General features: G+C 64.6%; 51 protein-coding genes and 4 pseudogenes (1 of these 55 cut by a window edge). 24 read left to right on the top strand and 31 right to left on the bottom strand.

What is annotated here, in order from left to right:
- Positions 1–421: 421 nt before the first annotated feature.
- The 3 genes from QTI04_RS01950 to QTI04_RS01940 form a co-directional block, all read right to left on the bottom strand.
- A complete protein-coding gene (locus QTI04_RS01950; RefSeq protein ID WP_286613978.1) occupies positions 422–874 on the bottom strand; it encodes a hypothetical protein in 453 nt (150 codons plus the stop codon).
- A 13-nt stretch (positions 875–887) separates the two neighbouring features.
- Entirely contained in the window at positions 888–1,241 is a 354-nt protein-coding gene (locus QTI04_RS01945; protein WP_286613977.1) for a hypothetical protein, read from the bottom strand.
- A gap of 192 nt (positions 1,242–1,433) precedes the next feature.
- Entirely contained in the window at positions 1,434–2,051 is a 618-nt protein-coding gene (locus QTI04_RS01940; RefSeq protein ID WP_286613976.1) for a LexA family transcriptional regulator, read from the bottom strand.
- 216 nt (positions 2,052–2,267) lie between these two features.
- Between QTI04_RS01940 and QTI04_RS01935 the strand changes: the two genes are divergently transcribed.
- Both QTI04_RS01935 and QTI04_RS01930 read left to right on the top strand, forming a co-directional pair.
- Positions 2,268–2,891 (top strand): LexA family transcriptional regulator, encoded by a 624-nt coding sequence (locus QTI04_RS01935; RefSeq protein WP_286613975.1) that lies wholly within the window; start codon positions 2,268–2,270, stop codon positions 2,889–2,891.
- Positions 2,892–3,340: 449 nt separating this feature from the next.
- A complete protein-coding gene (locus tag QTI04_RS01930; protein ID WP_286613974.1) occupies positions 3,341–4,027 on the top strand; it encodes a nitroreductase in 687 nt (228 codons plus the stop codon).
- A gap of 94 nt (positions 4,028–4,121) precedes the next feature.
- Here QTI04_RS01930 and QTI04_RS01925 read toward each other — a convergent pair whose 3' ends face one another.
- A complete protein-coding gene (locus QTI04_RS01925) occupies positions 4,122–7,490 on the bottom strand; it encodes a BTAD domain-containing putative transcriptional regulator (RefSeq protein WP_286613973.1) in 3,369 nt (1,122 codons plus the stop codon).
- Between the two features lie 125 nt (positions 7,491–7,615).
- Here QTI04_RS01925 and QTI04_RS01920 point away from each other — a divergent pair, with 125 nt between their 5' ends.
- Together QTI04_RS01920 and QTI04_RS01915 are read left to right on the top strand one after the other, a co-directional pair.
- A complete protein-coding gene (locus QTI04_RS01920) occupies positions 7,616–9,214 on the top strand; it encodes an AMP-binding protein (RefSeq protein WP_286613972.1) in 1,599 nt (532 codons plus the stop codon).
- Positions 9,215–9,222: 8 nt separating this feature from the next.
- Positions 9,223–10,596 (top strand): aminotransferase class V-fold PLP-dependent enzyme, encoded by a 1,374-nt coding sequence (locus tag QTI04_RS01915; protein ID WP_286613971.1) that lies wholly within the window; start codon positions 9,223–9,225, stop codon positions 10,594–10,596.
- A 53-nt stretch (positions 10,597–10,649) separates the two neighbouring features.
- On the opposite strand, the gene QTI04_RS01910 is transcribed toward QTI04_RS01915, so the two are convergent.
- The 7 genes from QTI04_RS01910 to QTI04_RS01880 form a co-directional block, all read right to left on the bottom strand.
- Positions 10,650–11,603: an AEC family transporter gene (locus tag QTI04_RS01910; protein WP_286613970.1), complete on the bottom strand. Its 954-nt coding sequence runs from the start codon at positions 11,601–11,603 to the stop codon at positions 10,650–10,652.
- Positions 11,604–11,696: 93 nt separating this feature from the next.
- Complete coding sequence (locus tag QTI04_RS01905) at positions 11,697–12,587, bottom strand: NAD(P)-dependent oxidoreductase (protein ID WP_286613969.1); 891 nt, start codon at positions 12,585–12,587, stop codon at positions 11,697–11,699.
- Positions 12,588–12,630: 43 nt separating this feature from the next.
- Positions 12,631–13,629 (bottom strand): transketolase family protein, encoded by a 999-nt coding sequence (locus QTI04_RS01900; RefSeq protein ID WP_286604649.1) that lies wholly within the window; start codon positions 13,627–13,629, stop codon positions 12,631–12,633.
- The gene (locus QTI04_RS01895) at positions 13,629–14,468 is read right to left on the bottom strand and encodes a transketolase (protein WP_286613968.1); all 840 of its coding nucleotides are present in this window, start codon (positions 14,466–14,468) and stop codon (positions 13,629–13,631) included. The genes QTI04_RS01900 and QTI04_RS01895 overlap by 1 nt, the downstream gene beginning before the upstream one ends.
- Before the next feature lie 133 nt (positions 14,469–14,601).
- The gene (locus QTI04_RS01890; protein WP_286613967.1) at positions 14,602–16,491 is read right to left on the bottom strand and encodes a TRAP transporter large permease subunit; all 1,890 of its coding nucleotides are present in this window, start codon (positions 16,489–16,491) and stop codon (positions 14,602–14,604) included.
- Between the two features lie 119 nt (positions 16,492–16,610).
- Positions 16,611–17,639 (bottom strand): TRAP transporter substrate-binding protein, encoded by a 1,029-nt coding sequence (locus QTI04_RS01885; RefSeq protein WP_286604653.1) that lies wholly within the window; start codon positions 17,637–17,639, stop codon positions 16,611–16,613.
- A gap of 40 nt (positions 17,640–17,679) precedes the next feature.
- Positions 17,680–18,429 carry an SDR family NAD(P)-dependent oxidoreductase gene (locus QTI04_RS01880; RefSeq protein ID WP_286613966.1) on the bottom strand — a complete coding sequence of 250 codons (750 nt, stop codon included), beginning with the start codon at positions 18,427–18,429 and terminating at the stop codon, positions 17,680–17,682.
- Positions 18,430–18,614: 185 nt separating this feature from the next.
- Between QTI04_RS01880 and QTI04_RS01875 the strand changes: the two genes are divergently transcribed.
- Positions 18,615–19,499: a LysR substrate-binding domain-containing protein gene (locus QTI04_RS01875; protein WP_286613965.1), complete on the top strand. Its 885-nt coding sequence runs from the start codon at positions 18,615–18,617 to the stop codon at positions 19,497–19,499.
- Between the two features lie 265 nt (positions 19,500–19,764).
- Here QTI04_RS01875 and QTI04_RS01870 read toward each other — a convergent pair whose 3' ends face one another.
- The 5 genes from QTI04_RS01870 to QTI04_RS01850 all read right to left on the bottom strand — a co-directional run bounded on the left by QTI04_RS01870 (position 19,765) and on the right by QTI04_RS01850 (position 22,321).
- Positions 19,765–20,115, bottom strand: a complete 351-nt coding sequence (locus QTI04_RS01870; RefSeq protein WP_286613964.1) for a hypothetical protein — start codon at positions 20,113–20,115, stop codon at positions 19,765–19,767.
- A gap of 115 nt (positions 20,116–20,230) precedes the next feature.
- Positions 20,231–20,701, bottom strand: a complete 471-nt coding sequence (locus QTI04_RS01865) for an integrase core domain-containing protein (RefSeq protein ID WP_286613963.1) — start codon at positions 20,699–20,701, stop codon at positions 20,231–20,233.
- A gap of 94 nt (positions 20,702–20,795) precedes the next feature.
- Complete coding sequence (locus QTI04_RS01860) at positions 20,796–20,975, bottom strand: hypothetical protein (RefSeq protein ID WP_286613962.1); 180 nt, start codon at positions 20,973–20,975, stop codon at positions 20,796–20,798.
- Between the two features lie 361 nt (positions 20,976–21,336).
- Positions 21,337–22,173 (bottom strand): ABC transporter substrate-binding protein, encoded by an 837-nt coding sequence (locus QTI04_RS01855; RefSeq protein ID WP_286613961.1) that lies wholly within the window; start codon positions 22,171–22,173, stop codon positions 21,337–21,339.
- Positions 22,174–22,183: 10 nt separating this feature from the next.
- Positions 22,184–22,321: a hypothetical protein gene (locus tag QTI04_RS01850; RefSeq protein WP_286613960.1), complete on the bottom strand. Its 138-nt coding sequence runs from the start codon at positions 22,319–22,321 to the stop codon at positions 22,184–22,186.
- Positions 22,322–22,729: 408 nt separating this feature from the next.
- Between QTI04_RS01850 and QTI04_RS01845 the strand changes: the two genes are divergently transcribed.
- Complete coding sequence (locus QTI04_RS01845) at positions 22,730–23,374, top strand: DUF938 domain-containing protein (protein ID WP_286613959.1); 645 nt, start codon at positions 22,730–22,732, stop codon at positions 23,372–23,374.
- A gap of 498 nt (positions 23,375–23,872) precedes the next feature.
- Here the strand turns inward: QTI04_RS01845 and QTI04_RS01840 are convergent, their stop codons facing one another.
- Positions 23,873–25,249, bottom strand: a complete 1,377-nt coding sequence (locus QTI04_RS01840; RefSeq protein WP_286613958.1) for an adenylate/guanylate cyclase domain-containing protein — start codon at positions 25,247–25,249, stop codon at positions 23,873–23,875.
- Between the two features lie 685 nt (positions 25,250–25,934).
- Positions 25,935–26,630: a winged helix-turn-helix transcriptional regulator gene (locus QTI04_RS01835; protein WP_286613957.1), complete on the bottom strand. Its 696-nt coding sequence runs from the start codon at positions 26,628–26,630 to the stop codon at positions 25,935–25,937.
- A 115-nt stretch (positions 26,631–26,745) separates the two neighbouring features.
- Here QTI04_RS01835 and QTI04_RS01830 point away from each other — a divergent pair, with 115 nt between their 5' ends.
- A complete protein-coding gene (locus QTI04_RS01830; protein WP_286613955.1) occupies positions 26,746–27,624 on the top strand; it encodes a class I SAM-dependent methyltransferase in 879 nt (292 codons plus the stop codon).
- Positions 27,625–27,642: 18 nt separating this feature from the next.
- Here QTI04_RS01830 and QTI04_RS01825 read toward each other — a convergent pair whose 3' ends face one another.
- Complete coding sequence (locus tag QTI04_RS01825; protein ID WP_286613954.1) at positions 27,643–28,893, bottom strand: NAD(P)-binding domain-containing protein; 1,251 nt, start codon at positions 28,891–28,893, stop codon at positions 27,643–27,645.
- Positions 28,894–29,554: 661 nt separating this feature from the next.
- Here QTI04_RS01825 and QTI04_RS01820 point away from each other — a divergent pair.
- Positions 29,555–29,731: a hypothetical protein gene (locus QTI04_RS01820; RefSeq protein WP_286613953.1), complete on the top strand. Its 177-nt coding sequence runs from the start codon at positions 29,555–29,557 to the stop codon at positions 29,729–29,731.
- A 141-nt stretch (positions 29,732–29,872) separates the two neighbouring features.
- On the opposite strand, the gene QTI04_RS01815 is transcribed toward QTI04_RS01820, so the two are convergent.
- Entirely contained in the window at positions 29,873–30,343 is a 471-nt protein-coding gene (locus tag QTI04_RS01815) for a hypothetical protein (protein ID WP_286613952.1), read from the bottom strand.
- A gap of 74 nt (positions 30,344–30,417) precedes the next feature.
- Positions 30,418–30,849, bottom strand: a complete 432-nt coding sequence (locus tag QTI04_RS01810) for a hypothetical protein (protein ID WP_286604044.1) — start codon at positions 30,847–30,849, stop codon at positions 30,418–30,420.
- Between the two features lie 256 nt (positions 30,850–31,105).
- Here QTI04_RS01810 and QTI04_RS01805 point away from each other — a divergent pair, with 256 nt between their 5' ends.
- Positions 31,106–31,471: a DUF1090 family protein gene (locus QTI04_RS01805; protein WP_336621866.1), complete on the top strand. Its 366-nt coding sequence runs from the start codon at positions 31,106–31,108 to the stop codon at positions 31,469–31,471.
- 43 nt (positions 31,472–31,514) lie between these two features.
- Here the strand turns inward: QTI04_RS01805 and QTI04_RS01800 are convergent, their stop codons facing one another.
- A complete protein-coding gene (locus QTI04_RS01800; protein ID WP_286613951.1) occupies positions 31,515–31,679 on the bottom strand; it encodes a hypothetical protein in 165 nt (54 codons plus the stop codon).
- Between the two features lie 77 nt (positions 31,680–31,756).
- Here QTI04_RS01800 and QTI04_RS01795 point away from each other — a divergent pair, with 77 nt between their 5' ends.
- From QTI04_RS01795 to QTI04_RS01765, 7 genes and pseudogenes are all read left to right on the top strand, one after another.
- Positions 31,757–32,128 carry a hypothetical protein gene (locus QTI04_RS01795; protein ID WP_286604047.1) on the top strand — a complete coding sequence of 124 codons (372 nt, stop codon included), beginning with the start codon at positions 31,757–31,759 and terminating at the stop codon, positions 32,126–32,128.
- Between the two features lie 27 nt (positions 32,129–32,155).
- The gene (locus QTI04_RS01790; RefSeq protein WP_286613950.1) at positions 32,156–32,857 is read left to right on the top strand and encodes an SDR family oxidoreductase; all 702 of its coding nucleotides are present in this window, start codon (positions 32,156–32,158) and stop codon (positions 32,855–32,857) included.
- Positions 32,858–33,160: 303 nt separating this feature from the next.
- Positions 33,161–33,256 (top strand): annotated as a pseudogene (locus tag QTI04_RS01785) (3-oxoacyl-ACP reductase); the annotation flags it as partial.
- Positions 33,257–33,598: 342 nt separating this feature from the next.
- Positions 33,599–34,837, top strand: coding sequence for a phosphatidylserine/phosphatidylglycerophosphate/cardiolipin synthase family protein (locus QTI04_RS01780; protein ID WP_286613949.1), 1,239 nt, complete (start codon positions 33,599–33,601; stop codon positions 34,835–34,837).
- 47 nt (positions 34,838–34,884) lie between these two features.
- The gene (locus QTI04_RS01775; protein ID WP_286604050.1) at positions 34,885–35,016 is read left to right on the top strand and encodes a hypothetical protein; all 132 of its coding nucleotides are present in this window, start codon (positions 34,885–34,887) and stop codon (positions 35,014–35,016) included.
- A 117-nt stretch (positions 35,017–35,133) separates the two neighbouring features.
- Positions 35,134–35,607, top strand: a complete 474-nt coding sequence (locus tag QTI04_RS01770) for a hypothetical protein (protein WP_286613948.1) — start codon at positions 35,134–35,136, stop codon at positions 35,605–35,607.
- Between the two features lie 55 nt (positions 35,608–35,662).
- Positions 35,663–35,752: pseudogene (locus QTI04_RS01765) on the top strand (electron transfer flavoprotein subunit alpha); the annotation flags it as partial.
- 126 nt (positions 35,753–35,878) lie between these two features.
- Here the strand turns inward: QTI04_RS01765 and QTI04_RS34255 are convergent.
- From QTI04_RS34255 to QTI04_RS01755, 3 genes and pseudogenes are all read right to left on the bottom strand, one after another.
- Positions 35,879–36,058, bottom strand: a pseudogene (locus QTI04_RS34255) (helix-turn-helix domain-containing protein); the annotation flags it as partial.
- 185 nt (positions 36,059–36,243) lie between these two features.
- A complete protein-coding gene (locus QTI04_RS01760; protein ID WP_286613947.1) occupies positions 36,244–36,414 on the bottom strand; it encodes a hypothetical protein in 171 nt (56 codons plus the stop codon).
- A 191-nt stretch (positions 36,415–36,605) separates the two neighbouring features.
- Positions 36,606–38,081 carry a DUF1254 domain-containing protein gene (locus QTI04_RS01755; protein ID WP_286613946.1) on the bottom strand — a complete coding sequence of 492 codons (1,476 nt, stop codon included), beginning with the start codon at positions 38,079–38,081 and terminating at the stop codon, positions 36,606–36,608.
- Positions 38,082–38,395: 314 nt separating this feature from the next.
- Between QTI04_RS01755 and QTI04_RS01750 the strand changes: the two genes are divergently transcribed.
- The 3 genes from QTI04_RS01750 to QTI04_RS01740 all read left to right on the top strand — a co-directional run bounded on the left by QTI04_RS01750 (position 38,396) and on the right by QTI04_RS01740 (position 41,968).
- Positions 38,396–39,688 (top strand): c-type cytochrome, encoded by a 1,293-nt coding sequence (locus QTI04_RS01750; RefSeq protein ID WP_286613945.1) that lies wholly within the window; start codon positions 38,396–38,398, stop codon positions 39,686–39,688.
- Between the two features lie 109 nt (positions 39,689–39,797).
- The gene (locus QTI04_RS01745; RefSeq protein ID WP_286604055.1) at positions 39,798–40,889 is read left to right on the top strand and encodes an alpha/beta fold hydrolase; all 1,092 of its coding nucleotides are present in this window, start codon (positions 39,798–39,800) and stop codon (positions 40,887–40,889) included.
- Between the two features lie 128 nt (positions 40,890–41,017).
- On the top strand, positions 41,018–41,968 hold the full coding sequence (locus tag QTI04_RS01740; RefSeq protein ID WP_286613944.1) for an alpha/beta fold hydrolase: 951 nt from the start codon (positions 41,018–41,020) through the stop codon (positions 41,966–41,968).
- Positions 41,969–42,026: 58 nt separating this feature from the next.
- Here QTI04_RS01740 and QTI04_RS01735 read toward each other — a convergent pair whose 3' ends face one another.
- Genes QTI04_RS01735 through QTI04_RS01725 form a run of 3 tightly spaced genes read right to left on the bottom strand, consistent with a single transcriptional unit; the run spans position 42,027 to position 45,401 of the window.
- Complete coding sequence (locus tag QTI04_RS01735) at positions 42,027–43,703, bottom strand: alkaline phosphatase PhoX (RefSeq protein WP_286613943.1); 1,677 nt, start codon at positions 43,701–43,703, stop codon at positions 42,027–42,029.
- Between the two features lie 40 nt (positions 43,704–43,743).
- Positions 43,744–44,961 carry an SGNH/GDSL hydrolase family protein gene (locus QTI04_RS01730; RefSeq protein WP_286613942.1) on the bottom strand — a complete coding sequence of 406 codons (1,218 nt, stop codon included), beginning with the start codon at positions 44,959–44,961 and terminating at the stop codon, positions 43,744–43,746.
- Positions 44,958–45,401: a hypothetical protein gene (locus QTI04_RS01725; protein ID WP_286613941.1), complete on the bottom strand. Its 444-nt coding sequence runs from the start codon at positions 45,399–45,401 to the stop codon at positions 44,958–44,960. The genes QTI04_RS01730 and QTI04_RS01725 overlap by 4 nt, the downstream gene beginning before the upstream one ends.
- On the opposite strand from QTI04_RS01725, the pseudogene QTI04_RS34250 reads away from it, so the two are divergent.
- From QTI04_RS34250 to QTI04_RS01715, 3 genes and pseudogenes are all read left to right on the top strand, one after another.
- Positions 45,288–45,857: pseudogene (locus QTI04_RS34250) on the top strand (AAA family ATPase); the annotation flags it as partial. The gene QTI04_RS01725 and the pseudogene QTI04_RS34250 sit on opposite strands and share 114 nt — an antisense overlap.
- Before the next feature lie 6 nt (positions 45,858–45,863).
- Positions 45,864–47,672, top strand: a complete 1,809-nt coding sequence (locus QTI04_RS01720) for a hypothetical protein (protein WP_286613940.1) — start codon at positions 45,864–45,866, stop codon at positions 47,670–47,672.
- Positions 47,647–49,065, top strand: coding sequence for a cyanophycinase (locus QTI04_RS01715; protein WP_286613939.1), 1,419 nt, complete (start codon positions 47,647–47,649; stop codon positions 49,063–49,065). Before QTI04_RS01720 ends, QTI04_RS01715 begins: the two co-directional genes overlap by 26 nt.
- A gap of 522 nt (positions 49,066–49,587) precedes the next feature.
- Here QTI04_RS01715 and QTI04_RS01710 read toward each other — a convergent pair.
- Together QTI04_RS01710 and QTI04_RS01705 are read right to left on the bottom strand one after the other, a co-directional pair.
- Entirely contained in the window at positions 49,588–49,962 is a 375-nt protein-coding gene (locus tag QTI04_RS01710) for a helicase SNF2 (protein ID WP_286613938.1), read from the bottom strand.
- A 206-nt stretch (positions 49,963–50,168) separates the two neighbouring features.
- Entirely contained in the window at positions 50,169–53,897 is a 3,729-nt protein-coding gene (locus QTI04_RS01705; protein WP_286613937.1) for an AsmA family protein, read from the bottom strand.
- Between the two features lie 11 nt (positions 53,898–53,908).
- On the opposite strand from QTI04_RS01705, the gene QTI04_RS01700 reads away from it, so the two are divergent.
- Positions 53,909–54,835: a tripartite tricarboxylate transporter substrate-binding protein gene (locus tag QTI04_RS01700; protein WP_336621865.1), complete on the top strand. Its 927-nt coding sequence runs from the start codon at positions 53,909–53,911 to the stop codon at positions 54,833–54,835.
- 45 nt (positions 54,836–54,880) lie between these two features.
- Here the strand turns inward: QTI04_RS01700 and QTI04_RS01695 are convergent, their stop codons facing one another.
- Entirely contained in the window at positions 54,881–55,684 is an 804-nt protein-coding gene (locus QTI04_RS01695; RefSeq protein WP_286613935.1) for an IclR family transcriptional regulator, read from the bottom strand.
- A gap of 179 nt (positions 55,685–55,863) precedes the next feature.
- Here QTI04_RS01695 and QTI04_RS01690 point away from each other — a divergent pair, with 179 nt between their 5' ends.
- A protein-coding gene (locus QTI04_RS01690) for a tripartite tricarboxylate transporter substrate binding protein (protein WP_286613934.1) crosses the window boundary here: on the top strand, positions 55,864–56,339 show its beginning. It continues 502 nt past the right edge of the window; only the first 476 of its 978 coding nucleotides appear in the window; it begins with the start codon at positions 55,864–55,866; its stop codon lies off the right edge, out of view.

Below are 56,339 nucleotides of genomic sequence, written 5' to 3'. Positions count from 1 at the left end.
CTTGTCAGAACAGGCTCGCGGCGTGTGCTCAAGGAGATTCAGATCCTTGCCCCGCGGTGACGTCCAGCCTCGTCGTACGGAAGCGCTGGAGGGAATCTTCGCCACCTGGTCGACCAGGAGTGCGAAGCATGCCCCAGCAGGCGACACCGAACACCGAAGGAAACCGGTTGCCCCGTCTCCTCGCAAGTGCAAGAGCTGTTCTACAGCCGATGATCTGCACCTTCGTGCAACAGCCACAGCCACGCAGCCGTTTCCGACACCTCCAAGCGTTCGGCTCGACCCGCAAGCGGACAACGTCCCCGAGGAAGCGTAGCAGTCAGCGAATCCAGCGACAAATCTCATGAACGTTCGCCGGTTGCCGGCGGATCGCAAGCTCTCGAGGTTCAATGCAGAGGTCACGGACAGTTTTCCGTGCGGCAATCTAATCCACGTAGTCCACCAACAGCAGCGAAACCGCGCGCAGGAACGCAAGCTCGCACGGCTTTACTTCGCAGCGATCCATGTCGAAGTGACACAGCATTCCACACGCGGGTCCGCCCCCCACCGGTATCATCACCAGCCCGCAAAAGGAGATGATCGGGCTGCCGGATGTGTCGATGCGACTATCCTGGCTGCAGTCCGATGAGACGAAATCGCCGCTTGCCAGCGTGAGCCTGGCCAAGTCGTTCAAAAGCAGGGCACTTTGCAGATCGGCGCGGTTTTCGCCGAAGCGATCAAAAACACAAACAGGTTGCAAAGCTCCGAGGTGGACCCTGTGCAGAGCCGTGTAGCGGAAGTTCGTTCGATCGTTCAGAAGTTGCAGCGCTGAAGTGAGGCCGTGGTCAAGTCGAGCCTTGAAGGTCAGCAGCTGATCCTCGAAGGGAATTTCGATCATCAGGTCGCCGCGGCTAGTCGACGAAAACTTCCCTGATCGAGTCGCCCGCATCGCGCTCGCTCCCATCCCTGAATCCCCTGACGACCTCGGCGCACTCGTCAGCGACGAGCAAGCCGAAGTCCCGCAACTTCATGGGCAGCGAATCACCGGGCTTGATCAGCATTGCCGCCGTTGCGCAGCGCCGGAATATCTCGTCTGGCGCTTCGATGTTGATTGCCATGGCTTGCCTCCGATCCGTTGCTTCACCCTTCGACCAACGCCGCAAGAATGCCGCGCTACGAAGAGGGGGCCGAAAGGTCGCCGGCAAAGCTTTCAGGATCGTCGACAGCGCTGCCAGGTCTCCTTCGGCCGCGCCGATCACGATCACATCGCGGCGCGGGATCATGGGCTGTCGACACCTCGGCGAGGTGCGTCGTCTTGCCGATCTGACCGAGGCAGCGCGGCACCAAAGTCGTAGGTCCACGTTTTGAAATCCCGGCTTCGGTCGCCGCTCCGGTGGGATAGAAAATATAGCACTGCATAGCTAGTCTATCCACCGCCACGGTCGCGTCACGGGTACTTATCGGAACCGCTTGCTGAACTCGCGCACGACGCCCACGACCTTCGCTCCATCCAGCGGCTTGATCGGGTAGCGCGAGTTGAGCGGCCTCAGATACAGGTCGCCGCCGTCCCTGATGAGTTGCTTGAAGGTGGTGGCTCCGTCGTCGCTGAGCGCAATGACGTAATCGCCCGGCACGGCGGCTAATTCGGGTTCCACGACGATGATCGAGCCCGGCGGAAACGAATCGCCCGCTTCACTCACCATGCTGTCGCCCTGGACAGCGAGCGCGTAGGTATGGCGCTTGACCGGTACCGACACGGGCACCGTGTCGAACTTGCCCTTCGGCTTGAAGTTGTCGATGACGGTGTAGTCGCCTGCCTCGACTTCGGACACCAGGGGCACTTCAGCGCGCATGGCGACTCCCTGGCCGGCGTTCGAGCCGCCCGACACCAACTCGGCCACGGAGATTCCCAGCAAGGTCGCAACGCGCTGCTGGTTGCTTCGCTTGGGCGCCGTGCCGCCTGGTCTTTCCCATTGTTGGACCGCTCCTCGACTGACTCCGACAGCGTCAGCGAATTGCTGTTCGCTCATTCCAAGGTTCCGGCGCCCTTCCCGGATCAGTCGATGGCTGCTCATGGCCGAAGACTACTGGTGGCGTTGGATAGAAGTTTAATCCTAGATAGGCTTTCTTGCGGGAACCGGAGCCGTGACAAGCGATCACTGCTGCGAGGTAGGACGATCTCGCCAATGGCAGACGGGCGAGTGGACACCCATCACAATCCGGCTATGGCCTCCCTCTCGGACCATGGGCAAGTCTGCCCCCTCTGCTGTCCGGCCCTCCGCGCGCGAACCTTGAAGCTGAAAGACGTTCGTGAGTTGATCACCGAAGGTCGCCGGAAGCTTGCCATGAGTGTTGACACCTTTGCCCGGGCGGCCGGCGTCACGCGCGCCGCCGTGCAGCAATGGGAACGGCTCGGCGGAACGTCACCCAACCGCAGCCACCGCCCGGCGGTCGCGCGGCTCCTCGGCATGTCGGTCGAGGAGTTTCTCTCGGGAGGGCCTCGCCCCTTGGACAAATGGCGTCGTCGTGGCGTTCGGGTGCTGTCGGCGGTGGAAGCCGGCGGCTTTGCCAACATCGACAACTTCGGTCCTCTCAGCGAATTGGAGACCGTGTTCGTCACTGTTGACGTCCAGCGGCATACGTTTGCACTGCGGGTTCACGGCGAAAGCATGCGAAGCAAAGGCGTGAATTCGTTTCCACCAGGCACCATCGTCGTGATCGAGCCAGACATGAAAGCCCGGCCTGGCGATTTCGTGATCGTCCAGAACCGTGCGAAGCAGGCGACGTTCAAGCAACTGGTATTGATCGACGAAGTGTCCTGCTTGAAGCCGCTGAACAAGCGATTCAAGACTCGGCCGCTTGGCGACGGCGTCATCATTGGCGTCGTGCGAGAAGCCATCTGGCACCTTCGGTAGATGGCCACTCGGCGCTATCAACAACACGACGGAAGGTGAGTCTCGAGGTTGGAACTGTCACGCGCTGCGGCTCCCTTGCGCGCGATGATCGAGTGCGTCACCTCCGCGAACAGGAGTGCCACCAGGTTCCGAGCGCAGAGGCCACACTCGGCAGGATGCCGGCAACGACGAAGCTGTCGATTCCCATCGCGAACATGCCGAAGGCCAGAACCATTGGTCGAGTATCGATACTTGAAGGGTTGTGCGATCCATGTGGACGCCATGACGAAATCGCGGCGCCGCAACGGAACTGACGTTGTTTCAGCGCCGAGATGAACCGTGTTCAACTGGGTACGGGCAGGCGCTACGCGAGCGACTCCTCAACGGCTGCTCGGGCCGTTTTCACAATCGTCCCGCGCAGCCAGGTGTGACCCACGTCGTGCTCGTCGCACCCATGCCAGAGCGCCCGCATGATCGAAGTTCCGGCTTGCCGCATCGCGGAGCCCTCCGAGCACGCTCGACTTCAGCATCACCGCCGTGTACATGCCGTGTACATGGACAGCACGGGGAATCGCCAGGGTCATGCTGACCATCGATTCCACGGCCCATACCACCGCGGCACCGCCAGGGATGATCTTGCCAACTCGCTGGTCGCGGCTTTCCGTGCCGAGCACGCACCAGCGCCCGGCCACTTCCCGGACCCGTTGCCGAACGTCTTTCGCACGAGACTGATGGACTTCGCTCGCGCTACTACTCGGTATCGATCGCAACGACACCCGGCTCGGGCGCGCCAGACCGAGCGGAACTTCTCGTTCTTCGGGGCGCCCGTGGGCCTGATCTTCAGCATCGACCGCAGGTTGAAGTCGCACAGCGGGATCGACCTCGGCCTGTTCGCTCAGAACGTGATGATCGCCGCGAAGGCGCGTGGCGTCGACTCATGCCCGCAGGTCGCCTTCGCGCCCTTTCATGACCTGATCGCGTCGCACCTGCAGATGCCACCGGAAGAAGTGACCGCCTTCGGCATGGCCATGGGATACGGCGACCCGGATGCCCAAGTGAACCAAACAAGGATGCCGCGGGAGCGCGTGCATGACTTCGCGCGAGCCTTTCGCATGGCGATCGGTTTGCGCAACACCCCTCAGGCGCTCGCCGCTTGACCTGGTCAATCACTTCTACGAATCCATCAGCAAGCGCTGGCAGCGCGAGACCTGCCCCGGCATCGCTGGCTGCGAGGCAAAGCGGGGGCGAAGTCTATCTACGGGACGAATCGGGCTTTCGCTCCGACATCGTGCACTGCAAGCCTTGGGCGCCCAGGGCCTGGCAAGCGCGTCTCAGTTCAACATGCATGCGTTGCCGTTCGGCATACGCCATCGCACGTTTCAATAGCGCCTGGCCCTCGTCGATGCGGCCCTGTGCCTGGGCTCGGGCGCCTTGAAGCCGCCACTGCAGGATCGCTGCCGGCGGAAAGCGCCGCACATGCATCGCCAGCGCAGGCTCGAACGCCCGCCACGCTTCTTCCAGCGGCCCTTGCACGGCGCTGCTGGACGGTTCATGCGCGCACAGCGCCAGCAAGGTGTCGCCCAGTCCCGCGTACCCCTCATGCGCCCACCACGCGCTTTGCATGCGACGGGCAGCTGCCACGCCGGCGTGCACCGCCGCCCGTGCTGCCGGGACGTCGCCGCTGCGCCAAGCGAGTCGCGCGGCCAGGCCGAGGCGACGCAACGTGTAGGCGGCGTCGATGTTTTCCATTTCCGTCATGGCAAGCACGGCGCGCTCGTAGTGGAGGCGCAGCATGTCGTCATCGATCGGGTCCAGGCAGAGCCCCACTTCGACCAGCCCGATCGGGCCCCACGCGCGCCACGATTCGCCGGGGCGGCGCAGGGCCAGTTCATCGAGTTCGTGGAAGCGCCGCAGAGACTCGTCGAGCCGCCCCTGGAAGAACGCCAGCTTCGCGGAGAGCGCGCGCATGTTCATTTCCTGCCGGCCACATCGCAGACGGGCAAATTGCTCAGCCGACGCCTCCAGTTCCTGCGCCAGGCTGTCCCAGTCGCCCAGGCCGGCGAGCACGACACAGCGGCTTTCGCTGAACAGGGCGCTCACGCGCGGGTCACTGGCGGGCAGGCTCGCCTGCAGCTTCTGGGCCCGCGCGACCAGCCGTCGCGCGATGGCGGGATGCCCCGCGGTCGAGAAAGCAAGCGCGCTCGATCCCACGCGAAGACCGCCATGCAGGCGCAAGCGTCGAAACAGCACGTCGGCCTCCAGCGAGATGCGCATCAACGGGCGCTGGTCAGGCGAGAACACCAACAAGCCCATGGTGCAGTAGAGGCTGCGCAAGACCAGGGCCGAGAAGGCGGAACGGGATGGATCGTGCGTCGGCCATTCCTCCAGGGCAAGCAAGCGGCGGGTCGCCGGCATCAGCTCGGCCCAGGGCGTCTGTTCGAGGTCGGCATTGCACAGCCCGAGTTCGGCCAGCGCTTGGATGTAGCCGCGCAGTGCGGCCCTGGATGCGCCACAACCGTTGAGCAGTTCGGCGCGCCGCAGCCCCCAGCCGACCCTCTGCCATCGCGGCAGCTCGTCATATGCCAGCGCCTGCGCCAGCAAGGTCGCGGACTCGGCTTGCCGATCGGCGTGCAGCAGCATGGCTACGGCGCGGTCGGTCCAATCCGCCGCACGCGAGGCCTGCATGCGCCCAGCAACGAGGCGCGCTGCAGCCATCAGCGTCGGCGCCGAGCCGCAAGCGCTGTCGGCCAGCGTCATCGCCCTGGCGGCCGCCCCTTCATCGTCCGCTGGCAGGTCGGAAAAAGGCGAGACCGATGGCATGCGCTCGTCCAGCCACTGCACGACCCGCTCCATCACCATCGGCTGGGCCGTGGACGCGCCGGCCTGCCGCCGCAGCCAGGCCAGCAGCAAGGGATGAAAACCGAGGCGCCCGTCGCCCTTCGCATCGCCGCTGCGCATCAGCCAGGAGTGCGCGCGCAAGGTCGCCAGCGCGGTGTCGCTGGCGCCAATGACGCGCGCCAGTTCGGCATCGAAGTCGCCCGGCAGCTGCGACAGGCGCACCGCCGTGTCGCGCGCGTCTGCATCGAGCAGCGCCCATGAGTCGTCGAGCACGGTGTCGAGGCTGCGGTGCTGATCGGTCTCGTCGCGGTCGTCGTCGACCAGCGGATCGCCCTTGTCGAGGTGCTCGAGCACGGGTGCCACACCAGCGGTGTGGACGCTTCGGGCCGCCATTTGCAGTGCAAGCGGCAGGCCTCCGACGAGACGACAGATGCGTTGCACGGAGTCGACCTGCGCGTCGGCATCGAAGCCCGGTACGAGCCGCCGCGCGGCCGCGCTGAACAGCCGCACCGCCGGCGCCATGCCCAGCCCACCCAGTTCCAGCAACCATTCCTGGCCTCCGCCCACCCGCACGCGCGAGGTGGCCAGCACCTTCACACCCGGCGCGCGCTCGCGCAACATCGGCTCGAAGGCGCGCGCCGCAGGGACTTTCTCAAGGTTGTCCAGCACCAGCAACAGCGCTCCGGCGGCGTGACGGTCGGCACCGGTGCGCGCCACGATCTGCTGAATCAGGCTTTCGGCGTCCTGCAGCGCGCCACCGCCGTCGCCACGTCCGCTGAGCCAGAGCACGCCGTGACGGCAATGCGGCCCCCACGCTTCGGCGGTGGACTGGGCCAGCCGTGTCTTGCCAACGCCGCCCGGGCCCGTGATCGTGAGCCAGCGGCAGGCTGGGTCGCCCAATCGCTCGCACGCGAGGTCGAACTCGGCTTCGCGGCCGATCAGATCGGGCGTGGCGGGAGCTATCGATGGCGGCGTGTTCGCGACATTCTCGGCGGACGGGTCATGCAATGGCGCCACCAGCGCCTCTGGCGATACGCGCGCAGCCTTCGGCGCACCGGCGTCCGAATGAATGCGCGTGTAGAGCGCGTAACACTCGGCCGACGGCCTCGCGCCCAGCCGTTGGAGGAGCGCGGCGCGGCAGGCTTCGTATTGCGCAATGGCGGCCGTGCGACGGCCGGTTGCCGCCAGCAGGCGCATCAGCGCCATGTGCGCCGCCTCGTCGGCGTCGTCAACGTCGAGCAGGCTGCGGGCCTGCGAGGCCGCGTCGTCGAGTGCGCCTGCGGCTTCGCTGCGTCGAAGCAGGTCGTGGCGCAGCAACTGAAGCTCGCGCTGGGCGCGCGGACGCGCTTGTGCGAGCCATTCCTCGAAGCCCTCCGCGCTCCCGACTTCGAAGCCATCGAGCAGCGGGCCACGCCAGGCGTCCGCCGCGGCGCAGCGTGCGGCAGGTGCCATTTCGGGCGATGACATGGCCCGGGTCAAGGCGTGCAGGTCCACTTCACATGCCGCGCCGGGCGCAAGGCCGATTTGTTGCGCATCGACCAGCAACAGCTCGGGCAGCCAGCGGCGCAAGCGCGAGAGCGCACCACGAAGGTTCGACCGGGCCGATGCTTCGTCCAGTTCGCTCCAGAGCATCGAGGCGAGCTTCGTGCGGGCGACCGAGCCACCCACCGCCGCAAGGTAGAAGAGCAGCGCCTGTTGCTTAGGCGCGAGCAGGCGCGTCAGCGCCTGGCCGTCCAGTTCGAGCCGCCCCTGTCCCAACAGCAGTACGCGCAATCCCTGCACTCTCAGCCTCTCGATCTGCGCCTTGCCACGCAGAAGACACGCTGCAAACACGCGGCAAACACGCCGGGGTTCGATGCTAAGCCCGCAAGTCTGCGTCGCGTCCGTCCACCTGAAGGAGTGAAAGCATGTCGAACACCGCCTCCCACATTGTCGAGGGCCCCGCATTGGCCCGCGCCTTGCCCTCCACGACCGTGCCCCAGTTCATTCGCGAGGCCATCCGGCACCGGCCGGACGCCCTGGCCATGATCGACGCCCCCACCGGGCGCACCATCACCTGCGCGGCGCTGGACCAGCAGATCGGTCGCGCGGCCGCGGGACTGGCTGCGCAAGGCTTCAGGCCCGGCGACACGCTGCTGATCTGCAGCCCCAACAGCCCGGAATGGGTCGTCGTCGCGCTCGGCGCCATGGCGGCGGGCGGGCGCGTGAGCGGTGCCAATCCAGGCTACACCGTGGCCGAACTGGCGCAACAGCTGCGCGATTCCAAGGCGCGCTTTGCCTTCACCGGGCCACCACTGCTCGACACGGTGCGCCGAGCCGCGGAGCAAACAGGCTGCGAACGCTTCATCGTCGCGGGCGTTGCCGAGGGGGCTGACGCGCTCTCGCTGGCCGAGCTGCTGACAAGCACCGGGCCCGAGCCGCTCGCGCCAGCCGATCCCGACACGCTGGCACTCCTGCCTTTTTCCTCGGGCACGACCGGCCTGCCCAAGGGGGTGATGCTCTCGCACCGAGCCATCGTGGCCAACGTCTGCCAGATCGTGCAGGGCAGCGAGTGGCCGCAGGGCATGGTGTCGCTGGCCTTCCTGCCGATGTTCCATGCCATGGGTTTCGTGCTGACCACGCTGTCCGGCCTGGCCGCGGGCGGCACGCTCGTGACGCTGCCGCGCTTCGAGCCCGAGGCCTTTCTTTCCGCCATTGCCCGCCAGCGCGTCACGCACCTCATCGCCGTACCGCCCGTCATGCAGTTCCTGGCCGGACACCCGATGGTCGGCACCTTCGATTTGTCCTCGCTGCAACTCGTCGGTTCGGGCGGCGCCCCCATGGGCGCTGCGCTGGAAGACCGCGTCTGCGCGCGCCTGAAGTGCCCGACCGTGCAGGGCTACGGCATGACCGAGGTGGGGGCGGTGCTGACGCTGGTGGACACTCGCGGCGCATTTCGTCCCGGCTCGGTCGGGCAGGTGGTGCCGGGCACGCAGGCGCGCGTGGTCGACCCGGCCACCGGTCGCGACCTGCCGCGCGGAGAAGCCGGCGAACTGTGGTTCCGAGGCCCGCAGCTTTTTGCCGGCTACCTCGGCAACCCGCAAGCCACGGCGGCAACGCTCACAGCCGACGGCTGGATCCGCACCGGCGACCTGGGCCGGATCGACGCGGACGGCTTCGTCTTCATCACCGACCGGCTCAAGGAACTGATCAAGGTGAACGGCGAATCGGTGGCGCCCGCCGAGCTGGAGGCGTTGCTGATGACGCACCCCGCGATCGCCGATGCGGCCGTCATCGGCCGACCCGATGAACACACGGGCGAGTTACCCGTGGCCTGGGTCGTGCCGCGCAGCGAGCTCGACGCGGAAGCGCTCAAAGCCTGGTTTGCCGAGCGCGTGGCGTCGCACAAGCGGCTGGCCGACGTGGTGCCGGTGGACGCGATCCCCAGGAACCCAGCGGGCAAGCCGCTGCGCCGCGTGCTGCGGGCGCGCGATGCCGAACGCGTGGAAAGCCTGGGGACGTCATGAGTCGCGCGATGAGCGCCGCCTTGCGCAGCATCGACGCCGTGTCGCTCGACGGGTGGGACGTCGAGTCGATCCGACAGCATTTCCTGTTTCCCCAGGCGGGTCGCATCGCAACCAACAACGCCGCCAGCACCCAGCCGCCGCGCGAGCTGCTCGCGCTCTACACCGCGCTGGCCCCGCAGTACGAGAACGTGCATCGTGGACAGTCCAGCGCATCGCAACACACGACCAGGCTTTTCGAAGCGGCGTACGACGACATTGCGCGCTTCGTCGGGGCGCGCAGCCGCAACAGCATCGTGCTGGTGCGCAACGTGACCGAGGCGCACAACACCGTCATGTACTCGCTGCTCACCGAGTTTCGCGATGGTGACAACGTCGTCGCGACGCAGATGGAGCACAACTCGAACTTCGTGCCCTGGTACGCGATGTGCCACGACATCCTGCCGAAATTCGGGCGCCACGTGGCGTTGCGGTTGGCGCGCTTCGATCCGGCCAGCGGGACGCTCGACCTGGACCACCTCGCGTCGCTGGTCGACGCGCGTACCAAACTCGTGTGCTGCACCGGCGCATCGAACTTCCTGGGAACCCTCAATCCGCTTGCAGCGGCGCGCGCCATCGCGGATGCGAGCGGCTACCTGCAGCCGGACGGCGAGCGCCGTTCATACCTGTTGATCGACGGAGCGCAACTGGTGCCGGGCAGCTTCGTCGACGTGCAGGCGCTCGATGTCGACTACCTGTCGTTCTCTTTTCACAAGATGCTGGCGCCCTTCGGCGTGGGTGTGCTGGTCGCCAAGGAGCATCTGCTGGAGGCGTCCCTGCCCTTCCTCTACGGGGGCGACATGGTTGCCGAGGGGAAGGTGTTCGAAGGCAGCGTGAGCTACAACGCGCTGCCCTGGAAGTACGCGGCCGGCACGCCGAACATCCTGGGCTCCATCGTTTCGGCGCAAGCGCTGCGCCTGCTGCTCGATCTGGCTTTGCCGTCGGGGCAAGCCTGTTACTTCGACAGCGACAGGTCCATCGAGCGCCGGGACGTCGAGTTCGCCATGCGGCGGGTGTCGACATGGTGCCGACGACTGACTGCGAGAGCGCTCGAGCGGCTCGGCGCCATCGAGGGCATCACGATTCATGGCCCCCGCGAGGCGGCACGCCGCAGCGCGCTCGTCGCCTTCGACGTGGCCGGGCACGATCCGTTCGATCTGGCGCGCGCATTCAACGACGCCGGGATCGAGGCACGCGCGGGTTGCCACTGCGCGACGCTCGCGCATCAGGCGCTCGGCGTTCGCGCCACTTGCCGCCTGAGCTTCTACTTCTACAACACCTTAGACGAAGTCGACCATGTGGTCGACGCGCTGGCCGACATCGTCTCTTCGGGGTACCGGCAGTGACTGCCTGCAACGGCTGGTACGCAGCGGCTACTGACGCTCGGCCCACACACGCACTACGCGGCCCATCCGAGGACCGGCCCAAGCAACCATAGGACGATGCTGATCGTCGCGAACGACATGACGGTCGCCAGCAAAAGGGCTGCCGCGCACGTTTCCTCGAAGCCATACCTCTGGGCCAGTATCGGATAAATGCTGAGCATCGGTGTGGCAGCGAATACCACGGCCGCGGCCCGCAGCGTCGGATCGGTCGGCGGCGCGAGCCACATCATCAATCCCACGGCCAATGGGTGCAGCGTGAGCTTGCCGAGGGCGATGGTGGTCACGTCACGCCGCATACCCTTGGTCTTCAACCCGACCAACGTTCCTCCGATCACGAAGAGGGACACGGCCGCCGAGGACATGGCCAGCATGTTGATGCTGCGCGCCAGCACTCCGGTGATCGGGATCCCGATCAACGAGACGGCCAGACCGCCCACGATCGCCAGGATGACCGGGTTTCTGGAGAGTTGGATGAGCGACTCCATGAGAATGCGATGCCACCTGCCTGCGCCTGCGTGGCCGCTGTCCGCCATCACCAGCGTGAGCGGAATCATCAGCAGGTTCTCGACCAGCATGCACATGGCCAGGCCGACCGCAGCTGAGGACGGACCAGCGACCAGGATCGCGATGGGATAGCCGATGAATCCGCTATTCGAACTCGAGCAACCGAGCCCGCACAGTGCACTCAACGTGAAGCTCTTCCCCCGCCAGCGCCACGCCCAACCAAAGGCAGCCATCATCACGACGAGCGAACCCACGGCATAGCCCAGCACGTAGCGGCCATTCATGACCTCGCCGACCGGGCGTTGCGAGAGCGCCGTGAAAACAAGTGCAGGGAGCGCAAACTTGACCACGTAGGTGCCGAGCACCCGCATGTCCAGCTTGCTGAAAACGCCGGCGCGCCCGGCCAGGAAGCCGAGCGCAATGACGAGGTAAATGGGGCCTGTGATGGCCAGTGTTTCCAGCATCGTGTCAGCGCGCCTGCCCGCACGAACGGGTTCCGGCGCAATGGTCCTTTTAAAGCATCGAACGTGCCACGGTGCTTCGTTTGCGAATCTTGGCTACGAGGTCCTTGCAGCAATCTCGTAGTGCGTCGTCACGGCGGAGTCATCCTGCGCGCCCAGACCCCGAGATGCGGTGCCGAGGAAGGCCAGGTAAGCAGCATGCGCAAGCGCCGCGGGAAAGCGCGACTCACGCGTCGCGTCGAGCACCAGCGACATGTCTTTCACGAAGATGTCCACCGCGGACGTGACGTCGTCGAACTGGCCTGCAATCATCCTCGGTCCCCGATCCGCCAGCATCCACGAGCCTGCTGCACCACTGCACAAGATCTCCAGGGTCAGATCGAGCGGCAGGCCCTGGCGCTTTGCGAGCGCCAGGGCTTCTCCGGCCGCGGCCAGATGCACGCCGCACAGCAGTTGGTTCAACACCTTCATCTGCGCGCCACAGCCTGCCGCACCTAGGTAATGGACACGTGCACCGAACGTCTCGAGCACCGGGCGTGCGAGTTCGAAGGCCTCCGGATTGCCCGAGCCCATTATGGTCAACGTCCCCCGCTCAGCACCGACAGCGCCGCCCGTGACAGGCGCATCGATCAGCGAGATCGAGTGCTGGGCGAGCCGGCCGTCGAGTGTTCGAACGTAGCCCGGGTCCATCGTGCTGCAGGCGATGAACAACGCGCCGGCTGGCAGCCTGCCGACCAGTCCGGCGTCGCCGAAGAGCACCGCCTCGGTCTGCTGGGAATTGACGACGAAACACACGACGACATCGACCTGGCCGGCCATTTCGGCCAGCGAGCTGGCGGGCTCGCCGCCTTGCGCCCGCAGCCAGTCGAGCGCGTCCGGGCGCACATCGCAGCCCACCACGCCATAGCCATTCGCCAGCAGGTTGCCGACGGCGCCGCGGCCCATCGCCCCCAGCCCGATGAAACCCACTTTTGTTTTCGTGTTCATGTCCGATCCTTCAGGTCGCCGAGGTCTCGCCGAGCGATCCGACTCAGATCCAGCCCTTGATCTGCCGGCTCATCGCCTGCGTGGAGATGCCATAGCGGTCGTGCAGTGTCGGCAGCGCACCCGCGTCGAGGAAGGCATCCGGCAAGCCGATCTGGCGGAACGTCGTGGTGACGCCCGATCGCATCAGGAGGCCAGCAACCGCTTCACCCAGGCCGCCGATCACCGAGTGGTTCTCCGCCACCACCACGAGTCGCCCGAGCCGCCGGACTTCGGAAAGGATCGTCGCCTCGTCGAGTGGCTTGATCGTCGGGACGTGCAGCACCGCGACGTCGACACCGTCCGCCTGCAGTTGCTGGGCGACCTCGAGGGAGCGCATGGTCATGAAGCCGCTGGCGATCACGAGCACGCTCTTGCCATCGCGAATCAGCTTGGCCTTGCCGAGTTCGAACTTGTAGTCGTACTCGTCGAGCACGAGCGGCACGTTGCCGCGCGGCAGTCGCATGTAGACAGGGCCCTGGTGGTCGGCCATCTGAGGCACTGCCTGTTCGACATCGAGCGCGTCGCAAGGATCGATGATGGTCATGCCAGGGATGCTGCGCATCAACGCCAGGTCCTCGGTCGCCTGGTGGCTCGGCCCATAGCCGGTGGTCAGCCCCGGCAGCGCACAGCAGATCTTGACGTTGAGGTTCTCTTCGGCAATCACTTGGTGCACGAAGTCGTAGGCCCGCCGAGTGCCGAACACGGCATAGGTGGTCGCGAAGGGAATGAATCCCTCCTTCGCCATGCCGCCTGCGGCCGCCATCAGCAACTGCTCGGCCATGCCCATCTGGAAGAATCGCTCGGGATATTCCTTCGCGAACAGGTGCAGGTCGGTGTACTTGGCGAGGTCGGCTGTCATGCCGACGATCTCGGGGCGATCTCGGCCCAGTTCGACCATGGCTTTGCCGAATGGCGCCGCCGTGACGCGCTGGCCCTCGCTGGCGATAGAGGCAATCATCGCCGAGGTGGTGAGCCTCGGCTTCTTTTCGGTCGTCGCGTTCATTACAGGGCTCCTTCGGTTTGCGTGCTGTCGACATGGGCGATGGCCTGCTGCCATTCCGGGGGGTCGACGCGGATAAAGTGGTTCTTGTCGCGGGTTTCGAGGAAGGGGACGCCCTTGCCCATCAACGTGTCGAAGAGGATGACGCGCGGCTTGTCCTCTTGCAGCGCCCGCGCCGCATCGAAGGCCGCGATGACGGCCGGCAGGTTGTTGCCATCGACGCGCTGCACGTGCCAGCCGAAGGCCGCCCACTTGTCGGCGAGAGGCTCGAAGCCCATGATCTTTCCGGACGGGCCGTCAGCCTGCTGGTTGTTGATGTCGACCAGGCAGATCAGGTTGGACAGGTGGTGGTGGGCGGCACCCATCGCAGCCTCCCAGGTCGACCCCTCGTCCAGCTCGCCGTCGGACATCGAGTTGTAGACAAACGCGTGGCTCTTCTTCAGACGCAGACCCAGCGCCATGCCGACCGCGATCGGGAGCCCTTGCCCGAGCGATCCTCCCGACATCTCCATGCCCGGCGTATAGGTGGCCATTCCGGACATCGGCAGGCGGCTGTCGTCGCTTCCGTACGTCTCGAGCTCTTCTTCAGGAACGATTCCGGCCTCGATCAGCGCCGCGTAGAAGGCAATCGCGTAGTGGCCGTGAGACAGCAGGAAGCGGTCGCGGCCCTCCCACGTGGGATCTTTGGGCTCGTAGGCCATCGCGTGCTTGTAGGCCACTGCCAGGACGTCGGCCCAACCAAGTGCCTGGCCGATGTAGCCCTGCCCTTGAACTTCGCCCATGCGCAGTGCGTAGCGGCGAATGCGATAGGCGCTTTGTTGAAGCGTCGATAAATCAGACATAGAAATCTCCTGCAAGAGTGAGTCAAAGGTGGGGTGCGCGCGATGGTGAGAGACGGGAGGGCAATTCCGCGCGGCGCGTCGGGGACGGAACTGCCAGTGAAAAGTGGCGGTCGGTCGTGGCTCCTGGGTGCTGTCAGAGGAACCCGATCGAGATCCAGGGAATCGCGGCGACCAGAACTGTTCCGAGGAACAAGGCCACCATGTAGCCGACGATCGGCTTCATGCCCTCGTTCGGATGGATCCGGCTGATCGCGCAGGCCGCGTAATACCCGACCCCGAAAGGCGGCGCGAAGAGGCCGATGCCCATCGCGAGGGTCACGACCATCGCGTAGTGCACTTCATGGATGCCGACCTGGCGCGCGATGGGAAACAGCAGCGGGCCCAGCAGGACAATGGCAGGAATGCCTTCGAGCACCGAGCCGAGAATGATGAAAGCCACGACCGATACCGCCATGAAGGTGATCGCGCCGCCCGGCAACGCCTTCATCGCGTCGGCCAGTGCGGTCGAGAAGCCGGACTGGGTCAGTGCCCAGGCCATGCCGGTGGCGGCACCGATGATGAACAGGATCGAACCGGACAGCGACGCGGTACTCACCAGCATCGGATAGATCCGCTTCCAGTCGAATTGCCGGTAGATGAGAAGCCCGGCGAGGACCGCGTAGACGATGCCGATGGTCGACACCTCCGTCGCGGTGGCGACGCCCTCGACCACCGCTGCACGGATGACGACGGGAAGCGCAAGCGCGGGGATTGAGATCAGGAAGGACTTGGCGATCTCGCGGCCGCTCGCCTTGCGAACGCCCGACAGGTCCTCACCCCGATAGCGCCACCACACGAGTGCGCCCAACGTCAACCCCACCACCAATCCAGGCAGCAGGCCACCGGTGAACAATGCCGCGATCGAGACACCTGTCGCGGAGCCGATCGTGATGAGAACCAGTGACGGTGGAATCGTCTCCGTCTGTGCGCCCGTCGCGGAAAGCAAGGCAACCAGATCGCCAGGCTTTGCACCTCGCTTGCGCATTTCCGGAAACAGTGCCGGTGCCACAGCGGCCATGTCGGCGGCTTTGGACCCCGAGATACCGGAGACCAAATACATCGCTCCGATCAGGACGTACGAGAGTCCGCCGCGGACGTGTCCCAGCAGGCTGGCCAGGAAGTTGACCATGGCGCGCGCAATGCCGGTCATTTCGATGAGCAGGCCCAGCAGGACGAACAGCGGCACGGCGAGCAGGATGAGATGGCTCATGCCTTCGTCCATCCGGCCGATGACCACCACCGTAGGCGTGGTGGTCGTCAGCGCGATGTAGCCGAAGGTTGCCAAACCGAACGAGAACGCGATCGGCAAGCCAAGCAACACCATGGCGCCGACGCCGAGCACGAAGAAGAGGAAAAGATTCCAGTTTCCGAGGGACGTGAACAGCGGCCCCACCAGAGCCATCGCTCCGCCAACGAGCGCGACCAAGCCCAGAGCCAGCAAGGTGTCCTTCATTCGGCCAAGGCGGAAGATCTGCATCAATCCGACCAGCAGCATCAATCCCAGCCCGACGGGCAGCGCCGAAGCCCGCCACGAGTTCGGGATGCCCATCGCCGGCGTTGTGACGAAGACCTCGTCCTGCGCGAACTCGTAGGCGGGGTGAAGGACAAGTCCGAGGAAGGCGATGGCCGCAGCGATCGCGATCAGATCCAGGAAGGCACGCTTTCGTGAATCAAGCTTTCCGACGATCGCCGTCATGCGCATGTGCTCGCCTCGCTGCAAGGCCACGATCGATCCGAGCATTGCCAGCCAGAGGAACAGGATCGACGCCAATTCGTCAGACCACACGAGAGGCTCGTGCAAGACGTATCGGCTCGTCACCCCCATCAGCAGAACAACAACCTCGGCCAGCACCAGCAGTGCGGCGGGGACTTCAACCAGCGTGGCCAGGGCCTTGTTCAAGGTCTCGAGCCATGCGATCGGCTCACGCCGGCCTATTTGATCCATGGTCCCGGCAGCGCCGGGCTCGTCACTAGAGATGTTCATGGGTTTCTTTCACGCGACAGGTGGCCGCCGGCCTCCGCAATGGCGCGGCTCACCAGTCACACAATTCATTGAACGGAGCGCTCGCCCCGGAGACCACCGGGCGAGCGAGTGGCTGTCTGTCAGCCGAGCTTGCCGGAGACCTTCTCCAGCAGATCCCATGGCGCTGCGCCGTACTTCGTCTTCCACTCGCCGTAGAAGCCCGTGCTGGCCAGCTTCTTGCGGAAGTCTTCTTGCTGCACGTCGATGAACGTGATGCCCTTGGTCTTGAGATCGGTCATCAAGCTGGTGTTGAGCTTGGCAACGTCGGCTCGCTGATCAGTCGCGGACTTGTCGAGCTCTCGCGTGATGATCTGCTGGACGTCCGGCGGCAGCTTTTGAAAGGCGCGTTTGTTGCCGAGAACCCAGTAGCCGTCCCAGACATGGCCGGTCAGGCTGCAGGTCTTCTGGACTTCGTAGAGCCGCGCGGTGGCGATGATGGCGAGCGGGTTCTCCTGGCCTTCCACCACCTTCGTCTGCAGGGCGGTGTAGACCTCGTTGAAGTTGATGGGCGACGGTGCAGCATCGAGCGACTTGAACAGGGAGGTCAGCGGAGGTGCCGCAGGCACTCGTACCTTGAAACCCTTCAGATCGGCTGCGGACTTGATCTCGCGCCCGGAGGAGGTGACGTGGCGGAAGCCGTTGTCCCAGATCTTCGAGACGGTGAAGATGGGTGTCTTTGCGATCTCGGCGCGAATATGGTTGCCCAAATCGCCGTCCATCGCCTTCCACACGTCGTCGTAGTTCTTGAAGGCAAACCCGACGCTTGTGATGCCCGAGACTGGAACGAAGGTCGACAGGATCAGCGAGGACAGATTGAAGAATTCGACCGAGCCGTTGCGCACTTGCGTGAGCAGGTCCGTGTCGCTGCCAAGTTGATTGGCCGGAAAAAGCTTGATGTTGACGCGACCCGACGTTGCTTCGCGGATGCGGTCGTGAGCTTCCTTGGCGCGCAGATTGACCGGGTGGGTCGGGTCCTGGCCGGTGGCGTACTTGAGTTCGAACTCGGCTGCATCCGCCCGGCGCGTGACGATCGAGAACAGCGGCAGTGCCGCACCCGCGGCCAGCAGCTGCCGACGGTTGAACTTGGGGGTGAGCTTGGGCTCGGTCATGTCTGTCTCCTGGTTGTCGAAATGAAAGAGAAGCGCTGGCTCAATGGATCAACATGCCGCCATTGACGTCGAGCGTGATGCCGGTGCAGTACAGCGACAGGTCACTGGCGAGGAACACGCAGGCGCCGGCAATGTCTTCGGCGCGACCCAGGCGGGCCAGCGGGATCGTCTCGGCGATCTCGGCCTTCTTCTCGTCGGTGAGCTTGCCCTTGATGATGTCGGTGCCGATCAGGCCGGGCGTGATGCTGTTGATGCGGATGCCCTCAGGCCCGAATTCCCGCGCCATGGCGCGCGCCAGCCCAAGGACACCGGCCTTCGCCGCCGAGTAGTGCGGACCGCCCAGAATGCCACCGCCGCGCTGCGCCGAGACCGACGAAATGCAAATGATCGATCCGCCGCCCTGCTTCTGCATGGCGGGCAAGATTGCCTGTGACATGTACAGCGTGCCGCGCAGGCTGACGTCGAGGATGCGGTCGTAGTCCGCACCGCTGATCTCGAGCGTCTTGACCGGTTGCGTGATGCCTGCGTTGTTGACCAGTGCATCGATGCGACCGAATGCTTTCAGCACCGCCGCTGCCGCTGCATCGCACGAAGCCTTGTCGGTCACGTCGGCAACGATTCCGAGATGGTCGGGGCCCAATTGGGCGGCCGCCGTCGCAGGGTCGGCGCGCTCCAGGTCGAGCACGGCAACCCGGGCTCCGTGGGCGGCCATCAGGCGCGCCGTGGCAAACCCGAGACCATTGAGACCGGCACCGCCGGTGATAACGACAACTTTGTCCTTGAGTAGCATGGATCTGTCTCCAGAGTGGTGTGAATTCGATGCGGCCCCGACAGCGCTTTTTGTTGCCGGTGACCGTTGCAGCAAGAGGTGGAGTTGCTGCATGGGACGAATGGTCGTCCGCTGCGAGGATGACGACAAGCGATGTCTTTTCAGCCTAAGATGACGCTTCATCATCCAACGACCGGGTTGACCCTATGTCCACATTGCCCGCCGTGACGAACCTGCAGGCCTTCGAAGCAGTGGCGCGTCGACGAAGCTTTGCCCTTGCAGCATCCGAGCTCCATCTCACCGCCTCAGCGATCAGTCATCAGGTGTCGCGTCTTGAAGCGCATCTCGGCGTGAGGTTGTTCGAGCGCAGCGCGCACGGCGTACGGCTCAGCGTTGCGGGCGACATGTACCTGTCGAAAGTCGGGGGCGCGTTGCTGGCCATCGCATCGGCGACCGACGATCTGCGCCAAGGCGTGAGCAACAGCTTGTACGTGCATTCGGCGCCAAGCATCGCGAGCCTCTGGTTGATGTCGCGGCTGCGTGGCTTCGCGCAGGCCTACCCGGACATCGCGCTGAATCTGTCAGCGGCGCACACACCCAGCGATTTCGCCCTCGGTCAGTCCGACATCGACATCCGCTACGGGATTCCGAACTGGCCTGACCTGGTGGTAGAGCCCCTGTTCGAGGAACGCATCGTGCCGCTCGCCAGCCCCGCGTTCATCCGGCAGCATGGCTTGAAGCGCATCGAGCAGCTCTCGTCCGTCAAGTTGATCCAGAGCAACGTCAGCGTGGTGCAGTGGTCGGATTGGTTCGGACAGTTCAGCGACAAGCGCGCGCCGGACTGGTTCGCCGTACGTTTCGATCGGGCGCAGATGTCGCTCGATGCGGCGACCCAAGGCCTCGGCGTCGCGCTTGAAAGCACAACGATCGCTGCAGGGCACATCGCCGAGCGCAAGCTCAAGCCCCTGTTCGGGCTCGATCAAGCCGTCAAAGTCAAGGCGCACTTCGCTGTGTATCCACCGCGGCACGCCAAGCGACCATCAGTGAAGGCCTTTTTGGAGTGGATCCACGGCGAAGCGTCACGAGGTTGAACGCGCTCAGGTCTTGCGAAGCGGACTTCGCGGATCGTTGCTCGGAAGACTGCAGAGGGCCCAGACTCCTACTTGGTATCCCAGATTGCGGCCATTCGATATTGCGATTGCACGCTCGCCCGCGTGCAGGCCCACGGGCTATGTCTGCAATACCCTGGGATGAGGATGCTCGCCGATGCCCGCGTCAACGCGGTTAGGGATTTGCAGCAGAACCTTCACGAGCGCAGACCGCATTCGACGGCCCGACCTCGGCGGTCCGTCGCCCTTACTCATCGAGCATGGCCACAGAGCCAGCAGCATCTTCGGCCTTGTGCGGTTCTTCTGGAAGCAACCCACACTTCACAAGAGGTCCAATGAAATGGTCGGACTGCTGCTTCAGATACATCGGATGCCTGCTCAGCCGTGCCCAACGCATGAATTCGGCGCTTTCGGGGCCGGCTTGTTGCAAGAGCAGGCGCGCTTCTTCGACATTGCGGAGCCCGGCGTGCGCCGCGGCGCGCATGAGCGTCGTGGCCCAATAGGGGGACAGCATCTGGGAATGCTCGAGCCATGGCAGCGCGCGTGCGTACTCGCCAAGCATGATCGCATGCGTGTCCGAGGTGAAGTGCGGATTCAACCGGTCGATGCAACGATCTGGCTGAACATCTCAGCCGGTGTTTGGAAGTCGAGAGTCTTCCTGGGGCGCTCGTTCAAGCTGCGTGTGGACTTGACCCGGTTGTGACGTCTCCCCCTTAATCTGGAGGCGGGCGGCTTCCGGCTTGTTGAGCTGACCTCTTATTGACGAACTCGCTCGGGGTCAGGTGGTCGAGCGAACCGTGCGGGCGGTGAAGGTTGTATTCATGCTGCCAAGCCTTCAACTTTTCACGCGCATCCTGCATCGTAATGAACTCGTTGACGTTCAGAAACTCATCGCGCAGCCGACCGTTGAACGACTCGATCAGCCCGTTGTCCGTGGGCTTTCCGGGTCGCGTGTAGTCGAGCTTCACGCCACGCCGCCAGGCCCACTCGTCGAGCGCCTTGGACGTGAACTCCGTGTTGTTGTCCGCCGTGATCGCCTTGGGCCACCCACGCTCGATTGCAGCCTCTTCGAGGGCCTTCCCGACGCATCGACCTGTCAGCCGGAAGTTGGCCTCTAGAGACACACTATCGCGACTCCACTGATCAATCACCGTGAGCACACGGAATGCCCGGCCGTCGAGCATCTGGTCATTTGCCGGCCGCGCGGTAACGCCGCAGCGGGATCGCCTACGGCCCCACGGCCAGGGGCCGACCACGACCGTTGATGCAGTCCCGCCCTCAGCGCTCGAGCGTCGCCGAATCGGAGACAGCGACATCCTGGTGGCTCGGCTGAGGCGCTGCCATGGGAGGATGGCTTGGGCCAAAGGTGTCATGCAGATCGTCAACGAGCGACTTGCCGATGGCGAGGAACACCCCGCAACCGACAACTAGCCATGCAGCGTCTTTGATGCGGTCCATCTCGGCTCCTCGTGGGGGATTTATGTCGCTGTCACGAGAGAGTACAAAAAACGGCTTAAGAAAGGCTTATGCTGGCCACGGGCCCATCGGCGCGCCGCGGGCAAGCTGCGGACGACGGTGGGTCTTCTCGGAGGGCTTTCGAAGGTCGGCTGTTGGCCGATCAGCGCCGACCGAACCACGAGGGCCTACGGCAGAAAAAGACGACTGAGACCGGCCGTCGATACCGAAGGCTCCTTGACACCTGGACGACTGGAATGGGGCCGACAGCGGGAGTTTGACGAGTGACTGGGAAGGACCGCAACCGCCGCTGCACGGCAGCTTCGCAATGCAGGCCGGGTGGCTCCGACCCCATCGCTTAGCCTCAGCGGATGACCGCGGTAGCGCCGAAGATCAGGCTCCGTGGGACAGTTACGCCCAATGTGGCTGCTGTTCTGAGGTTAAGAAACATTTCGAACTTTGTAGCCAGTTCCACTGGCAGCTCCTTCGGATCGGCTCCCCGAAAGATCCTCGCAACGTAGCGGGCGCATTTACGCGCCAGGTCGTGATAGTCCTGCCCGTAGGACGCGAGAAATCCAGCCTCCGCATACCGCCTTCCATCCCCAATCGCTGGAAGGCGGTTCTGTACAACGAGCTCGCCAAGGCGTTTGGCGTGGATATAGAAGAGAGACGTTGTGTCGACCAGCACCGGCAGACGGAGTCGTCCAATCTCCGCGATGACTGAATCGATTTCATCGATCGAGTCGATCAGAAAGACCTGCGCTGAGGTGTCCATTCTCTGTGCCGCCGCTGCCAGATACTGCTGGTTCTTGGGGCGGAATGCATAGGGAGAACGCGTCGTTGTCAAGAAAGCCACCCGGCGAGGACGGTCGGTGATCTCGACGAGGATCTGAAGACGCTTGGCAAGGAGTTCCGGCCCGAAGATCGCATTGCCAGTGACGTTTCCGCCAGGCTGACGAAGGCTGGCCACCAGGCCATCGCCCACCGGATCTGACGATGTCAACATCACGATCGGGATGGTGGACGTGGCCAGCCTTGCTGCCTGTACGCCAGCTGTTCCGGCGACGACGTAGATGGCGTCGACCCGGAGGGGCAGAAGGTTGGAAGCGGCTGTCTCGGCCGTGGTGCCATCCCGTCCAATAAAACTAGGGAACACCGTCAGATTCTGGCCTTCCACAAAGCCGAACCGAGCCAGTTCCATCACGAATTCGTCAGATGGGGTCTCGTGGGTTGTCGTCGATCGACAAGACGCCGAGGCGGTATTCCTTGCGGACTTGCGAGAATGCGGCGCTCGGCATCGCCAGCAGTGCAGACGCGGCGATCACGAGGCATCTGCGGTGAGTCTTCATCGCGCACCTCCTTGCCGAACGGAGCGGTCGAAGCGACCAGGCAGTTCGATGTGAATTCGAGCAAACGCACGGTGGAATTGCAACCGGGTTCCCCCTTGGAGCAAAGTCGAATGCCCCCAACCGCTGCTTGCATCGACCTCCGAGTATTCAAATAGGATCTGAAGTGGTTGTCAGGAGAGGCGTCGCCCAGCGGCCGCTGTCGCTGCACAGCTGCCGCGCGACCGGTGCTGGTGGAAGGCAGGGAGGGCTGAAGCGACATTCACTTTCCTGATCTCGTTGCCGCAAAGCTGCCGGCCGAGCCCGTCCACAGGGACCTCAAGGAAGTCCCCGCAGCGGAGGGCACACATCGGCAGGCAGCAGACGGAGCGGTTGAGGCGCCGAGCACGACTTGAGGCTTACCATCGCTGCATGGACTCACGCGAGACCGCCCCCTCCCCCGAGCGCAACAAGCAGCCGATCCTCGAGGTACTTGCGCGCGTATTGCCGCCACGCGGCCTCGTGCTCGAGATCGGCAGCGGCACCGGGCAGCACGTGGCGTACTTCGCCAGGGCTTTGCCCGCCCTCACTTTCCAGCCCAGCGAGATGGACGTGGAGCGTCATGCTTCCATCGAGGCGTGGGTGAGCGAAGGCAACCTGTCGAACGTAAAGCCGCCCCTCGCCATCGATATCACGAAGCATCCCTGGCCCGTATCCGCGGCCGATGCGGTCGTGTGCATCAACGTGATTCACATCTCCCCGTGGGAGGCCACGCTCGCGTTGATGGCGGGCGTCGGCAGGATCCTGCCCGCCGGTGGCGTGCTTGTGACCTACGGCCCGTACATGCGCGGCGGCGCGCATACGTCGCAGAGCAATGAAGCGTTCGACGCGAGCCTGCGCGCAAGGAATCCTCTCTGGGGCGTGCGCGACATCGACAAGGTGGTGGAAGTGGCGGGCAATGAAGGCCTTGCGCTGGAGGAGGCCGTGCCAATGCCGGCGAACAACTTCACTCTGGTCTGGCGGAAATCAAACGACGCACTCCCCGGCGCGCGGGCCCTCATCGACGGGTTTGCTTGAGCACCAAACCTGTCGGCCACGAATGGCGGCAACTGGCCAATTCTGTTGAAAAACTCGGTTTCGGCGTTGCCACGCAGCCGATTCCTGCGTAGGAGGCGTCCAAGGTGCGCTCGACGTACCGCGCGACCAATCACGCCACGAAACTCGCCTGAGCGTCTCTACGCGGGCTCTCATGAACATCGATGCACGGTTCGCGCTCTGCGCCTGACGTTTGGGCTTCGGCAACCCTTGTCGCTCAATCGAGTTTTTCAACAGAATTGGCCGCGAGCACCAGTTCGCGGCCACGCTTGGTTGCTGACCTTCAGCGTGGTCACGCCGTTGACCAAGGGCAGCTATCGGCGAGTTCGGCGAATAGGCAGTCACGGCCACGAGCGGAAGTTCAGGGGCAGAACACTCCGTGTCAGGAAACGCTAAGCACTCATGAGGCGTGCACGCACGCACTCACGTGCCCAAAGCGGCTTTGCATGCGCCCCAGCTTGGATACGCGCAAGCAGCCGCTCAATGCCGCTCGGTTTCATAGGGGCCAGTGGGATCGAGACGCTCGACGACCTCGCAGACCTCCCAGCGGCCTGGCACCCCTTTCAGCTCGTACGCGCCGCGGCCAACGAAGTTGAAGCGGGAGCCCACCAGAACATCATGGACCGTACGTGAAACCAACACCTCGCCAGCCTTGGCCAGTGCCTGCACACGCGCGCCGATATGCACGGTCATGCCGCCCACCTGGCCATCGTTGCGCAGCTCAACGTCGCCAAAATGTATGCCCGCACGAATCGAAAGCTCCAAGCTGGCCAATGCAGTGTGCAGGGCCTGCGCACATTCAATCGCACGATCCGGGCGTTCGAAAACGGCAAGAACGCCGTCGCCGGCAGTATCGACCAGGCGACCCCGGAAGAGCCCAATCTGCTCGCGCAGGATCTCTTCGTGACGATCCTGCAGCTCTCGCCACGCTGCGTCCCCGAGATCGGCGGCGTGTTTGGTCGAGTCAACGATGTCGGTGAACAGTACGGCCGCCAGGGCGCGATCCGACTCAGCGCCTCGGCGATTTCCAGTCAGGAATTCTTCGACATGGTCGAGAATCAGATCTGGAGCCTCCCAATAGGGAAGAGAGTCCGAACCGGGTAGCTCCTCGAAGCGCGCGCCGACGACGTTCTCGGCGATGTAGCGCCCCTGGGGTAAAGATGCCCACAGGCAATTGTGACGCGTCATCACAAGCGTCGGCATTCGGACGGCGCATAAATCCGGACGCACATCCCTTTCCAACTCGATCTCAAAAATCTCGGCGACGGCCTTGGGCGAGGCGATGGCTCGCGCGTACTTTGCCTGCCGGCTCAACGCGCGCTCGTCATGATCAAGGCTTGGATTGTGTACGCGCGCAAAACGCTCAGTACCAAAATGCTTCCGAGCAAAGCGAGAAAAACCGGCTAACTCTTCCGGCGGAAAGCCTGCCGGGTAATCCGCGGATGCAACCCAGCATGCCGTGGTGTTCAGCAAGACCAGCGCCGATACCCTCTCAGGATGAGCAACTGCAAACCGGATTGCCATGGAGCCGCCATTGGTCATGGCAAAGAGGGCCGTCGTGTTGGACCTGGCGGCATTCATGACCGCCAGTAGGTCTTCCGTCCAATGAAGGCAAGCATCTCGCCCATCCTTTGGGCGCGCATCGGACAATCCGGACCCACGAGCGCTGAAGCGGATGACCCGACTGAACGACGCCATACGCCGGAGGAAGCGCGCAATGGCAGGCTCCTCCCATTCAAGATCCAAGGATGCCCACCAACCCGTCGTGAAAACCAGATCGCGTGGCCCGTCGCCCAGAACCTGATAGGCGACGCGATCGTCCCCGACTTTTGCGTAACGAGTTTCAGGCGTGGTCATTTGGTAGTGGGGCCTTCTGGCGCCCAGCCGGTTCTCCAACGACAGGACATGCCGCTATCCAACAACACCGTATCTGCTGCGGGTGACCAGAGTCATTGTCAGTCAAGCCGTGTCAGCATGGAATACTCCAGAACGGAGGCAGCCATCGTGCCGGACGCGATGGCCCGCTCGTGACCGAACCGAGCCACGGGAATGCAGCGAATGCCGACTTCGAGCCTAGGACCGGTTGAATCCGCAGCCGACAGCGGCGCTCAAAGTCAATATCCAGCGGCATCGTCTGCGGTCATATCGACCGGCGTTCGCGACGCCGTCAAACTTGCAGCGAAGTAGAAGCCGACTACAGCCGTCAGGGATTGCAGAACTTGCCCTGCACTTGGTACGGCATACCACGGCAAATTCAGCGGTACCAAAGTGGCCAGTCCAACGAATAGCCCCAGCCGGGAGCCCTGTCGATACAGCGTCAGCGTCCTGCTGAAGTGCCGGCAGTTGTCGCGCATTCGGAAGGTACGTCCCGCCGCTCTTCGAGCCGTCGCCCGACGCACCGTTCAGGGCTGTGAGGGAAGCGGGTCCGGCAGCACGCGGTGTCGCCGTCGTCGACGATCAGTGCACCAGGAACGAGGCCGCGATGGGCGTCATAGCCCGGATCGCTTCGAGGCTGCAGCCACCACCGTAGGTGGAATGGCGCCTATGGCAGTGTTCGAGCCACCTCGCGGGTTTGGGCGAAGGCGCTGCGGCCCAACCAGCGCCACAGATCGCGGGCATCACGTGCCGGGCCGATCACGCGCAGCTTGCGTTGGCGAACCATCTCTTCGGCATCGCGGTCGCCGGTCCAGACCTCGGTCAGCGTCAGAACCGACGATTCGACGATGAGCGTAACGTCCTCGCCCGGATCGTCGCGGCACAGGTTGGCGCCGCCATGATCCACCACCAGCCACCAGCGCCTTTCGCCCTCGGCCGCGTCGGTGAAGCGAAAATGAACCACAATGCAACGGCCGGGCGGGCACTCGGCCAGACGCACGAAGCGGCGCATGTCCCACATCAGGAAGCCGGCGTCCAGCTGGCCGCGCTTGAGGCGACTGCCGATCCAGCGCGCGCCCCAATGGCCGAGCGCCATCACGATCGGTCGCAGCTCCTCGCCGGCACCGGTCAGATGATATTCAGCCGACACGCCCTTGCCCTGCACGCGTTTGACGACGCCCACCTCCTCGAGCTTGCGCAATCGTTGCGCCAGCAATGAACCCGACATTCGGGGAACGCCGCGCCGAATGTCGTTGAAACGGGTGCTGCCGCAGAGCAGTTCGCGTACGACCAGAGGGGTCCAGCGTTCGCAAAGGACCTCGGCGCCGCGTGCGACGGTGCAGAACTGACCATAGTCGATCATGGTGACGTCAATCTATCCCGTCCACGGCGCCGGAGCTAGTGCAATTTCTGGACTGGAACTTGCCGTCTCGCGGGACGATGCTTTGCGCATACCAACCCTGTAGTGGAGATTCACCATGAGCACCGTTCTGCAGCCATCGTTCGACGCTACGGCCTTCAAGATCATTACCCGCGCGCAGTGGCAAGCCGCCGCCGACGCGTGGCATCGCTGGGGCCCCTTCGTCGGGACCTGGCTTGGAGAGGCAACCGACGTCATGTTCGATCTGGCGCGCATTGGCCCCGGCTGCCGCGTGCTCGACGTCGCCGCGGGCGCAGGCGAGCAGTCGATCTCCGCAGCACGGCGCGTGGGCACGAACGGGCATGTGCTTGCAACGGACATCGCGCCCGCGCTGCTCGAACGGGCGGCGGCGGACGCCAGGAAAGCGGGCCTCTCAAACCTGGAAACGCGCGAGATCGACGGCGAGGCGCTCGACGTGCTGCCTGCCGCCTCCTTCGACGCAGCCATCAGCCGCGTCGGGCTGATCTACTTTCCCGACCAACAGCGTGCGCTGGCTGGCATCTGCCGCGCGCTCAGACCAGGCGGCAGAGTCGCGGCCATCGTCTATTCGACGGCGGACAACAACGCCTTTTTCTCGATTCCGGTGAGGATCATTCGCGAGCGGGCGCAGTTGCCTCCGCCGCTGCCCGGACAGCCGGGCCCGTTCTCGCTCGGCGCAGAAGGCGTGCTCGAAGCGGCGTTTGCAAAAGCGGGCCTGCGCGACATCGAGGTGCGCAAGGTGCCATCGCCCGTCAAGCTGACGAGTGCGGCCGAATGTGTGCGTTTCGAGCGAGAGTCATTTGGTGCGCTGCACCAAATGATGGTCGGTCTGAGCGATGCCGAAAGGGCTCAGGCCTGGCAAGCCATCGAAGAGGCGCTGAGCCGGTTTGAAACCGTTGACGGTTTCGTCGGTCCTTGTGAAATGCTGGTCGGCGTGGGTGTCGTCCAACGCCCATAGCCGTTGCGCTCGGGTCGATCAGCTCCTTTTCGGTGAGACGATGTTCTCCGCCAAGTAGGCCGCGTCCTCGTCTGCGCCGAACAAGAAGGCCGACTTCCATTTGTGCAGCCAAGGCAGGCCCAAAAAGTACAGACCTGCTTCGCTGGTCACTCCGCGCTGGTGCACAGGTGCCCTCTTCGATTCGGGTGACTGGCCGAAGACGGGCAGGTCGATCCAGCTGAAGTCGGCGTGCGCACCGTTGGCCCAAATTACCGAGTTGATCCCCTCGCGAGCGAGATCGAGGTTGCGGATCGGCGTCTGAAGCTCCGGAGGATCCGGCAAAGGGTCGGCAGACGGATCAGGCGCAGGCAGATCCAAACGCTGCGCGCGAACCGCGTCCTCGCATCGACGAGTGAAGGCCTTCAGCGATTCTTCGCCGTGAGCCATGCTGGAGGCAAGATCGTCGGCAATGGCGATCTTGCCGTTTTCGGCAGCCTTTACGCGGCCGATCAGCACGATCCCTTCGGCCGCCAGGCGGCGCAGGTCGATGTCATGCCCGCCATCCACCCCGGTCATCAAACGAGACAGGCGAGCGCCTTTCCACTCGCTCAGCACTGAATCGGCGGAGCCCGTTGTGATCAGCCACCATATGCAATCTTTTCCGCGATAGCGACGCCGGATCCGCTCGTGCGAGCTGACGGAAAGGAAAACACGCCGGTGGGCGCGGCACAGTTCCTCGGCAATCTGCACACCCGAGTTCCCACTGCCGACCACCAGCACCGCTCCGGCGGGCAGTTGCATGGGATTGCGGTAACGGGTCGAGTGGAGCTCGAACACGGTACCGCCAAGTGAAGGTGTCGCGCGCGGGATCTGGTACGGGCCCGTGGCCACAACGACGGTGTGCGCCACGTAGAGGGTACCGTCGGTCTGCACCTGCAACAAGCGCGACCCCGGCCTACGTGTGACCGAGAGCGCTGCGCTCTGGGTGCGCATGGGAGCGCGAATGGTCGCCGCATAGCGTTCGATGTAGTCGGTCACCTCGCGCAGAGGTGCAAAGGCATCGGGGTCGGCTTCTGGGTCGGCCGTCATGCGGGACCAGCCCGGAAGATTCATGTTCCAGTTGGGAGATTGGAAGTGCAGCGAATCCCAGCGCTCGCTGCGCCAGCGCTCCGCAACTTTTCCGCGCTCGAGCACAAGATGCTCGCCGCCCAGTCGCCCCAGGTGGTAGCTCATCGCCAAGCCCGCCTGACCACCGCCGATCACGATAGTTTCGACGCGCTCAGTAGACATGGCGGGGCCCGGGAAGCTGGGCCGGACAGAGGTGGGTGGTGCGCGACCGCAGCTGCAGGAAGAATCTGCCCTGGCTCGCAGCAGCCTTGCCGTCAGATGAAGCGCCAGAGGCGACCGCGCCACAAGGGCACAAAAGCGCTCCTACCCCAATCGAAACGCTGCACATAGCGAGTTCCTCCTGAGCAAGCCGGTGTATTCGTCCGTTCATGGCTTGGCTTTCCGGGTCTCCCTCGGTGACAGCGCGAAATATGCGTTGGTCGTTCATTGCGGTCAACCGTTGTTGCGCCCGTGAGCGCTTGATTGTGTCCCTTGTTGATGCAACCGCGGCAGACCTGATTGCGGGGATGGATAGCGTCTCAGAGCGCCTGGATGCTCCGTCAGCGTTGATCGCCGCGATGTGCGCGCATTGCGCTGCATCGACTTCCTAAAGACCACCGGGCATTCCGCGGTCCGCGGCCGTGAAAGGCAAAACGCGGCCACGACCGGACCTCCCAACGGCCAATCTCCGGCAGAGCCATGCCCTCCCCCTCCGAGCAAACAGCTGGGCGGACCAGGGCGCAGAATACACACGGAGCCACCGTCGACTCCCCATGCCGACACATATGCCTTGCGCTTGAAGTATGAGACCGCTGTCGCTGCACTCGGCGAAGCAGCTTCGGAGATGCTTCATTCTGGCGTGCGAAAAGGACGTTGCTCGTTGGTGGTGGGGGAGCGCAACGCCCTGAAACAGGCGCATCGCGACCTCACCCCCGCTCCGATGTCGGCCCGCATCGACGCCAGGACGCTAGAGCGCTACGGCAACGCGATCTCATCCATCTCCATGGGCCTGGGCCTCTGAAGGGTTCGGACTCGTAGCGCCTCAGTTTGGCAAGCATGCCCTGGCGACCCCTTCGGAAAGCGCGTGCTCGCAGGCGACAGCGACCAACAGCGGACGGTCGATGGTGCCTCGAAATGCAACAAAACCCGGCCTGTACTGGAGTCAGTTTGAGACCTCCACAGTCCCCCAAGGAAGTTCCTTCAATCGTTCGAGCATTCGATGTGGCGCCGGCGCCATGTAGTACGCCCCATTGATGGGATACGCAGCGCGGCACCACTTCTCGGTGCCGATGGAAGCATTTCCCTTGTCGCGCCAGTCGATGTCGACGCACAGTTCGTTCGCACGGACGGACCACTTTCCGCGCCCAGAGAAGAATGGGAAGTGCCGACCGCCTAGCGCCTCGCTCTCGGTCGTGCTCGCCACGAAAGTACCGTCGGAGCCGAGTGTCCAACTCCGCACCACATGACCTCTTGTGGTCGTGTAGTGCACCGTTGCCCCTGCGCGGAACACTTGGCGAAACTGCTCCTCGGACAGTGGCTCATGCTTGACAATTTCATTGCCGAACATCTGTGGTGGAGCGGCCCAGGCGACGGCCACCATGCCCGTCAGAATGATGGCGACCGATGTTCTCATTGAGCCCCCCGACGCGCAGCCTTCGTCCAGGCTGCGGTGGAACCACCGCGTGCAACGCCTGACGAATGCAGCACCTACGTCGCCCGTTTCAAGGTGGAGACCGCGTTGAAGCCGCGGTATTCCATCTTCGCGTCCAGGGACCCGTCTGGTTGAAGACGGTAGGTGTACACAGCCGGGCCGTCCTTCAGCGCAAATGTGAACGTGAGGAAGCCGGGTTCAACGTTTGCCGTCGCGCGGTGGTAGAGCGACCTGAATCGACTGTGGTCACCTTGCGAGTACACGACCGTGGCTTCGTTGCCAGCAATCTTCTCGACTATCAGGACGGTCTCCTGCTGCTGTCCTCCTGCCAAGCCCCGCCACTTACCGGACCACTTGCCTGAAAGCGCTCGGACGTCAGCAGGCACCGACGGGTCTGGCGCAACAATTGCCAGGTCGGCCGGCAGGGGCGCTGTCGAGGGTGCGCTCGCGCAACCGGCAACTAGCAAAGATGCGACGGTCAACGTCATGTGGCGTTTCACAAATCTTCTCCTCGAAGCTCCATTTTTGGTGGCGACATCATATGTACTGCAAGCAAAAAGTACTACTCACCCGCACCCCTAAAAAGAAGGACGTCAGCTCAACTCGTGCGTGGTAGCTGGAGCGTCAGGTCGCGCAGATGCAAGCCGACATGCAGGGCACTCTTCCTCCTTCCCACACGCCGAAAGCGTAGACCAGGCCAATCGGTACAAGAACAACAAGGGGCCAACAGCGGCAGTTGCTGGCATGCTCAGCGTCTCCTTCCCCTCCGGTACTTGTATGTGCGCGAACCCTTGTTTTTTGGCCATCGCGCTAGCTTTGGTAGGTCCCGCAATCGCACTGCCCACGGGTCAGGTGGACAACACCGAATGCAAAGCCGAACAAGCCACTATCGAGCGGGACATGGCCATCGCGCGCTCCAACGGCCAAATGCTGCGCCGACGGCAACTTGCCGAGGCTCTGGCCGCGGTGCAGTCTCGTTGCGAGACGCTTGCCCCCGAGCAGAGACGGGCAGCGAACATTGAGAGGCTGGAGAAAGAAATCCGAGAACTGCGGAAGGAACTTGACCATTCGGAGGAGCAACTACGCAAATTGAAGCACGAGGACCCGTGACGCCTCGCCTTGCGTCCGTCGGGCAGAACTCAGCCAGCGCCGGTCACTTCGCCGCGGCGGCCAGCTGGCGCAGGTCACGCTCTAAATATGTCGTGAAATAGACACCGAGCGCCTCCGAGGAGTCGAGGCGGAGCGGCAAAAAGACGGATCGCGACAACGGTTTGCTTCTGTCAGCGCAGCTCGCCAGCTCTTCGAAGACGACTGGCATCAGGCCGCTATCCGGCGGCGGAGCATCGCTGCGCGTCACAATAGGCGCTCGACCCAATCCAGACGGACTCCAAACCGATGATCGATGCTGCCCAGCTGCGCGACTTGAGTTCGCTACAGATCAAGTCCGAAGCCTTGCGGTGCAGCTGCAAGGTTCTGCAGCAGGCATCCTGGGAGAGCGTCACCGACGAGCGCTGGCCTGCCGGGGTGCAGCAGGTCGGGACGCTGCGGCCCCCGGACATCGACGAACCAACGTTCGAGGAATTCCACCCGGACGGCACCCGGTATGGGTCGGCCGACGCGCCGATCGCCGTCTCGTGGTTCCCCTTCAACCGGAGCGACGTGTACGCGTGCGGCACATGCCGCAGCGTTTTCCTGCGCTATACGGAGTACGGCGGCTACTACGTGGATCACCGTGTCCGGTTGGTCGACCCCGCGTTGGTCGTTTGAGTTCTTAAGACGCTCAAGGAGAAGGCGATGTCCGGAAAAGTTGCTGTCGTGGTGGGAGGCGGAAGCGGCATGGGTGCCGCAGCTGCGCGCAAGCTGACAGGAAAGGGCTTCGAGGTTGCCGTCCTGTCTTCGTCCGGCAAAGGCGAAGCGCTTGGCAAGGAACTGGGTGGTATCGGCGTCACGGGATCGAACCAGTCGAACGAGGACCTCAACCGGTTGATCAACATGACCCTGGAGCGCTGGGGCCGCATCGACGTGCTCGTGAACAGTGCTGCCCACGGGCCCAAGGGGCCAGTGCTGGAGCTGACCGACGAGCAGTGGCACACCGGCATGGACGTCTACCTGCTCAACGTGATTCGGCCGACACGCCTGGTCGCGCCCGTGATGGAAAGACAGAAGAGTGGCGCCATCATCAACATCTCTTCGGCGTGGGCGTTGGAGCCCAGTTCGATGTTTCCAACGTCGGCCGTCTTTCGGGCGGGACTTGCGGCCTTCACCAAGCTTTTCGCAGACCAGTATGCGGCCTGCAACGTGCGCATGAACAACGTGCTGCCCGGCTGGATCGACAGCCTCCCCGCGAAGGAAGACCGGCGACAGAGCGTACCGATGCAACGCTACGGCACGAGCGAAGAGATCGCTGCGACGATCGCCTTCCTTGCCTCAGAGGACGCTGCGTACATCACGGGACAAAGCATCCGCGTCGACGGCGGCTTGATGCGTTCCTTGTAGAGTCTCCGCGCTGCCCATCGTCGCCAACGCGGAAGTGGAACGACCGCTTTCGCTAGGAGCGAAGGACTGGCTGGGACGGTTCCGAGATTGGGGCTTGCCCGACGAAGTGCCGATCGAGGGCCGCCTGCTGCATACGCTCAGGACGCGTTTGACTGCGACCAGTGCCTTCACTTCGATTGCTCCGTCTTTCTTCAGTCCAGGGGAAGCAGATCAGAGCATGACCTCCGCGCGAACCACCCGCATTGGGTAGGGGCCACTTCGACTCGCCATTGCGGCTGTTGACAATGCCGGCACCGAGAGCGGGTCAACGTGAACTGCGTGGCCCTCGGCTTCATCGAGACGCGCCTGACGCAGCCGACCGCGGACGAGAAGACGGTCAACGTCGAGGGTCGGGAAGTTTCGACATGCCCCGTCTGGCGCGTGCCCACTGGCCCTACGGCGATCCGCTCACTCACGACGCGACAGACCGCCATCTTTTCAGAGCCCAGGCTCGAGCTGGACTGTCGGGCCAGAACCCGTCATTCACCGAGCGGTTCAATTTGCACGATAGCCGACCTTCGGTCTGCTCCGGCGAACGTATTCCACTTGCCAGCGCTTCTGGTGCTGGGCCGCAAGGGCTGAACTCCCGCCGGTTTACCGGGCGTGGATCGCGGCTACGATGCTGTGTCTCAACTCCGCGAAGGGTGGCATGTGCTCGTCGATCACCTAAGTTCCGCGGGGTGGCCTACTTGGCTTGCGCTTGTGCTGTTCTTGGTCGTCGCCGGACTGGTGGTGGTGATCTGGTCGATTCGGCGGCACCGCGATCCAAAGCTCGCGATCGATTGCGACAGTCCCATCGACGAGCTGATGCCATCGCTTTCCGGACTGACGCAGGGCGCGGTCTATGAAGGTAATACGGTCGAGCTGCTGGAGGATGGCGCCTTCTTCGAAGCCATGTTCGAGGAGATCCGGGGCGCCACCCGTTCCGTCCATTTCGAGACCTTCCTCTGGAAAGAGGGCGTGCTCGGCGGGCGCTTGGCAGATGCACTGATTGAGCGCCGCAACGCCGGCGTGTTGGTACGCGTGCTGGTGGACGCCGATGGCGGCAAGAAGATGGGCGAGGATGCGGCGCGCCGCCTACGGGAGGCGGGTTGCCGCCTCGAGTTGCACCACCCGCGCCACGTGCGCCACATCGGCGTCTTCAACGACCGAGATCACCGCAAGCTTGCGGTGGTCGACGGGCGTGTGGCGCTGGTGGGCGGGCATTGCATAGTCGACGGCTGGCTCTGCAAGGCGCAGGGCCGCGACAACGTTCGTGACATCGGCGTGCGCGTGCGCGGCCCGGTGGTGCACGCGGTGCAGGCCGCGTTCAGCGAGAACTGGGTCGAGGACACCGGCGAGCTGTTCGTCGGCGACGCGGTGTTCCCGCCGCTCGCACCCGTGGGCAACGTAGCCGTCCACGTGGCGAGCATCAAGGCCGAGGGCTCCCCACCTGCCGTGAAGATCCTTCATCACCTCGTCGTCTGCGTTGCGCGCCAGCGCATCTACATCCAAAACCCTTATTTTCTTCCGGACAGCGAGGCCATCGACGCCCTGTGCACGGCGGCGCGGCGCGGCGTGGACGTGCGCGTGATGGTGCCGTCGGCAGAAGCCTCCGACATGCCAATGGTTCAGCACGCGGCGCATCGCAACTTCCACCTGCTGCTGGCCGGCGGCGTCCGGATCTTCGAATACCAGACATGCCTGCTGCATCAAAAAGTCATGGCGGTGGACGGTACGTGGTGCGCGATCGGGTCGAGCAATTTCGACGATCGCTCGTTCGAGATCAACGACGAGATCACGCTCGGTCTGCTCGACGGCGCGCTGGCCAAGCGCCTTGAAGAGATCTTCGAGCGCGACATGCAGGAGTGCGTTGAGCTGGACGCAGCCACGTGGGCGCGTCGCGGTCTTTGGCACCGCTGCAAGGACAACGCGCTGTACATGTTCAACGAAGTGCTGTGACGGGTTGAGCTTCGGAGAGGCCGTCGCACCGGGCCAGTAAGCAGCACATGGTGCATAACGCGTTCACACCGAAGATGGAGATCGATGCGCAGACCTATGCGGTGCGCGCCGACGGGCAACTTCCGACCTGCGATCCGGCAATCTCGCTGCCGATGACGCAGCGGTATTTCCTGTTCTAGTCCGAGGAGTCCCTCTCAGACCGTGAATTCGTGAAGCGAGCGTGCTGCAGCGCAGCTTGACCGCCTATCCCCTCGGCGTATTCTCTCTCGCTTGTGCTTTGCAGTTTCGGAGGCGCCATGAACTTGCGCTTTCTGGCAGCTATTGCCATTGCCCAATTCGTCATCAGCGGTTGCGCGGGCACGGGCTCGACAACGAGACCGAGTGCGGCGGCCGACGCGGTCGTCATACCGCTGAAGGCGACGCCCATCAATGCCGGCAAGGTGGGGCGTGTGACCGTGCTGCCGCTGGACGGCAATACCGGCGTGCTGCTTTACTTCACTGGTGTGCCATGGCACACCACCATGCCGGTCCATGTCTACACCTACATCTACGAGGCTGCCTGCGGTGCGCTGCCGCCCCAACCCGCGTATGCCTTGAACGAGAAGGTGCTCGTCTCCAGTTACTGGGTGGGCGGTCCCGCAGAAAGCCTCGCTCACACATCGCCGCTGCAAATGAACGAGCTCTTGAGCGGTCGATATTCGATCGCCCTTCGTTCTGCGCCGGGGGACGGCGGTCAGGTGATCTTTTGCGGCGAGCTGCGTCGCACTTGACGTACCCATCTCAGGCGGCGAGGAGCCAACTTCGCGTTTTCGAGTTGGGTGTCTCCGGGACCCCGAGGGACCGATCTTCAGCGCCGCCGACTATGGCCTGGAGGCCGACCTGTTCAGGGCGGTGCCAGAGCTTGCTTCGCTCTGAGGGAACCTCTGTATGGCATTTCTCGAAGAGTCTTCGGGATAGATACCCATCACTCTCTATTTCGGGACCGCACGGCGCGCCAGGTCGGCGGCTTCGGCCCGCCTTGGCATTCGCTTGCCTCCACGCGCTCGGCGTGCCTTCAAACCACCGGCAGAACGCTCGCGTGAAGTTGCCCTGGGTGCTGTAGCCGAGCGTCGCGGAGATTTCGCCGAGCGGCATGTCGGTGCCTGACAGCAACCGCGTCGCAAGCAGGCAGCGCGACTCCTCCAGCAGGCGCGTGTAGTTGGACCCTGGCCTCCAAGCCACCGTACAGCGTATGCCGGTGGCCCCCGAACATGCTGGCGATGCGTTCGTTGCTGCAATCGCCCCGCAGGAGCTGGCTCTCGATTGCCTCGCGAAGCGCCGGTCGCGGGGCCATGCACTGACGGGCTCGGAGAGCCTGCGCCCTGACCGATCGCGCGCGTCGGACCGCCGATGCCTTCGTCCCAGGCTCAATAGCGATAAGGATTGTTAGGGCGGCGATCGTAGCGGTTGGGCACACCGTCGCCGTCGCGGTCCATGTAGGCGCCCCCACGCGGCGGCGGCGGACGATAGTTGTCGTACGGCGCGACGATGCAGCCCGACAAGGTCAACGCGGCGAGAACGAGTGCGAGGCTTTTCATCTGGGTCTCCGTGGGTTGGAGATCCCATCGTCAGGCGCTCCGGTGTCGGTCCCGTGTCGTCGGCACGCAGAAGCGTGAAGCTCCGTTACCAGATGTGCGCTTCGGCCCCTGGCCTCGTCTGCTCATTTGCGCCCACAGTCCGTCAGAGCCTTGGCGGAGGCTGCCGGGTCGACCAAGGCCGCCGGCCATCCTTACACGCGCTGCACGTTCGGCAGCTTGTAGCTGCCATCGAGCAGCGGCTGCATCGGCACGTAGGTGCGGACGATGAGCGCGAACTGACCTTCAGGTGCTGGCAGCCAATTGGCCTGCGCGGACTTGTCCGCGGGCGGCTGGTGCGATAGGTGCAGCGTGAGTGAACCGTCTGCGTTGAACTCCAGTTCGTCCGCGTCGAGGTTCACGGTGCCGATGTTGTGGCGGCCGTTCGGGCTCGTGGGAAGCATGTAGTAATCCTGGTCGTACATCGAGAGTGACCAGAAACCGCCCTTGTCGCGATCAACGGGTGGCAGCGAACCTATCGGGAAATTCATCGTGTAGCCGTATCGGCCGTACAGCAGAGCGCCCTTGGCATCGGTACCGCGTATCCAGTAGATCGCCTCGCGATAGTCGTTGACAAAGATGTAGATCACCGCCGCCTGCGCGCGACCGAACCAGTCGGTGCCCCACGCGCCGCCGTTCTCCTGTCGCTGCCAGCCATTGCCGCCGGCATCCACGCCGACCTGGTGGTACTTGGCGCCGTCGTGCAGCTCGGCATCCGCTTCGAGCGCCACCCGGTCGAGCAGCGTCCTCCAGGCCGGGGCGGATTCGCGCAACGCGAGCAGCGTGCGCGCCTGATCGGCCATGGGTGCGTCGTCAGGGCCGACGGCAGGGTTCGCGTCGAGTGCCTTCTTCAGGTCGTCCCAGAAGGTCTTGACATTCACCGGTCGACCGCGCAACAAATCGGGGTCGGCGGTCACCATCTCGGCCGTCAGCCCCGCGGGGAAGACCTTGTTGCGCGCGCTGGCTTCGCAGTCGAAAGCGAGGCGGCCCGGCTTGTCCTGGCTCAGCGGCACGATGCCGATCTGGTTGAGCACGGCGCGCGCGCGGGCCTTGGCTTCGGGCGAGTGCGCGGCGAAGCTCCGGCCGAACACACCGCCCACGTTGGTCGGCGAGCGCAGCACGTCGATGAAGCCGGCCGGCTTCTCGCCCTTCCAACCTGGCCCCACCAGCAACAGCTTACCGCCCGGCGTGCCCGAGGCCGAGCCCAGCTGGTGTGTCACGGTGGTGAAGAGATCGACGATCTGAATCGTCCAGTAGTGGCCCTTCGGCGCGTCGGTCGGTGTCTGGATCACCACGCTGTCGCTCGCCAGGTCGACCAGGCCCACGCCGTAGATCGTGTCGTTGTTGGGCGTGACCACTTTGCGCTGCGGCGCTGGCATGTAGTCCGCGAGATAGCCCATGCGATTCTTCGGCGCACCCGGAAACAGCCCCAGGGTGGCGCCGGGTTCCTTCATCAGTTGCCACGCGCTCGTGCGGCCGAAGGTATCGACCGCCGGGTAGCCCCAGTAGTAGACGATGCGGGCTAGCGATTCGACGTACTTCGCATTGGCCAGCTGGGCGGGCACGCCGGCCGCGTTGGCGAGATCGCCGTGCGCCGGTGTCAGAGCCCTTACCGCATAGGACGCGTTCATGATCGACTCCATGAAGACTTTCACGCTAGATTGCAGGGCACCGCCTCTGTCCGAGGTCATGGGCTCCAGGGAACCGACATGCTAGAAGTGAGGCACTCTTTCCGCAACGGCCCTTTGGTGCAAAGGACCTTCCAGCTTGGACCTCGAAGTGGAACTGTCCGCCATGACCGATTGCTCGGCCAGTTGAATCCAACTTCCGCCGTTCCGGGTGTGCGGAAACAGAACGGTCCCCTGCTCCATCTAATGGTCACTGGCTGCTGACTCGCAACCCGCTGCGGGCGCCATGCAGCCCAGTGCTGCGAAAGGAGCTGCAGATGACCGCCAGACGTCTTGAATGGATGGAAGCGAGCGGAGTTGCAACCAGGGTCGGCGCACGAACCGTGCTCACCACAACAATGACTGCGGTCGCTGCCGCACTTGCCGTCGCGTGCGGGGGTGGCGGGCACGGGGGCGGCGGATTCGCATTCGACACAGGTGGCGCAGGTGGTTCGGCGGCCGAGCAAGCCGCTCTGGTTGCACAGGGCAAGCAGATCTTCCGTTTCGACACTTTCGGCGACGAAGCCCATTGGACCGACACCCTGCGGATGCATGAGGTCATCAGTACCGCAGTCAGTCCCGTGACGGCGCTGGAGGTCGGGCTGAAGGTCGACGCCGAGGCGCTGCCGCTTGCTGTGGTGCAGGGCATCCAGGATGGAAGTGTCGATCTCAAGAATCCCGCGACGACCGTCGCCTTGCTGAAGCTGGACGCTGTGGTCGGCCTCAAGGGCACCGTGGAGACGATTGGCGGCAAGGACGCGCTGACCCGCGTCGGTGTCACCTGTGCGCTCTGTCATTCGACCGTCGACAATTCTTTCGCGCCGGGCATCGGCAAGCGGCTCGATGGCTGGGCCAATCGGGATTTGAATCCCGGCGCCATCATCGCGCTTTCGCCTGCGTTGGACGCGGCCCGGAAGGCGATCTACCTCTCGTGGGGCAAGGGCAAGTACGATCCGCGCTTCAACATCGACGGCCTCAACAAGCCGGTGGTCATCCCGCCGGCCTACGGGCTGGAAGGCATTCACAGCGTGACCTTCACCGGCGACGGCACCGAGATCGCCTACTGGAACCGGTATGTGGCCGTGACCCAGATGGGCGGCCAGGGCAACTTCTCCGATCCGCGCCTGAACCTGAACATCACCCACGGCACCGCAGACTTCGTGACGAGCAAGCTGCCCGCGTTGCAGGCCTACCAGTTGTCATTGAAGGCTCCCGCTGCGCCGGCGAGCAGTTTCGACGCCGCTGCAGCCGCGCGCGGCAAAGTGGTCTTCGACGGCGCAGGAAAGTGCGCGAGCTGCCACAGCGGCGCCCTCCTCACCGATGCCAACTCGACCCTGCATCCCCCCAGCGACTCGATGGCGGAACCGGAAACGCCGAGCTACGCTTTCCGTTCGGCGACCAGGATGTACCGCACCTCGCCACTGCGAGGCGCTTGGCAGCACGCGCCTTACTTCCATGACGGGTCCGCCGCCACGCTCGAGGAGGTCGCAGCCACCTACAACACCAGACGAGCGCTGGGCCTCACCCCCCAGGAGATTACTGATCTCGCCCAGTACCTGAAGTCGCAGTGAGGCCGCGACAGCCCCCGCGGCCATCTGCAGGGGTGCTGGGCTCCCTTTTGGGCGGCACGCTTGTGGGGACCACGCAGCGAGACTAAGCTGTCGTGAGGGTGGTCTTGCCATGGGCGATTTCCGGCGTTCCGTCCATTTCACGTCCAGTTTCGACGGCGTGCGGCTGGCTTACGCCATCTGCGGCCGAGGTCATCCGCTGGTGTGCGTGCCGACGTGGATCAGCCATGTGGAGCACGATTGGGAGAGCCCCGTGATGCGCCATCTGGTCGTCGAGATGGCGAGCCGCCACAGGTTGCTGAGCTACGACTGCCGGGGCGTCGGGATGTCGGAGCGCGAAGTGAGCGACATGTCCTTTGACGCCTGGGTTCACGACCTCGAGGCGGTCGTCGATGCGACCGGGCTGGAGCGCTTTGCGCTGTGGGGCATCTCGGGCGCGCCGGCAGTGGCGATCGCGTATGCCGTGCGCCATCCTGAGCGGGTCAGCCATCTCGTCCTTTGCGGCGGCTTCTGCAGGGGCCGGCTCCGGCGCAATGCGCGCGGGGCCGAGGAGAAGGCGCGCGTGATGCTGGAACTCATCGGGCAGGGGTGGGGGGCCGAGGAGCCGGCGTTCCGCCAGGTCTTCACCTCGCTGATGGTGCCGGGCGGCACGGCGGAGCAATGGCGCTGGTTCACCGACAAGATGCGCATGGCGACATCGCCCCAAACCGCGCAGCGCATGCTGCGCCTATGGCAGGACATCGACGTCTGCGACCTTGCCCGGCAGGTGCAGTGCGCGGCCCTTGTGCTGCACGCACGACACGACGCCATCGTGCCGTACGAGGAAGGCAAGCTCATGGCCTCGCTGATTCCGGGCGCCGAGTTCGTCACGCTGGACAGTGCGAACCATGTGATCCTCGAGAACGAGCCGGCCTGGCCGCAGCTGCAGGCCGCGCTTCGCCGCTTCCTTCCCGCTCCTGAAGTGCCTGAGGACGCCAACACCAGCCTCGGTTTCGACGACCTGACGCGACGCGAGCGCGAGGTGCTGGAGCTGATCGCCCAAGGGCTTGGCAATGACGCCATTGCGCAGCGGCTGGCCATCAGCCCGAAGACCTTGCGCAATCACATCACGAGCATCTTTGGCAAGCTCGCCGCGCCCACGCGCGCCCAGGCGATCGTGCGCGCGCGGGAGGTCGGCTTCGGCCACGCGGTGCCGTCGACATGACCCTCTCCGATGTGCGCTAGGACCGAGGCCCTGCGCCGATGCGTGTTGCGTGGGACGCCCGCCTCATGACGCGGCTGCGGCTCCGCGCTCCAATGGCCCCGTCGGCATGGTGCCGAATCGAGGTCGACATGAAGCCATATCGCATCCGTCAGCGGCTCCGTGCCCAAAGCGTCCTGTTCGCAACATTTCTCCTGGGGGTCGCCGGGGCGGCCACCGGCGCGCCAGCCGCACCTGCAATGGACCGGGCCCGCGTCGAGCCGGCGATCGAATTGGAGTACCAGTTGCAAGGCACGGGGGAACCGGTGGTTCTGCTCCACGCCGGCCTGTTCGCGCAGTGGTTCCAACCCTTGCTGAATGAGCCTGCACTCACCGCCCGCTATCGCGTGCTGAGTCTGCACCGCGTGGGCTATGCGGGCAGCAGCCGCGTCGTAGGACCGGTCAGCATCGCGCAGCAGGCGGCGCAAGTCGACACGCTGATGCGCCAGCTGGGCATCGAGCGGGCCCATGTCGTCGGCCATTCGTCAGGGGCCAACATCGCGCTCCAGCTGGCGATTGACGCGCCGCAGCGCGTGCACTCGTTGGCATTGCTCGAGCCGGCCTTGCCTGTCGGCGACAGTTCCGAGCGCCTGCTTTCAACGCGGCAGGCGGCGATGGCGCCGGTGCTCGAGAGCTACCGCAAGGGCGACAAGGCGGCCGCGGTGCATGGATTCATGCGTATCGTCGCGGGCCCCGCGTACCGAGCGCCTTTCGACGAGGCGCTGCCGGGCGCTTTCGATCACGGCGTGGCGGACGCCGACACCTTTTTCGGCCAGGAACTGCCGGCCATTCAGCAGTGGCGGCTCGCACGCGAAGATGCGGGCCGCATCACGCAACCGGTGCTCGCCGTGATCGGCGAGAAGAGCACCGAGGTGTCCCCGATCTGGGGCGAGCGCCAAAAAGTTCTGCTCGACTGGCTTCCGAACGCCGAAGGATTCGTGCTGCCCGGAACGACGCACTTGCTGCATGTGCAGAACCCAGGCGGCATGGCGGCAGCCTTGGCGTCGTTCTACGCCCGCCATCCGATCAAGGCTGCGCGCTGAACGTTGGCGAACTTCCCCCACTCGTCGATTCCGGCTTGACGAGCTTCGCGCTCCCGCATCAGAGATTGCCAAGCGTCCATGGCCCCTTGATCGCGAACGTGATGCCCGGCCTGAGGATCCCGACGAACAGCACCGACCCCTGCCGGTCGAAGCACGCCCCGGCGAACTCGATGCCCCGATAGTCGAATGGAGCCACGATCTTGCCGGCAGTGGCAACGTCATTCGCGCTGAGATTCACCTCGTTGCGGCAAAACACGTAGGCTTCGCCGTCTTCGTTGAGACCCAGCAGCCGCGAGCCGCCGTCGCCGAGGCCACCGTCTTCGCACAAGACGAGACCGCCGCGCGGACTGACGGTGGCGTTGTCGGGATTGTTTCCCGCTGTCTGGCTGCCGCTGACGAACACCGCGCGAAGATGCATGGTGCGAAGGTGGAGTTCCCACACCGCACCCTCGCCGCGGCCCTTGCGTTCGCGGTCGTCAACGCCCGCCGTGGTGTCCACGATGAACATCCGGTCGTCCGAATACGCGATCCCTTCGCAACGGCTCATCCGCGCGCAGCCGTTCGACAGCGCCTGATAGGTCGGCCCGGCACTCAGGCCCAAGGTCTCGAGGCCCGGCTGGCCGGCAACGAACACAGGGCTCGCGTCGGGGTCCGCGATGTTGACCCACTCGACGACGTACTCATCGCCGATGTCGGGGTTGAGGAGTGCTTCGTAGTTGGCCTCGGCCAGCGTGCTTGGCCGAGCCTGCCGCACGATGGTGACGATGCGCGCCGCCTGGAGGGTGCCGCCCTGCTGCAGGACCCCGAGACGGCGGGCCGTGTTGCGTGGCCTGTAGCGGTAGAGCACCGACAGGTTGCGGTTGTCCTCGGTCTCGTAGACATCGCCGGTGGCCGGGTCGAGGGCCACCGCCTCGTGAACGAAGCGACCCATGCCAACGATCGGCGTCGCGATGGATCTCGCGGGGATGGCCGCCGCCTCGAACACATAGCCGTGCTTCTTGCCGTTGATCAAGGAGAAGTCGACGATCGTCTCCTCGCACGTGAGCCAGCTGCCCCAGGTCGTGGCGCCCCCGGCGCAGTTGCCCAGCGTGCCGCCCAGCGACGAGGTCGACAGGACGCCCCGGTTGCCGAGAAAGACGAGGTTGGTCGTGCCGCCGCCCGCATAGCCGACGAACCGCGGCGGATCGGGGAGCGTCGTGTCCCCGACGAAAGTCGGACCCGCACCGATGCGAATCGGCAGGGTGCCGTAGAAGATGGTGATGATGCCGTCGACCGGGGATGTGGAGTACATCGATGGCGCCTGGACCACGTCCGCCGTGTCCGCGACCAGGCCGCGTTCGTGGTTGCGCACGACCAACGACACCGACCCATCCGGCCTGTCGTGTTCGCGCAGGCCCAATGAATCGGAATCGCCTCGCGTCACCCTGAGGACGCCCATGCCGTCGTGGCTGTCGGGCGTAGGGCGACCGTCGGTCATCGTGTCGCCGCTCCAGCCGTACGACCTGTATTCGAATCCTTCGGGCAGCGCGAGCAGCGGCAGGCCCGTGCTGCCATCGCGCACCGGGGCGATCGGGCCATACGGCGATCGCGCCGACACGGTCTGCTTGCCGACGGCAGCCACCGCATGGCGACTGGCCAATGCACCGAGGGCGCAAAGCAGACCATTGGCCGCCACGACGCCCGCCGAACGTTGCAACAGATAGCGCCTTGTCGGCGATGAAAGCGGTGAGTTCATGGGGCACTCCTCACAGGGCGGGCCGCGGATGCCCGGGGGGTCAGATCAGTCCCTGTCGATACATCTCGGTCAGCACGAAGCGCGCGATGATCAGATGCCCGAGCGTGGTCGGATGTTCGGTGTCGGCATAGAAATACTGGAACGGGGCATTCAGCTCCACCAGCGTCAAGGGCGAGCAGAACAGGCTCGACGCATCTTCCAGCGGCTGTCCCGAGCCCTCGGCAATGGCCTCAAGGTCGCACGCCGGGACGCTCAAGGTGGAGACGCCGAACCTGCGCGGGTCCGCGACCACCTGCTTGAACTCAGCGTAGGTGTCGATCAGCTTGACGCCTCCGCCGATGCCGGCGGTCAGCGTGAGGTTGAAGTCCGTGACCCACGCCGACAGGTTCGCAGCAATCGCTAGAGGGAGCTTGCGGCCTGCGATCGTGTCCGCGAGATCCGGCACCGTGAGGACCGCGACGCGGGTCGCACCGTGATCGACGATGCGGCGCAATTGTCCGACGAGATCGACCGCCGCCTGGACGACGGCAGCCTGGGTCTCTGCGGCCGTCTGCAGTCCGTGGGCGTACCTGTCGAGCTGGAAAAACAGATCGTTCGAACCTGCGAAGACGAACACCATCTGGGTGCGGTCGAAGCGCTGGCCATGGGTGTCGAGATAGTCGCCGATCTGCTGCGCCACGGGAAAAGTCAGCGCGGCCCTGCACGCACCGACCGGATCCGGATTGCAACCGATGCCTGGTTGCTGCGATACACGAGCTCCCCCCATCGCGAAGCCGGTCCCGAGAGGTATGGAGATTTGCGACTGTCCGCCGAAGCCCTGGCGAAACGGCCTGACCGAAGTACCGAGCAGCACGCCGACAGTCTCGGGCCAGATGGGGCCTGGGTTGGTCGTGAACTTGCCGCCACCGGCTTGCGCAATGGAGCCGACCTTGTAGGTGCCGACATCGCTCAGGCTGTCTCCGAAAACGATGACCTGCTGAATGCGGTCCGCCCTGAATGCCTGAAAGGAAGCGAGCGCGGCGGCGACCGCCTTTGCTGGCTCGCCGCCCCCGGCTGCCACTTTGGCGGCGGCGTCCTTGGCCTCCGCACTGATGGCGGGTGCTGCGGCTGCCGCTTGCGCCTGCGTCTGCGCTTCCGATGCGAACCCTGTCGACATGCCGTCGGATGACCCGCCGCCGCCGCAGGATGCCATCGACAAGGCCATGAGCAGCGACCACGCCAGGCGTCGCAGGCTCGGTGCTTCCATAACAGAGTTCATACGTCCTCCGTTGATCGAGCGGCCCCCTGATTTGCATCAATCGATACGCAATTGAAACTGTCCTCGAACTTGGTTCCGAAGTAACGACCGAGCGCCGAGAATTCACGAAAACAAACGAATGTCGCCAGTTGGAGGACTGTGGGACGGCCGCCGCCGGGGGGCGCGCCGAAGGGAGGCGCATGGACCGGTCCAACGAAATGCCGCTTGTGACGCCACCCAGGCTCGAGGTCGGCGGTTTCGTGATCGACTTTGGCCGCGAGGCGCTTATTGACTGTGGGGGCGTGGCGGTCGAGTTGCGGCCGCAGGCCTTTCGGGTTCTTCGCTACCTGGCGCTGAACGCGGGTCGTCTGGTCACCAAGGAGGAATTGCTCGGCGCGGTGTGGCCCGGTGCCGTCGTCACGGACGATTCGGTGATCCAGGCCATCGTCGACGTGCGTCATGCCTTCGCCGAAGCCGGCCGGAGCGTGATCAAGACGATTCCGCGTCGCGGCTACATCCTGGTCAAAGCCACCGCGCCCACTCCGTCGCGGCATTCCGACCCTGTGGCACTGCCGGCCCCACCACCCAGCTTCCTGGGCCGTGGGGAAGATGTTGCGGCGTTGGAGTCGCTGATGTCGCAACACCGCCTGATCACGGTGACTGGCGCGGGCGGGATCGGCAAGACGGCCTTCGCGCTGTCGCTCGCGCATGGCCGAAAGGGCCGGCAACACGGCCGCGTCGTCTGGGTCGATCTCGCGGCCGTTTCCGATCCCCGGCTCATCTGCAGCACAGTCGCCCAGGCACTGCACATGTCATTGGGCGGGACGGGCAATCCACTGGCGTCATTCGTGACCGCCCTGAGGCCGCTTCGCCTGCTGCTCATCCTCGACAACGCAGAGCATGTCGCGGAGCAAGTGGCGCGCATGGCGCAAGCCATCCTGACGGGCTGCGATGACGTGCGCATGCTGGTCACGAGCCAGGCTGCGCTCAAGGTTGAAGGAGAACGACTCTTTCGTCTGGGCGCCCTGGCGGTGCCTGTAACCGAGATCAGTGCCGACATGGCGCTTGGCTACGGCGCGGTCGCGTTGTTCGTGGATCAGGCGAAAGCCGCGGATCGTTCCTTCTCCCTGAACGATTCCAACGTGGGCTCGGTCATCGCGCTTTGCTGCCGGCTGGAGGGCAACGCACTCGCCATCAAGCTCGCTGCGGCAAGGCTGCCACTCCTGGGCCTGCCCGGCCTTCATGCGCGGCTGGCGGAACGATTCAAGGTTCTGGGAGGCGGACCTCGCACCGCGCCCGTGCGCCAGCAAACGCTGCTTTCCGCGATGGAATGGAGCCACGGCCTGCTCTCAGCGCAGGAGCAGGCGGTGTTCCGCAGGCTGGGTGTCTTCTCGGGCGGCTTCTCGATCGACCTCGCGGTCGCGGTTGCAGGCGATGACCCACACGATGAGTGGGCTGTCCTCGACGTGCTGCAGGAGTTGACGGATCGATCATTCGTCATGACGGACGGACAAGACGCTCCGCGCTACCGTCTTCTGGAAAGCGCGAGGGAATATGCGCTACTCAAGCTGGACGAGGCGCGCGAGCGGAACCTGACCCACGAACGGCAGGCCAGAGCCTTGCTCCTTCTGTTCGAACAGTCGTACGAAGGCCCCTGGGGGAGCAGCAGGTATCGCCTCGCACAGTTCAAGCCCGAGCTTGACAACCTGCGCCTGACGCTGGACTGGTGTGCCGAGAACGATCCGCCCCTGGGGGTGGCGCTGATCGGCGCTTCCAGCGAGCTGTTCCTGCACCTGTCGCTGCGTTACGAGGCACGTCGGCGATTTGCCATGTTCGAACCCTCGGTCACGTCTGCGATCCCGCCCGCCACTGCGGCGCGCTACTGGCAGCGGCGATGTCTGTTCGTGTTCAACTACAGATCTCCGTTGGTGTATGACTTCGCTGTCAAGGCGACAGGACTCCATCGGAAAGCCGGCGATGAAAGCGGTCTCTACACAGCGCTCGGCTACGCCGTGATGAGTGCAGGCGCTCCCGTCGACGAGTCTCGGGCGATGCTGGTTGAAATGGAGCGCCTGGAGCATTCGGATTGGCCTTTCAACCAGCTCCAAGTGCGCATGTTTGCGCAGTTGTCTCTCTTCGGACGGGAGGGCCGCCACCTGGAGTCGCGTTCGTTGATCGAGACCGCACTCTCCTGTGCAACCGCGCGTGGACTCAAGCGGTGGGTCGCCGTGTGCATGATGTTCCTGACCGACACGACGCTCGCGCTGGGTGATGCCGAAGAGGCGGTCAGGTTCGCCCGCGAAGCGCTTGCCGGCAACCGTTTGAGTCCGGGTCCATTCATCATTTCGATGACGGGCGGCCTCGCCGCCGGCTTGCTTTTGCAGGGGAGAGTCGCGGAGGCTCGGCTTGCCTTGGTCGAGTTCTTCGAGGCGTCTCGCAGCCGAGAATGGGACTACTTGAGCGTGTTCGCAGACGTGTTTGCATTGTTCGCGGCACGCGAAGGGCGCCCCGAAACAGCCGCTCGACTGATTGGCTACTCTGACAAAGTCAATCAACTGTCCGCTGGCATGCGAGTGTCACATGATCGTGTCCTCCTGCTCGCAAAAGCTGCGGTGGAGGCTGCGCTCGAACGATCTGCGATCGAACGATTGATGGTTGACGGCCACAGCATGGACGAAGAGGATGTCTGCGCGGTAACGCTTGGCGATGCGGGCGAAAGCAGGCGAGTCTGAAGTCGCCTCAGCAGCGGGACCGGGTCTGGCAGATGCCTTCGATTTCGCCTGCGTCGATCTCGCGCTTTGCGATCCGTCGTACACGATCCACGCCCGCTCCTGCTTGATCTCTCGGCGTCGCCCCGTATCGGCTGGGGCGAATTTCACGCAGAATGCCCCACTTGTTCAGTGTCGCTTCAGGGGGCCGGTGATGATGACATTCAGTTCCCTTCTTCGCCCGCGTCTGATGACGACTTGGATCTCGCGGCAAGGGCTTGCACGCTGGGGAGTCGGGGCGGTGCTAGGGGTGCTCCTGGGCACCGCCAGTGCAGGCAAGCCCTACAGCTATTTCGTCACGGGGGACGCCGACGCGCAGGTCGCGGCGTTGAAACCATCGTCGACGTCCTCCTTGGTCTTGATGGGCGGTGGCCCGGACGTCGACGAGGCGTTCCGCTGGATGATCGCGAGAGCAGGCATCAAGCCCGGAACGGGGGGCCGTTTCGTGGTGCTCCGGGCGACAGGCACGGAGGCCTACGATCCTTACATCTACTACAGCGATGCAGCGCTGACGACCTCGACAAGCGTCGCGGAACAGTGGGTCGGCGGCGCATCGCTCGGTCTGAGTTCGGTCGAAACGCTCGTCATACCCAGTGTCGCGGCAGCCAATGATGCTTTCGTGAATTCGGTCGTGAGCAAGGCGAATGCGGTGTTCATTGCGGGCGGTGATCAGAGCGACTACATCAATTTCTGGAAAGGCACGAAGCTGGATCAAACCCTTCAGGGCTTGATGGCGGCCAATGTGCCGGTCGGTGGCACAAGTGCCGGATTGGCCGTGTTGGGCCAGGTCGATTTTGCCGCTCTTCGAGGAAGCGTCACCACCACGCAGGCATTGGCTGACCCGTTCAACAAATACATGACGCTGGACCCGAGTCCGCTGAGTCCGACGGGTGGGTTTCTTGCGCCGCCGGCCCTGGCCTCGACGATCCTCGATGCTCACCTTGACAGCCGTGATCGAATGGGGCGCTTGATCACCTTCGTGGCACGCCTCGTGGCCGTCAACTCGAACACTGGCTGCCCGGGCGGCATTCTCGCTTCGGGCACCAGCTCCACGGCCGCCCGCGGCATCGGCGTGGATGTCGAGACTGCCTTGCTGGTCCAGGGCAACAAGGGGCCGCACGGCTTCACTGCGAGGCGAGTGACGAACCCGTCCACGATGACGGAGAGCGCGGTGTATTTCGTGCGCCCGCTGATTTCACCCACTGTTTGCGCGTCCGGAGCGCCGTTGACCCTGACCAACATCGAGATCAAGAAGCTCGCGGACTCCGAGACGATCTTCAACCTGTCCGACTGGACGGGCTTGCCAAGCTACTTCGTCGACGCAATCTCCGGCGCGTTGACGTCATCCCCCTATTGAGCGAGCGCAGAGCGCCAGCATGCCCGGTTGCGACGCCGGGTTCGCCGGATTCAATCCGGGCGATCGTCTGGAGGTGCACGCCCAGTCGGGAAGCAGCAGCGGCTTCGCGGTCGCCGGCAGTGGTGCGGGCTTGGCCGCCGTGGCCCGAAGGCTTCGCTATCCCTGCGTGCCGAGATTCGCTTGCCTTGCGCCGTCCGCAAATTGACGCGGCACAATCAACGCGCGCCTCGCTCCCAACCTGACTCGTCCACGCCCTACGGGCTCGATCTCCTGGAATGCGAGGGTGGCGTGTACTACACGGGGATCGCGCTCTGCGGGCCGAACTCCAACTGAAGGCACTGCCGCGCGCCCCGAAGCTGGCCTTCTTCCAAGCCATGGCCTAGACGGTCTATTCCTGCTGAACTTTCGCCTTGGCGCGCGATGGCATCAGGACCACGTATTTTTCGACAGTCTAACGATCGAGCGCTTCTGATGGGCCGGGCTAGCCCAGGGCTAGCCCGGCTTTCTCTAAAGCACCGCGCTTCAGATCGGCAGACGATCGCCGCGCGCGGCGGCGCGGGCCTGGAGGCGCACGCTGGCTCGATCGACGCTTGATTCAACGCGCGCCACCCCCTGGCCGTAGCCTTCCGCGTACGGGTTCGCGCTGTGAGCGGCGGCGAAGCCTTGCGAGCGAACCGAAGCGCGGTCAATCGAACTGGCCATCTTCACGACGCCTTGCCCGGCCGCATCGCTGAACGGGTCGCCGCTGTGTGCGGCCACGACGCCTTCAGCGCGAACTGCGGCACGGCTCTGGGTCGATGTGACCTTGGTGACGCCGTCATAGGTTTCTGCTTGGACGCCGGCGGCGGCGAGGATCGCGAGCGCAAAACCGGAGAGGAGCTTGGAAGCGGTGTTCATTGTCGATTTCCTTTCAGCATCTGTGACGGGTTGGTGTGGGATGAAGTTTGCGCCCACAAGGAGCCTGCTGAATGTGCGTTTTCGCACCTCGGCGTTCATGTCGTTGAAACAAACACCCGAATGACACGCCGTTCAGTTGGAACGGCGGGGCGTACGTTGCCCACTGACGAGGATGACCGCGTCGGCCTGCGCATCAGGCGCGCCGATCACGGCCTGACCGACAAGGGGAAAGGCAAGTTGACCGATCGCGAGGATCGCATCAGCACGTCGAGTGGGTCGCTTGAAAGTTGGGCGCCAGCAGCGATGCGGGCGCAGGGGTTGGCCGTCGACTCGAGCTTGCGCCACAAGTCGCCCGCCAGCAGCGACGCCCCGGCGGTGGCCCAGGCCGCGGTCCCCACGAGCAACATGCCGCTGGGGTCCAGTTCGAAAGTCGGGTCGCTGACCGTTCCGGTGACTTTCGCGACGCCACTCGTCAGGCCCAGCAAGCTGAAGCGGAAGAGCTCGCGTCGCACCGCCCGGTACCCGAACAGGATCTCACCCGTTCTCAGGTTCACCGCGCCACCGCCCAGGATATCCAGATGCGTCAGGCGCAGCGCGATGCCGTCGCTCGAGGTGGCCACGCCGTCGGCGATGGTGAAGCGCGCAGCCGCACATTCGAGTTGGGTGTTGTCCACCGCCCTGCGGCCGGGCACCAGCGCCAGCAGGAGATTGCCGGCAATCCGCTCGAAGCCGTAACCCGAATTGATGGGCAATGTGCCCGCGCCGGCCGTGAGCAGGAACTCACCGCGCCCGGCCCCGAGCATGTTGCGCGGCGTGGTGCCGGCGCCAGCGAACTGCCCGCTCATCGACAGCAACGGCGTGGCGGCCCCGCTCGACCGCGCCGCTCGTGCCGTATACAGCGCCTCTGCATCGACTTCCTTGAGCGACAGACGCAACGCCACACCAGGCACTTCCTGGCGCAGATCGAGGCGCAGGTCCCCGCGCAACTCGCCTTCGGCCGCTGTGGTCGAAACCTCGATCAGTCCGTTCGCGAGCGTGCCATCGAGTTGAAGCTTCGCCAGGTCGTATCGATGCAAAAGGAAGCGCTCTGCTCGCAGCCGCAGCTGCGCGTCGCGTGAGAGCAGGGACGGCATGCGGATGGGCCGATCCAGCACCGGTGTCTCATTGGCCGTGGGTTCCGCCCACTGTGTGGTATCGATCAGTTTGGAGGTGAGATCCGCCGACAGATTCGGCCGGTCACGCCACCGAATTCGCAGCCGCCCGGCCGCATCCGACTTGCCGGCCTGTGCGCTGAGATCGTCGACGGCCACCTCCCCGTCTCCCAGCGTGACCTGTCCCGCGGCGCTGAACGGAAGGGCAGGCAGGCGCGAAGCGGTGAACATTTTCGCCGTCTGCGCCAGGCTGTCGATCTCGATCCGGGCGGCGAGCCGCGCGCCCGTGGGCGCCGCGAGGTTGCTCACGTTGCCCGTCAGGGTGGCGCGCGCGCCAGGCAGCGTTGCCTGCAACGCCAGCGGCACGTCACGCAGGCCGACCACCCGCTGCAGCGGCCCGCTGGTCGCCAAGACCTGGAGTGTTTCTCCATCCAGTGCCGTGCGCAGATTCGCTTCTATCTTCGGCCACGCGGTCTCGGGATTCAGCAGTTCGGCCAGGGGCCCGGCGACCACCGTCAGATCCATCGGCGCGCCGAGGGCATGGCCAACCACGCTCGCGCGCACGGGGCCGCCCGGTTCAACCTCAATGTTCGCCTGCTCCACTCGGACCGGTGAACGGTCGCGACCCACCGCAAGTGCGAACGGAGCGCTGCGAACGGAAAGCTTCGCCTGCTTCATGAGATCGCGCACGCTCTTGCCCTGCGAGCCAAGCAGGACTTGCAATCCCTGAATCACGCCGCTCATCGTGCCCGGCCGGTTCGGCGAGCGCAGCAGCGCCGCCACGTCGATGCGGTCGGCCCTCGCGTTGGCGTCGACGCGCCATGCCCGCCCGCTCGCATCCAGCGTGACATGGCCCTGTACCGGAGCGTTGGCGACCGTGGCAGATGTCAGGTCGACGGCGAGCTTGCCGCCCCGCAGTTGCGCGAGCGCAGCAAGCTTGCCGATCGGCACCGGTGCGCTCGCAATGCGGGCAACGTCGAACCGCAGCCTGGCATCGAACGCACGCAGCGGCGCCAGCGGCAGTGGATCGTCGAATGCGCTGCGCGGTCCTTGTTTGGCCACGCTACCGCCGAGCTTGGCGAAATCGAGCACCGCGATGCTCGCATTGCCATCGATCTGCGGCCGTCCATCGCTCCAGCGAATCGTGCCGTCTCCCGTGACGACCGTGCCGGCCAGTGTGGCGGAAAGCCCTTGGAGCCCGACCACGTCGCCGCGCCAGTGCACCCGGCCGGTCAGATTCCTGGCCGGGACCGGCAGGCCGGTGAGGGCTGCAATCCGCAGGGACAGATCCGCCTCGATGCGCTGGAGCCACGCCGGCGCGCCCGCACCGGAGACGTCCCGGGGTCGTGACTCAGGCGCGGCCTGTTCGAGCGCTTCGACATCGGGCTGATTCAAGTCCAACCGGCCGAGGTTCAGCGCGCCGCTGAGCAGTGCACGCGGCGCAGTTGCGTACTTGAGATCTCCTGACACGGACGAGGCGAGTACCAGGCCACGGATGTTCCTGGCCGAATAGCCTTCTCTGGAATGCGTCACCTGAGCCGCAAGATCCACCGGCAAGGGTTGGCTTCGGCGCAAGCCCGCAAGCTCGCGCAGCGGCGCCAGCGCGTCGCCACGGGCGGTCAACGCCAAGTCGAAGTCGGTGGCTTCGGCCGCGGGCGTGATGCTCCCCTTGGCGGTCAGCGTGAAGCCCGCAAGCTCGGCGCGCAGCGTCAGAGGCGCAACGCCATCGTCCTTTTGCAGCTCAGGCCATGGCGCGCTGCTCGCCTCGAGCGAGAACGCCGCTTCACCGATCTTGCCCTCGACCGCCAGTCGCGTGTCGACGCTCGCGCCAAGCACCGCCTTGCCAGACCCGATCTCGAGGCGCGACGGCTGCATCGGCAGTCCATCGAGTGACAGACTCAAGTCTTCGACCTGCAGGCTGCCCCGTCCATAGCGTGCCTGCCCCGACAGACGATAGGGGCCCCATCCCGGCAATGTCCGCCCCAGGACGCCGGACCAGGCGTCGAGATGCTCGCCCGTCATCTCAACTCCGAGTTCAGCGCCCTCGAGCGACGCGATCGATGCCAACCGCACATCGAGCGTGAGGGACGCGCCCTTCGGTCGCAGGCCGACGGACAGACGCCAGGGCTCGCCATTGAGCGCTGCCTGCAGCGAAGCGTTGGCCTCAACCGTGAGATGCATCGGAGATTCTCGATAGTCGGCAAGCGCTTGAACCCGAAACGGCACGCCGTCGCTGATCGTGGCCTCGGCGGTGTCGATGCGAACCTGCTCGACGGAGCCGCCGCCTTCCCGCCAGCCAATGTGTACGTCGGTCAGCGACACGGTGCCGAAATCAGGCAATGGCGCACGCTGGGTGCCCCGATCGGGCGTGCCGAACGACCAATTGCCTTGGCCTTCCGCATTGCGCTCGAGCAGCAGGTCGACACCCTCCAGCTGCACGGCGCGCATTTCGACCTGTCCATTCCACAGGGCGATGAGATCGAGGCGTGCCTCGCCGCTCGCAGCGGTCACGAAGTCCGGTCGCGATGCCCAGGCAGGGTTGGCGATGCGCAGAGCGCGCACGGACAAGGTCGGTCGCACGGCAAGGTCGAACGTCAGACTGCCGATCGACACCTCCCGATCCAGAACGGATGACAGCTTTCGCTCCAGGGCTCGCTTGTAGACCTCTGCGTCGAGTGTCTTCAGGAAGAGCATCAACCCAGAGGCCGCGGCGAGCAGCAGCCCTATCGCCCACAGCAGCAACTTGGTTGTGCGTCGGCGCCGTGGCGACCTGGGTGGGGTCATGGGATTGGGCAATGGGAGGCGGGCACTCGGGTCGCGGGGTGCATGACGAACGAAGTGCCGCCATCGTAGCGAAGGAGTGCAACCTGCGCTTTGTTGCTTGGACCGAGCGGCCACGACCGAGCCCCGGGCGAGGCCTACGAAGTACGGCACCCGGTTGGCGAGCTTCGCGGTCACCCCGCGGCAACATCGGCATGGAGTACGTGGCTCAGTCGCCCGCCGACGGCTATTCGGTCGTGCTCGCCCTCACCTCGCAACTGGCGATCAACCAGGCCCTCTATCCCAAGCTGCGCTATGACGCGATCAATGATTTCGTGCCGATCACGCTGCTGGGTTCGGCACCGTACTTCCTCGCGGTCAACGCGTCGGTGCCGGTGAAGAATCTGGCCGAGTTCATCCAGCTCGCCAAGTCGAAGCCCGGCGCCATGTCCTATGCATCGACAGGCAACGGCAGCGGCCTGCATCTGTCGATGGAACTGCTCAAGTCGATGGCGGGCATCGATCTCATGCACGTCCCCTACAAGGGCGGCGGCGTGGCGCTGACCGCGCTTCTCGCGGACAACGTGCAGGCGATGTTCGTGAGCTACGGAACCGGCAAGGAGCAGATCAAGGCGGGCAAGATCCGGGTTCTCGCGGTGTCGTCCAGCCAGCGCTCGCCCGCGCTGCAGGACGTTCCGACGATCTCCGAGGCGGGTGTCCCAGGCTATGAATCCGGGGTCTGGTATGCCCTGCTCGCTCCTCGCTCCACGCCTTCCGACGTCGTCAAGCGCCTGCATGACGGCTCCGTGGCCGCGCTTCAAGCGAAGGATCTTCGCGAGCGCTTCGCGACGGACGGCGTCAGGCCCATCGGATCCACACCCCAGGAACTGACGAAGTACATCCAGTCCGAGCGCGTCAAGTGGGCCGACGTGGTGAAGCGGTCGGGCGCAACGGTCGAATGAGGGGTCAAGACCGCCCGGCAGGATGAATGGCAAACGCCCAAGCCTTCACGCATCCGTCGCCGCATCGAACCCGTGCTGGATGCGCGCTCTCAAGGCGAGCAGCGTTGGAGCGAGTTCGCGCACCACCGCCGCCCATGGTTCGGCCGTCGACAGGCTCACATTCAAGGCGTATGGCGAACCCTTGAACAGCAGTGGTGCCGCTACCGCGACGACTTCAGGCTGCCACGCGGCCGCACAGAAACCCTTCTCCTCGACGTCGCGGATCGCGGCCGTGAGCGCCGGTTCGAGCCCCGCCCATTGCGAACGTCGGGTCCGGCGAAAGTGCGCGAGCAAGGCCTTGCGCTGGCCTTCCGGCGCGATGGCCAGGTAAGCGCGACCGAGGGAAGTCAGCTCCATCGGCACACGCTGGCCCGAAACGACCCTGCGCAGAGAGGGCCGCCGGTTGTATCGGATCGATTCCAGGTAGACCATTTCGTCCCGATCGGGAGCGGCCAGGCCCACGTTGATCCGCTGCGCCTGGGCAGCGTCGCGCATGTGCGGTGCCGCAACCGCGAGCGCAGTGGAACCCGAGCGCATGGCGTGCGCCAGGCTCAGGACCGCTGGAGCCAGGCTATACGCCCTGGTGCGTGGCTCCACCTGCAGGTACCCCGACCCCACCAGCGTCTGCGTCAGTCGGCTCACCGTCGAACGGGAAAGGCCTGTTCGCTCCGCAATCTCGGCGTTGCCCAGCAGTTCCGAGCCCGGACGGAACGATCGCAAGATCTCGATGCCCCGCTCCAGAGACCTGTTCGCGGGGGAGACACCGGGCTTTTCCACCCCGAGAGACTGCGCGAGTCTTGACGAATTCATGAGATTCAGAAGGCCCCCATCCAAGCCGCACGACACGACCAGGCCAGTGTAGTGAATTCCACTGCTTGGAATAAGAGGGGTGTCAAACGGAGCCAGGCTTTCTAAGCTACCTCTCATGGCGGCTTCGACCGGAAGCGCCAACTGGCAGAGAGCTTTGCCCCCGTGGCAGGAGACAACCCATGACCCTTACCTTCCGTTCCATTCTGCGGCGCCTGGCTGGCTGTCTGGCCGCAACCGCGCTGGCAGCCTCCGCGGCCTTCGCCGGGTTCCCGGACAAGCCCGTGAAACTGGTCGTTCCCTTCGCCCCGGGCGGCGGGACCGATGCCATTGCGCGTGCGCTGGGCGTGGGCATGTCCCACGCGCTGGGCCAGCCGGTCGTCATCGACAACAAGCCTGGTGCAGGCACCATCATCGGCAGCGATGCCGTGGCCAAGAGTGCCCCTGACGGCTACTCGGTGCTGGTGTCGACCTTCGCGCATGCGGTCAACCCCAGCCTGATGGCCAAGCTCCCCTACGACACGCAGAAGGCATTCGCACCGGTCGTCCTGCTGGCGCGTGGCCCGAACGTCCTCGTCGTGCGTGCAGACAGCCCCTACAGGTCGGTGGCCGACGTGGTGGCCGCCGCGCGGTCCAACCCGGGCAAGCTCACCTATGC

This window comes from Variovorax sp. J22R115 (genome assembly GCF_030317005.1).
Lineage (GTDB): Bacteria > Pseudomonadota > Gammaproteobacteria > Burkholderiales > Burkholderiaceae_C > Variovorax.
The sequence above is the reverse complement of the archived record's forward strand: the minus strand, read 5'-3'. Positions and strand labels throughout refer to the sequence as shown.

Bases quoted from the DNA above. Each gene is read 5' to 3' on its own strand.
- QTI04_RS01950 (WP_286613978.1), bottom strand. From the start codon at position 874: ATGATCGAAATTCCCTTCGAGGATCAGCTGCTGACCTTCAAGGCTCGA.
- QTI04_RS01940 (WP_286613976.1), bottom strand. From the start codon at position 2,051: ATGAGCAGCCATCGACTGATCCGGGAAGGGCGCCGGAACCTTGGAATG.
- QTI04_RS01930 (WP_286613974.1), top strand. From the start codon at position 3,341: ATGATCGAAGTTCCGGCTTGCCGCATCGCGGAGCCCTCCGAGCACGCT.
- QTI04_RS01920 (WP_286613972.1), top strand. From the start codon at position 7,616: ATGTCGAACACCGCCTCCCACATTGTCGAGGGCCCCGCATTGGCCCGC.
- QTI04_RS01915 (WP_286613971.1), top strand. From the start codon at position 9,223: ATGAGCGCCGCCTTGCGCAGCATCGACGCCGTGTCGCTCGACGGGTGG.
- QTI04_RS01910 (WP_286613970.1), bottom strand. From the start codon at position 11,603: ATGCTGGAAACACTGGCCATCACAGGCCCCATTTACCTCGTCATTGCG.
- QTI04_RS01905 (WP_286613969.1), bottom strand. From the start codon at position 12,587: ATGAACACGAAAACAAAAGTGGGTTTCATCGGGCTGGGGGCGATGGGC.
- QTI04_RS01900 (WP_286604649.1), bottom strand. From the start codon at position 13,629: ATGAACGCGACGACCGAAAAGAAGCCGAGGCTCACCACCTCGGCGATG.
- QTI04_RS01895 (WP_286613968.1), bottom strand. From the start codon at position 14,468: ATGTCTGATTTATCGACGCTTCAACAAAGCGCCTATCGCATTCGCCGC.
- QTI04_RS01890 (WP_286613967.1), bottom strand. From the start codon at position 16,491: ATGAACATCTCTAGTGACGAGCCCGGCGCTGCCGGGACCATGGATCAA.
- QTI04_RS01885 (WP_286604653.1), bottom strand. From the start codon at position 17,639: ATGACCGAGCCCAAGCTCACCCCCAAGTTCAACCGTCGGCAGCTGCTG.
- QTI04_RS01880 (WP_286613966.1), bottom strand. From the start codon at position 18,429: ATGCTACTCAAGGACAAAGTTGTCGTTATCACCGGCGGTGCCGGTCTC.
- QTI04_RS01875 (WP_286613965.1), top strand. From the start codon at position 18,615: ATGTCCACATTGCCCGCCGTGACGAACCTGCAGGCCTTCGAAGCAGTG.
- QTI04_RS01865 (WP_286613963.1), bottom strand. From the start codon at position 20,701: ATGCTCGACGGCCGGGCATTCCGTGTGCTCACGGTGATTGATCAGTGG.
- QTI04_RS01860 (WP_286613962.1), bottom strand. From the start codon at position 20,975: ATGGACCGCATCAAAGACGCTGCATGGCTAGTTGTCGGTTGCGGGGTG.
- QTI04_RS01855 (WP_286613961.1), bottom strand. From the start codon at position 22,173: ATGGAACTGGCTCGGTTCGGCTTTGTGGAAGGCCAGAATCTGACGGTG.
- QTI04_RS01850 (WP_286613960.1), bottom strand. From the start codon at position 22,321: ATGAAGACTCACCGCAGATGCCTCGTGATCGCCGCGTCTGCACTGCTG.
- QTI04_RS01845 (WP_286613959.1), top strand. From the start codon at position 22,730: ATGGACTCACGCGAGACCGCCCCCTCCCCCGAGCGCAACAAGCAGCCG.
- QTI04_RS01840 (WP_286613958.1), bottom strand. From the start codon at position 25,249: ATGACCACGCCTGAAACTCGTTACGCAAAAGTCGGGGACGATCGCGTC.
- QTI04_RS01835 (WP_286613957.1), bottom strand. From the start codon at position 26,630: ATGATCGACTATGGTCAGTTCTGCACCGTCGCACGCGGCGCCGAGGTC.
- QTI04_RS01830 (WP_286613955.1), top strand. From the start codon at position 26,746: ATGAGCACCGTTCTGCAGCCATCGTTCGACGCTACGGCCTTCAAGATC.
- QTI04_RS01825 (WP_286613954.1), bottom strand. From the start codon at position 28,893: ATGTCTACTGAGCGCGTCGAAACTATCGTGATCGGCGGTGGTCAGGCG.
- QTI04_RS01820 (WP_286613953.1), top strand. From the start codon at position 29,555: ATGCTTCATTCTGGCGTGCGAAAAGGACGTTGCTCGTTGGTGGTGGGG.
- QTI04_RS01815 (WP_286613952.1), bottom strand. From the start codon at position 30,343: ATGAGAACATCGGTCGCCATCATTCTGACGGGCATGGTGGCCGTCGCC.
- QTI04_RS01810 (WP_286604044.1), bottom strand. From the start codon at position 30,849: ATGACGTTGACCGTCGCATCTTTGCTAGTTGCCGGTTGCGCGAGCGCA.
- QTI04_RS01805 (WP_336621866.1), top strand. From the start codon at position 31,106: ATGCTCAGCGTCTCCTTCCCCTCCGGTACTTGTATGTGCGCGAACCCT.
- QTI04_RS01800 (WP_286613951.1), bottom strand. From the start codon at position 31,679: ATGCCAGTCGTCTTCGAAGAGCTGGCGAGCTGCGCTGACAGAAGCAAA.
- QTI04_RS01795 (WP_286604047.1), top strand. From the start codon at position 31,757: ATGATCGATGCTGCCCAGCTGCGCGACTTGAGTTCGCTACAGATCAAG.
- QTI04_RS01790 (WP_286613950.1), top strand. From the start codon at position 32,156: ATGTCCGGAAAAGTTGCTGTCGTGGTGGGAGGCGGAAGCGGCATGGGT.
- QTI04_RS01775 (WP_286604050.1), top strand. From the start codon at position 34,885: ATGGTGCATAACGCGTTCACACCGAAGATGGAGATCGATGCGCAGACC.
- QTI04_RS01770 (WP_286613948.1), top strand. From the start codon at position 35,134: ATGAACTTGCGCTTTCTGGCAGCTATTGCCATTGCCCAATTCGTCATC.
- QTI04_RS01760 (WP_286613947.1), bottom strand. From the start codon at position 36,414: ATGAAAAGCCTCGCACTCGTTCTCGCCGCGTTGACCTTGTCGGGCTGC.
- QTI04_RS01755 (WP_286613946.1), bottom strand. From the start codon at position 38,081: ATGAACGCGTCCTATGCGGTAAGGGCTCTGACACCGGCGCACGGCGAT.
- QTI04_RS01750 (WP_286613945.1), top strand. From the start codon at position 38,396: ATGACCGCCAGACGTCTTGAATGGATGGAAGCGAGCGGAGTTGCAACC.
- QTI04_RS01745 (WP_286604055.1), top strand. From the start codon at position 39,798: ATGGGCGATTTCCGGCGTTCCGTCCATTTCACGTCCAGTTTCGACGGC.
- QTI04_RS01740 (WP_286613944.1), top strand. From the start codon at position 41,018: ATGAAGCCATATCGCATCCGTCAGCGGCTCCGTGCCCAAAGCGTCCTG.
- QTI04_RS01735 (WP_286613943.1), bottom strand. From the start codon at position 43,703: ATGAACTCACCGCTTTCATCGCCGACAAGGCGCTATCTGTTGCAACGT.
- QTI04_RS01730 (WP_286613942.1), bottom strand. From the start codon at position 44,961: ATGAACTCTGTTATGGAAGCACCGAGCCTGCGACGCCTGGCGTGGTCG.
- QTI04_RS01725 (WP_286613941.1), bottom strand. From the start codon at position 45,401: ATGACGCACGTCGACGATGGCCTGGATCACCGAATCGTCCGTGACGAC.
- QTI04_RS01720 (WP_286613940.1), top strand. From the start codon at position 45,864: ATGGCGCAAGCCATCCTGACGGGCTGCGATGACGTGCGCATGCTGGTC.
- QTI04_RS01715 (WP_286613939.1), top strand. From the start codon at position 47,647: ATGCGGGCGAAAGCAGGCGAGTCTGAAGTCGCCTCAGCAGCGGGACCG.
- QTI04_RS01710 (WP_286613938.1), bottom strand. From the start codon at position 49,962: ATGAACACCGCTTCCAAGCTCCTCTCCGGTTTTGCGCTCGCGATCCTC.
- QTI04_RS01705 (WP_286613937.1), bottom strand. From the start codon at position 53,897: ATGACCCCACCCAGGTCGCCACGGCGCCGACGCACAACCAAGTTGCTG.
- QTI04_RS01700 (WP_336621865.1), top strand. From the start codon at position 53,909: ATGGGAGGCGGGCACTCGGGTCGCGGGGTGCATGACGAACGAAGTGCC.
- QTI04_RS01695 (WP_286613935.1), bottom strand. From the start codon at position 55,684: ATGAATTCGTCAAGACTCGCGCAGTCTCTCGGGGTGGAAAAGCCCGGT.